At 66.8% G+C, this 56,917-nt stretch carries 53 protein-coding genes (2 of these 53 only partly in view); 33 read left to right on the top strand and 20 right to left on the bottom strand.

Features of this window, described 5'->3' with window-relative positions; genetic code table 11:
• Positions 1-855, bottom strand: partial view of a LysR family transcriptional regulator ArgP gene (locus IEX33_RS12965; protein ID WP_188730764.1) — the 5' portion only. 33 nt of this gene lie to the left of the window's left edge; the window shows 855 of its 888 coding nt (coding positions 1-855); the start codon lies at positions 853-855; its stop codon lies beyond the left edge, outside the window.
• Positions 856-925: 70 nt separating this feature from the next.
• Between IEX33_RS12965 and IEX33_RS12960 the strand changes: the two genes are divergently transcribed.
• Positions 926-1,522, top strand: a complete 597-nt coding sequence (locus IEX33_RS12960; protein ID WP_188730921.1) for a LysE/ArgO family amino acid transporter — start codon at positions 926-928, stop codon at positions 1,520-1,522.
• Positions 1,523-1,603: 81 nt separating this feature from the next.
• Here the strand turns inward: IEX33_RS12960 and IEX33_RS12955 are convergent, their stop codons facing one another.
• From IEX33_RS12955 to IEX33_RS12940, 4 genes are all read right to left on the bottom strand, one after another.
• Complete coding sequence (locus tag IEX33_RS12955; RefSeq protein WP_188730762.1) at positions 1,604-2,467, bottom strand: hypothetical protein; 864 nt, start codon at positions 2,465-2,467, stop codon at positions 1,604-1,606.
• Positions 2,464-3,138 (bottom strand): hypothetical protein, encoded by a 675-nt coding sequence (locus IEX33_RS12950; RefSeq protein WP_188730937.1) that lies wholly within the window; start codon positions 3,136-3,138, stop codon positions 2,464-2,466. Before IEX33_RS12950 ends, IEX33_RS12955 begins: the two co-directional genes overlap by 4 nt.
• 694 nt (positions 3,139-3,832) lie before the next feature.
• A complete protein-coding gene (locus tag IEX33_RS12945; RefSeq protein WP_188730759.1) occupies positions 3,833-5,092 on the bottom strand; it encodes an MFS transporter in 1,260 nt (419 codons plus the stop codon).
• Positions 5,089-5,466 carry a MarR family winged helix-turn-helix transcriptional regulator gene (locus tag IEX33_RS12940; RefSeq protein WP_377090857.1) on the bottom strand — a complete coding sequence of 126 codons (378 nt, stop codon included), beginning with the start codon at positions 5,464-5,466 and terminating at the stop codon, positions 5,089-5,091. The genes IEX33_RS12945 and IEX33_RS12940 overlap by 4 nt, the downstream gene beginning before the upstream one ends.
• 456 nt (positions 5,467-5,922) lie before the next feature.
• On the opposite strand from IEX33_RS12940, the gene IEX33_RS12935 reads away from it, so the two are divergent.
• The 7 genes from IEX33_RS12935 (at position 5,923) to IEX33_RS19560 (ending at position 13,968) form a co-directional block, all read left to right on the top strand.
• Positions 5,923-7,992 carry a beta-galactosidase gene (locus IEX33_RS12935; RefSeq protein WP_188730755.1) on the top strand — a complete coding sequence of 690 codons (2,070 nt, stop codon included), beginning with the start codon at positions 5,923-5,925 and terminating at the stop codon, positions 7,990-7,992.
• A gap of 11 nt (positions 7,993-8,003) precedes the next feature.
• Positions 8,004-8,984, top strand: coding sequence for an ABC transporter permease (locus IEX33_RS12930; RefSeq protein WP_104186269.1), 981 nt, complete (start codon positions 8,004-8,006; stop codon positions 8,982-8,984).
• A gap of 170 nt (positions 8,985-9,154) precedes the next feature.
• Positions 9,155-10,024: a carbohydrate ABC transporter permease gene (locus IEX33_RS12925; RefSeq protein WP_188730919.1), complete on the top strand. Its 870-nt coding sequence runs from the start codon at positions 9,155-9,157 to the stop codon at positions 10,022-10,024.
• Positions 10,025-10,030: 6 nt separating this feature from the next.
• Positions 10,031-11,665, top strand: a complete 1,635-nt coding sequence (locus IEX33_RS12920) for an ABC transporter substrate-binding protein (protein ID WP_188730753.1) — start codon at positions 10,031-10,033, stop codon at positions 11,663-11,665.
• A 48-nt stretch (positions 11,666-11,713) separates the two neighbouring features.
• The gene (locus tag IEX33_RS12915; RefSeq protein ID WP_188730752.1) at positions 11,714-12,394 is read left to right on the top strand and encodes a YesL family protein; all 681 of its coding nucleotides are present in this window, start codon (positions 11,714-11,716) and stop codon (positions 12,392-12,394) included.
• Between the two features lie 31 nt (positions 12,395-12,425).
• On the top strand, positions 12,426-13,211 hold the full coding sequence (locus IEX33_RS12910) for an alpha/beta fold hydrolase (RefSeq protein WP_188730750.1): 786 nt from the start codon (positions 12,426-12,428) through the stop codon (positions 13,209-13,211).
• 100 nt (positions 13,212-13,311) lie between these two features.
• Positions 13,312-13,968, top strand: a complete 657-nt coding sequence (locus IEX33_RS19560; RefSeq protein ID WP_322790420.1) for a recombinase family protein — start codon at positions 13,312-13,314, stop codon at positions 13,966-13,968.
• On the opposite strand, the gene glsA is transcribed toward IEX33_RS19560, so the two are convergent.
• Positions 13,937-15,751 (bottom strand): glutaminase A, encoded by a 1,815-nt coding sequence (gene glsA / locus IEX33_RS12900; RefSeq protein WP_188730749.1) that lies wholly within the window; start codon positions 15,749-15,751, stop codon positions 13,937-13,939. The two genes, IEX33_RS19560 and glsA, sit on opposite strands and share 32 nt — an antisense overlap.
• A 372-nt stretch (positions 15,752-16,123) precedes the next feature.
• Positions 16,124-18,493 (bottom strand): glycoside hydrolase family 3 N-terminal domain-containing protein, encoded by a 2,370-nt coding sequence (locus tag IEX33_RS12895; protein WP_188730748.1) that lies wholly within the window; start codon positions 18,491-18,493, stop codon positions 16,124-16,126.
• 216 nt (positions 18,494-18,709) lie between these two features.
• Here IEX33_RS12895 and IEX33_RS12890 point away from each other — a divergent pair, with 216 nt between their 5' ends.
• From IEX33_RS12890 to IEX33_RS12850, 9 genes are all read left to right on the top strand, one after another.
• The gene (locus IEX33_RS12890) at positions 18,710-19,828 is read left to right on the top strand and encodes a Gfo/Idh/MocA family protein (protein ID WP_188730746.1); all 1,119 of its coding nucleotides are present in this window, start codon (positions 18,710-18,712) and stop codon (positions 19,826-19,828) included.
• Positions 19,829-19,856: 28 nt separating this feature from the next.
• On the top strand, positions 19,857-20,807 hold the full coding sequence (locus tag IEX33_RS12885; protein ID WP_188730744.1) for a DUF6807 domain-containing protein: 951 nt from the start codon (positions 19,857-19,859) through the stop codon (positions 20,805-20,807).
• A 2-nt stretch (positions 20,808-20,809) separates the two neighbouring features.
• Entirely contained in the window at positions 20,810-21,541 is a 732-nt protein-coding gene (locus IEX33_RS12880; protein WP_188730742.1) for a cupin domain-containing protein, read from the top strand.
• Positions 21,542-21,571: 30 nt separating this feature from the next.
• The gene (locus IEX33_RS12875) at positions 21,572-22,597 is read left to right on the top strand and encodes a LacI family DNA-binding transcriptional regulator (RefSeq protein WP_188730741.1); all 1,026 of its coding nucleotides are present in this window, start codon (positions 21,572-21,574) and stop codon (positions 22,595-22,597) included.
• Between the two features lie 167 nt (positions 22,598-22,764).
• A complete protein-coding gene (locus tag IEX33_RS12870) occupies positions 22,765-23,109 on the top strand; it encodes an iron chaperone (protein ID WP_188730739.1) in 345 nt (114 codons plus the stop codon).
• Between the two features lie 47 nt (positions 23,110-23,156).
• Positions 23,157-23,669, top strand: coding sequence for a mycothiol transferase (locus IEX33_RS12865; RefSeq protein WP_188730738.1), 513 nt, complete (start codon positions 23,157-23,159; stop codon positions 23,667-23,669).
• A 220-nt stretch (positions 23,670-23,889) separates the two neighbouring features.
• Positions 23,890-24,267, top strand: coding sequence for a VOC family protein (locus IEX33_RS12860; protein WP_188730736.1), 378 nt, complete (start codon positions 23,890-23,892; stop codon positions 24,265-24,267).
• 263 nt (positions 24,268-24,530) lie between these two features.
• The gene (locus tag IEX33_RS12855; protein ID WP_188730734.1) at positions 24,531-25,742 is read left to right on the top strand and encodes a GmrSD restriction endonuclease domain-containing protein; all 1,212 of its coding nucleotides are present in this window, start codon (positions 24,531-24,533) and stop codon (positions 25,740-25,742) included.
• A 138-nt stretch (positions 25,743-25,880) separates the two neighbouring features.
• Positions 25,881-26,513, top strand: a complete 633-nt coding sequence (locus tag IEX33_RS12850) for an excalibur calcium-binding domain-containing protein (protein WP_229675366.1) — start codon at positions 25,881-25,883, stop codon at positions 26,511-26,513.
• A gap of 114 nt (positions 26,514-26,627) precedes the next feature.
• Here IEX33_RS12850 and IEX33_RS12845 read toward each other — a convergent pair whose 3' ends face one another.
• Both IEX33_RS12845 and IEX33_RS12840 read right to left on the bottom strand, forming a co-directional pair.
• Complete coding sequence (locus tag IEX33_RS12845) at positions 26,628-27,062, bottom strand: nuclear transport factor 2 family protein (RefSeq protein WP_188730729.1); 435 nt, start codon at positions 27,060-27,062, stop codon at positions 26,628-26,630.
• A gap of 131 nt (positions 27,063-27,193) precedes the next feature.
• A complete protein-coding gene (locus IEX33_RS12840) occupies positions 27,194-27,592 on the bottom strand; it encodes a DUF1304 family protein (protein ID WP_188730727.1) in 399 nt (132 codons plus the stop codon).
• Between the two features lie 120 nt (positions 27,593-27,712).
• Between IEX33_RS12840 and IEX33_RS12835 the strand changes: the two genes are divergently transcribed.
• The 6 genes from IEX33_RS12835 to IEX33_RS12810 all read left to right on the top strand — a co-directional run bounded on the left by IEX33_RS12835 (position 27,713) and on the right by IEX33_RS12810 (position 34,730).
• Complete coding sequence (locus IEX33_RS12835; RefSeq protein ID WP_188730726.1) at positions 27,713-28,762, top strand: helix-turn-helix transcriptional regulator; 1,050 nt, start codon at positions 27,713-27,715, stop codon at positions 28,760-28,762.
• 186 nt (positions 28,763-28,948) lie between these two features.
• Positions 28,949-29,923: an ABC transporter ATP-binding protein gene (locus IEX33_RS12830; RefSeq protein WP_188730724.1), complete on the top strand. Its 975-nt coding sequence runs from the start codon at positions 28,949-28,951 to the stop codon at positions 29,921-29,923.
• Positions 29,923-31,542 (top strand): ABC transporter permease, encoded by a 1,620-nt coding sequence (locus IEX33_RS12825; RefSeq protein WP_188730722.1) that lies wholly within the window; start codon positions 29,923-29,925, stop codon positions 31,540-31,542. The genes IEX33_RS12830 and IEX33_RS12825 overlap by 1 nt, the downstream gene beginning before the upstream one ends.
• A gap of 37 nt (positions 31,543-31,579) precedes the next feature.
• Complete coding sequence (locus IEX33_RS12820) at positions 31,580-32,776, top strand: glycosyltransferase (RefSeq protein ID WP_188730721.1); 1,197 nt, start codon at positions 31,580-31,582, stop codon at positions 32,774-32,776.
• A gap of 53 nt (positions 32,777-32,829) precedes the next feature.
• Positions 32,830-33,663 carry a hypothetical protein gene (locus tag IEX33_RS12815; protein ID WP_188730719.1) on the top strand — a complete coding sequence of 278 codons (834 nt, stop codon included), beginning with the start codon at positions 32,830-32,832 and terminating at the stop codon, positions 33,661-33,663.
• Between the two features lie 74 nt (positions 33,664-33,737).
• Entirely contained in the window at positions 33,738-34,730 is a 993-nt protein-coding gene (locus tag IEX33_RS12810) for a hypothetical protein (protein WP_229675365.1), read from the top strand.
• Between the two features lie 28 nt (positions 34,731-34,758).
• Here IEX33_RS12810 and IEX33_RS12805 read toward each other — a convergent pair whose 3' ends face one another.
• Entirely contained in the window at positions 34,759-36,057 is a 1,299-nt protein-coding gene (locus IEX33_RS12805) for a hemolysin family protein (RefSeq protein ID WP_188730716.1), read from the bottom strand.
• Positions 36,058-36,125: 68 nt separating this feature from the next.
• Here IEX33_RS12805 and IEX33_RS12800 point away from each other — a divergent pair, with 68 nt between their 5' ends.
• Complete coding sequence (locus IEX33_RS12800; RefSeq protein WP_188730714.1) at positions 36,126-36,701, top strand: SOUL family heme-binding protein; 576 nt, start codon at positions 36,126-36,128, stop codon at positions 36,699-36,701.
• 94 nt (positions 36,702-36,795) lie between these two features.
• Here IEX33_RS12800 and IEX33_RS12795 read toward each other — a convergent pair whose 3' ends face one another.
• The 3 genes from IEX33_RS12795 to IEX33_RS12785 are packed head-to-tail and all read right to left on the bottom strand — an operon-like array spanning position 36,796 to position 39,550.
• Positions 36,796-37,227 (bottom strand): DUF2177 family protein, encoded by a 432-nt coding sequence (locus tag IEX33_RS12795; RefSeq protein ID WP_104186296.1) that lies wholly within the window; start codon positions 37,225-37,227, stop codon positions 36,796-36,798.
• Positions 37,224-39,092 carry an AMP-dependent synthetase/ligase gene (locus IEX33_RS12790; protein WP_377090803.1) on the bottom strand — a complete coding sequence of 623 codons (1,869 nt, stop codon included), beginning with the start codon at positions 39,090-39,092 and terminating at the stop codon, positions 37,224-37,226. Before IEX33_RS12790 ends, IEX33_RS12795 begins: the two co-directional genes overlap by 4 nt.
• Positions 39,089-39,550: a MarR family winged helix-turn-helix transcriptional regulator gene (locus IEX33_RS12785; protein ID WP_188730712.1), complete on the bottom strand. Its 462-nt coding sequence runs from the start codon at positions 39,548-39,550 to the stop codon at positions 39,089-39,091. The genes IEX33_RS12790 and IEX33_RS12785 overlap by 4 nt, the downstream gene beginning before the upstream one ends.
• Before the next feature lie 125 nt (positions 39,551-39,675).
• Here IEX33_RS12785 and IEX33_RS12780 point away from each other — a divergent pair, with 125 nt between their 5' ends.
• From IEX33_RS12780 to IEX33_RS12770, 3 genes are all read left to right on the top strand, one after another.
• A complete protein-coding gene (locus IEX33_RS12780; protein WP_188730711.1) occupies positions 39,676-40,542 on the top strand; it encodes a DUF1295 domain-containing protein in 867 nt (288 codons plus the stop codon).
• 116 nt (positions 40,543-40,658) lie between these two features.
• Positions 40,659-41,042 carry a DUF1304 family protein gene (locus IEX33_RS12775; protein ID WP_188730709.1) on the top strand — a complete coding sequence of 128 codons (384 nt, stop codon included), beginning with the start codon at positions 40,659-40,661 and terminating at the stop codon, positions 41,040-41,042.
• Between the two features lie 86 nt (positions 41,043-41,128).
• A complete protein-coding gene (locus IEX33_RS12770) occupies positions 41,129-41,464 on the top strand; it encodes a cupin domain-containing protein (RefSeq protein ID WP_188730707.1) in 336 nt (111 codons plus the stop codon).
• Here IEX33_RS12770 and IEX33_RS12765 read toward each other — a convergent pair.
• Positions 41,448-42,992 (bottom strand): serine hydrolase domain-containing protein, encoded by a 1,545-nt coding sequence (locus tag IEX33_RS12765; protein ID WP_188730705.1) that lies wholly within the window; start codon positions 42,990-42,992, stop codon positions 41,448-41,450. The two genes, IEX33_RS12770 and IEX33_RS12765, sit on opposite strands and share 17 nt — an antisense overlap.
• A 113-nt stretch (positions 42,993-43,105) precedes the next feature.
• Between IEX33_RS12765 and IEX33_RS12760 the strand changes: the two genes are divergently transcribed.
• Together IEX33_RS12760 and IEX33_RS12755 are read left to right on the top strand one after the other, a co-directional pair.
• On the top strand, positions 43,106-43,636 hold the full coding sequence (locus IEX33_RS12760) for a GNAT family N-acetyltransferase (protein ID WP_188730703.1): 531 nt from the start codon (positions 43,106-43,108) through the stop codon (positions 43,634-43,636).
• Positions 43,633-44,529: a class I SAM-dependent methyltransferase gene (locus tag IEX33_RS12755; protein WP_188730701.1), complete on the top strand. Its 897-nt coding sequence runs from the start codon at positions 43,633-43,635 to the stop codon at positions 44,527-44,529. The genes IEX33_RS12760 and IEX33_RS12755 overlap by 4 nt, the downstream gene beginning before the upstream one ends.
• Here IEX33_RS12755 and IEX33_RS12750 read toward each other — a convergent pair.
• Positions 44,519-45,523, bottom strand: coding sequence for a bile acid:sodium symporter family protein (locus IEX33_RS12750; RefSeq protein ID WP_188730699.1), 1,005 nt, complete (start codon positions 45,521-45,523; stop codon positions 44,519-44,521). The two genes, IEX33_RS12755 and IEX33_RS12750, sit on opposite strands and share 11 nt — an antisense overlap.
• A gap of 168 nt (positions 45,524-45,691) precedes the next feature.
• Positions 45,692-47,233: an alanine/glycine:cation symporter family protein gene (locus IEX33_RS12745; protein WP_188730697.1), complete on the bottom strand. Its 1,542-nt coding sequence runs from the start codon at positions 47,231-47,233 to the stop codon at positions 45,692-45,694.
• 235 nt (positions 47,234-47,468) lie between these two features.
• On the opposite strand from IEX33_RS12745, the gene IEX33_RS12740 reads away from it, so the two are divergent.
• The gene (locus IEX33_RS12740) at positions 47,469-47,738 is read left to right on the top strand and encodes a hypothetical protein (protein WP_188730695.1); all 270 of its coding nucleotides are present in this window, start codon (positions 47,469-47,471) and stop codon (positions 47,736-47,738) included.
• A 38-nt stretch (positions 47,739-47,776) separates the two neighbouring features.
• Here IEX33_RS12740 and IEX33_RS12735 read toward each other — a convergent pair whose 3' ends face one another.
• Both IEX33_RS12735 and IEX33_RS12730 read right to left on the bottom strand, forming a co-directional pair.
• On the bottom strand, positions 47,777-49,162 hold the full coding sequence (locus IEX33_RS12735) for an MBL fold metallo-hydrolase RNA specificity domain-containing protein (RefSeq protein ID WP_188730693.1): 1,386 nt from the start codon (positions 49,160-49,162) through the stop codon (positions 47,777-47,779).
• A gap of 13 nt (positions 49,163-49,175) precedes the next feature.
• Positions 49,176-51,815 (bottom strand): PEP/pyruvate-binding domain-containing protein, encoded by a 2,640-nt coding sequence (locus IEX33_RS12730; RefSeq protein ID WP_188730691.1) that lies wholly within the window; start codon positions 51,813-51,815, stop codon positions 49,176-49,178.
• A 173-nt stretch (positions 51,816-51,988) separates the two neighbouring features.
• Between IEX33_RS12730 and IEX33_RS12725 the strand changes: the two genes are divergently transcribed.
• The 3 genes from IEX33_RS12725 to IEX33_RS12715 all read left to right on the top strand — a co-directional run bounded on the left by IEX33_RS12725 (position 51,989) and on the right by IEX33_RS12715 (position 54,886).
• Positions 51,989-53,215 carry a Vgb family protein gene (locus IEX33_RS12725; protein WP_229675364.1) on the top strand — a complete coding sequence of 409 codons (1,227 nt, stop codon included), beginning with the start codon at positions 51,989-51,991 and terminating at the stop codon, positions 53,213-53,215.
• 131 nt (positions 53,216-53,346) lie between these two features.
• Positions 53,347-54,741: an OFA family MFS transporter gene (locus tag IEX33_RS12720; protein WP_188730689.1), complete on the top strand. Its 1,395-nt coding sequence runs from the start codon at positions 53,347-53,349 to the stop codon at positions 54,739-54,741.
• A 1-nt stretch (position 54,742) separates the two neighbouring features.
• A complete protein-coding gene (locus tag IEX33_RS12715; RefSeq protein WP_188730686.1) occupies positions 54,743-54,886 on the top strand; it encodes an MFS transporter small subunit in 144 nt (47 codons plus the stop codon).
• Positions 54,887-54,898: 12 nt separating this feature from the next.
• On the opposite strand, the gene IEX33_RS12710 is transcribed toward IEX33_RS12715, so the two are convergent.
• Both IEX33_RS12710 and IEX33_RS12705 read right to left on the bottom strand, forming a co-directional pair.
• Positions 54,899-56,581, bottom strand: coding sequence for a SulP family inorganic anion transporter (locus tag IEX33_RS12710; RefSeq protein ID WP_188730684.1), 1,683 nt, complete (start codon positions 56,579-56,581; stop codon positions 54,899-54,901).
• A gap of 72 nt (positions 56,582-56,653) precedes the next feature.
• On the bottom strand, positions 56,654-56,917 hold the 3' portion of the coding sequence (locus IEX33_RS12705) for a PEP/pyruvate-binding domain-containing protein (protein WP_188730683.1). 2,550 nt of this gene lie beyond the right edge of the window; 264 of the gene's 2,814 nt are visible here — the last part of the coding sequence; its start codon lies beyond the right edge, outside the window; it ends in the stop codon at positions 56,654-56,656.

The raw sequence follows: 56,917 nt of genomic DNA, 5'->3' as shown, positions 1-56,917 counted from the left end.
GCTGCTGGCCTTCCGTATGGCGTTGGTGACGCGATCGAGCCGTGGTGAGTCCAAGGTCCAGGTCTGCCAGTAAAGCGCGACGTCATGGTGCTCGCGCTCCTTCAACACCACCAGGGAGCCGTCGGCGAGGTCCGTTCCCAGCTGCAGCTCGGGAATCATTCCCCATCCAAGGCCTGCCCTCAAACCTGCAAGGAATCCCTCGGATGAAGGGATGAAATGTGTTGGTGGCGCCTGCTGTACGCCGCGGGCCTTGAGCTGCAGCTGCTGCAGGTTGTCCTTGGCATTGAACTGGAGCATGGGCATGCGCTGCCAGTCCACCCCGCTGCCGGCTTTGAAGCGCTTGCGCAGCCCCGGGGTGGATACGGGCAGGTAGCGCATAAAACCCAGCCGTTCCGCCCGGCACCCGTTGACGGGCGTGGGGTCGGAGGTGATCGCCCCGAGAACGTCACCTCGGCGCAGGAGCTGGCTGCTGTGGTCCTGGTCCTCCACATGCAGATCCAGGGTGGTCTCCGACCAGTTGCTGGCCTCATGGAGCACGTTGACGAACCACGTGGCAAGGGAGTCGGCATTCACGGCAATGGGAGTTACGGCCCGGGAGGAAACACCAGTTCCCAGCGACTCCCACGTTTCCGCCTCAAGGACCTGCACCTGCCGGGACATGCGCAGCAGGATCGAGCCAGCATCGGTGGGGGTGCACGGTACGCTGCGGCGAACCACCACCTGCCCTACGGACTTTTCCAAGGCCCTGATGCGCTGGCTGACGGCGGAGGGGCTGATCCCCAGCAGATCAGCCGCGGCCTCGAAAGTTCCCTCGTCCACGATCGCGGCGAGGGCACGGAGATGTTCGAAGTTCATGAAGATATTCTAATGGAACTGCAGAATCTATCGTTTGTCTTCATCTGCAACGCCGGGCTACGGTCAAGGCATGTGGAGCATCTGGACTACCGGACTGATGACGGGCCTGGCATTGATCATTGCCATCGGGGCGCAGAACGCGTTTGTGCTGCGGCAGGGAATCCGCCGTGAACACGTGGGCGTCGTGGTGGCGCTCTGCATGGTCAGTGATGCGTTGCTGATCCTCGGCGGCACAGTGGGGATCGGGGCTTTGGTTTCCCGGTTTCCAATGGCACTGGACGTGCTGAGGTGGGGCGGAGCTGCCTACCTGACATGGTGGGCGGTACGTTCATTCATGTCTGCACTCAAGCCCTCAACCCTGACGGCCGACGCCCCGCGGTCCAAGGGATCGGTCATCGTCACCACCCTGGCGCTGACCTACCTGAATCCCCATGTGTACCTGGACACCGTGGTGCTGCTGGGCGGCCTGGCCAACCAGCACGGTCCGGACGCCCGGTGGGTCTTCGCGACCGGGGCCGTGGTGGGAAGCGCCCTCTGGTTTTCGGCCCTGGGGTATGGAGCCCGAAAGCTTTCCGGGGTGCTCAGCAGCCCGCGGACGTGGCGGATTGTGGACCTGGCCATCGGCGTGGTGATGCTCGCCCTGGCCGTCAAACTCGTTCTCGGCTGACACAGGCTCCAGCGGCACCCCGGGCCCTGGAGTCACGCAGGAAGTGGCTTCATCGAAACAGGGTGAAGCCCGCGGGGAGCACTACCGCCTGAATTCGATACGGACGGAGTTGTCGTCCGGCAGGACGATGACCGTTCCGTCCCGCGGCGTCCAACCGTCGTGCAGGAAGAAGAAGCGTCCGCCGCTGAGGACCAGCAGGCGGAGGCCGTCGTACCGGTAGAGTGCTGCATCCCCGGTTCCCACCTGGACCTCCGTGACCGCGGCAGAGCCGATGCCCAGCGGTTTGGGTGAGTAGACCTCCGCCCGGGGCATGTACTGCACGCCCTGTTCGAAGTTCAAGGCGAGCCGCCGGCCCACCGCCTGGGCGTAGTCGGCCGTGCCCCAGAAGAGCAGCAGCGTCACGATGCTGAGGATCAGCGAGGTTTCCACCGCCCGCTGCTCGGAGCTGAGGGCGGGTGATGTGCGGTCCCGGCCCAGCCGGCGCAAGCGCATGCACCAGGTGGCCACGAGTACGCCCAAAGCCATCAGATACGGAGTGAACAGCGCTGTCCGGGCGGGTTCTACAACCGCCAGGACCAGGCTGACGCCTACGAGGAGTCCGCTGAGCAGGGCTGTTATGCCGGCGGCCTTCAGGATGAGGGCCCGGCCGCGGCTCTCTTCGATGCGGCGGCGCAGCCAGCGGTCCAGGGCGAGCCAGACGACGCTGGCCGCCAGGATGCAGACGAGCGGCAGGAACAGCGCGTTGATGCTGATCAGGATGTAGTCCTGCACTGCGTACCCGAACAGGCTGACGTTCAGGCCCATCTGTGCCGCCTGTGCCTCCGCGCGGGCCCAGCCGAAGTAGAACAGCAGGGCCGTGGCCACCGTGACCGGCGGGCCGATAGCCGAGATCACTCCAAGCGCGCGGGACCAGGAGGAACGTTCGTCCCCGCCGGTCTCCGTCATGGCGCGGTGCCTGGCGCCTGCGGGCATGTGCCCTGGTCCGTTGCGTACTCGAAGGAAGCGGATCCGCTCACCGGCCAATCGGCGTCGGCAATGCTGACCTCGGCAGTGGTTGGCTGCCCCGGGTCGAGGGGCGGTGCCAGGAAGTAGAACTCAAGCGGGTGGTTCGTGTCGATGAAGCTTTGGCGCTGCAGGACCGTCGCCGTTCTCGTACCGACGTAAACCGAACGAACAGTCCCTGTAGGCAGGCCGGTGATGTTTCCGGACAGGACAATGGCCTGGCCGGGACAGACCAGGAAGGGCGGGGAGTTGCCTTCGCTGTCCTCCAGGCCCGAGAGTTCCGGCGGGCATGCGGTTCCGCGGCGAGGGGCAAGCTCCACGGAGACGCCCGGATTCTGTTGCCGGACCACAGCTATGGTGCGGAGGATCTCGAGGGCGGTGGCGGACCAGCAATCGCCCTCGAATGGCGGCGGCATTGTGTCCAGCGCAGAGGCTCCCGCCTCCCAGGCAGCCTGGTCTCCCGTCAAGCCGAGGCACAGCGTTTTCGACGCTTCCTCGACGGTGTTAAAGGGTCCGGCGTATTCGGGAAGGGACCCGCAGTCCATGCCCCTCAGGTTCCTGTACCAAATGGGGTCGCCCCTGCCCACCGGGCCGATCGGCAGCCAGTCGAGCACCACGGTCTCCGGGACGGGCGGCAACTGCGGAGCGGGCGGTCCCGGAGGCGGGGCGGGTGGCTGGTTCGCGGCAGGCGGGGCAGGCGGGGCAGGCGCGGCGGGTGCGGCGGGCGGCTGGGCCGGTGCGGGCGGGCCCGGTGGCTGGTTTGGGGCAGGCGGGCCGGGTGGCTGAGCGGGCGGTTGTGCCGGCGGCGGTCCAGGATCGGGCCGCTGCTGCCCTCCGGGTACGGGCCGTTCCTGGCCCTGTTCCGGACTTGGGGACTGGCTGCGCGCTCCGCCGCTGGTGGGGTTGCCGCCAGGGCTGCCGGACTCAGTGGGCTGGCTCGATTGTGACGTGCTGTTGCTGGGAGCCGGCTCACCATCGCCGCCGGTTGCCATGCACGCAGACAGCAGCAGCGCCAGGGTGACCGCCCAGGTGAGGGCGATCGGGCGGCGGCTGCAGGAGTGCATCTCGCACCATCACTATCTGTACTGCCCGGGTTCCAGCCTTGGGTAGGGTCCCGGCGGCCACGGAAGGCATGGACCGTCAGGCGATCATTGCGTCCACTGGAATTAGACCCTCCAGGCGTTACAGCGGCGTTACTGCCTGCGGACAGCGAACGACGGCGGTGCGGGCCGCCGAAGCAGCCCCACCAGGGGTGCCTCCAGGCGAAGTCCGCAGCGCCGCCGTCGTCCGTTGCCTGGTTGCGTTGACCTAGACGGCAGGCTCGCGGCGCCGCCGGAACACCAAGCGGAGGTTGTCCCGGAAGCTCAGGCTGCTCCGCCGGCTGACCACAATCACGGCGGCCACGGCCGCCAGCAGCACGATGATCCCTCCGGCCGCCACCGACCAGCGGGCGCCGAACTCCGAGCCGATCCAGCCCATGAGCGGAGCGCCCACGGCGGTTCCGCCCTGGAGCACGGCAAGGTACAGGGCCAACACCCGCCCGCGGAACTGGGGCTCCACCGAGAGTTGGATGCTCGTGTTGCAGCTGTTCAGGAAGGTGATGGAGGCCAGGCCCACCGGGATCAGGACTGCTGCATACAGCCAGAACGACGGCGATACGCTTCCCAGGAGGGTAAAGGCGCCAAGCCCGAGCGCCCCGCCCAGCAGGAACCTCAGCCGCGGACCGGCCCTCCGTGCGGCAAGGAGCGCCCCGGCCAGGGTGCCCACCGCCATGATGGAGCCCAGCAGCCCGAACTCGCCGGGGCCCACCCCGAACTCGGTGGTGGCCATGAGCGCGTTGGTGATGGGAAAGTTCATTCCGAACGCGCCGAGGATGCCCACCAGGACCATGATCAGCACCAGGTCCGGGCGGTTGCGCACGTAGCGGACACCTTCCGCCACCTGGTGCTTGCCCCTGCTGGCGGGCGCCGAGGGAGCAAGTTCGGAGGTCCGGATCCGGAACAGCGAGATGATGACCGCGCCAAAACTGGCGGCGTTAAGCAGGAACACCGGGCCGGTTCCCACCCAGGCAATCAGGACGCCGGCGATGGCAGGGCCGGTAAGCCTGGCCGTGTTGAAGGACGCGGAGTTCAGGGCCACCGCGTTGGAGATGTTGTCCTGGCCCACGAGTTCGGAGACGAAGGCCTGCCGTGAAGGGGCGTCCACGGCGCTGGCAATTCCAAGGCAGAGGGCGGCGAGGTAGGCGTGCCACAGTTCGGCGGTGCCGGTGACCACCAGCAGCCCCAGCGCCAGCCCGGTCAGGCCCATGGCCACCTGCGTCCACAGCAGGATCACCCGTTTGCGGTAGCGGTCCGCCAGCACTCCGCCATATGGTCCGAGGATCAGCATGGGAAGGAACTGCAGGCCGGTGGTGATGCCGACGGCGGCGCCGGAGTAGTTGGTGAGGACGGTCAACACCAGCCAGTCCTGGGCTATCCGCTGCATCCACGTGCCGATGTTGGACACCAGCGCGCCGCTGGCCCAGATCCGGTAGTTCCGGTTCTCCAGGGCCCGGAACATGGCGCTCATGTGCCGCTCATTTCCTGCATGATGTGCGCCGCGCGGCTGAGGATCTGCCGGTCCTCTTCGCTCAGCCCGGCCACCCGCTGTGCCAGCCATGCGGTCCGCTGGTTCCGGGCCTCGGCCAGGACTGCCCGGCCGGCGTCGGTGATGTCCACGCGGACCTGGCGCCCGTCGTCGGGGTTTGCCGCCCTGGACACGAAGCCCTGGTCCGCAAGCGCGTTGACGATCCGCGTCATGGACGGAGCCTGCACGTGCTCGCTTTCGGCAAGTGCGCGGAGGGTGCTGGGCCCGTTGCCGTTCAGGAGGGCCAGGACCGTGTACTGCCCCGGGGTGATGGCGTCACCGGTGGCCTCGACGCGGAGCCGGCGCGAGGTGCGCATGACGGCCGTGCGGAGATCTATGGCCAGGCTGTCCGGGCTGGCCGATCCGGTGGTTTTGGGGTTCTGGGTGTCGGTGGTGGTCACGCCGGGATTGCGCCTCCTGAAAATACTTAGCACTGCTAATTAGTCCTGCTAATAAGTATGCTCCTGTTCCTGATGTCCGGCAAGGAAGTGTGCCTGGACTAACAGCCTTCCTGGGCCTTCCGATACTTTCCGTGTTCATCAGGAAGGGCCGGTCCGCGCAGTTCTTTAGGCCGGACGAGGTCGTTTCAGACCAGACAATCCGCCGCTGACCTGCGCATCGTCTGCCCCAAGCGGATTTTGCCCCTCCCGCGGGAGGGCGCTTTCACTTCATATAAGACTGTTGTTATTGCTGAAACTTTACGATAGTTTCTACGTGTGATGCAGGTCGCAACGGTGGGGAGCCGGCGGCCATTTGCCTACCAAAGGACAATGATGACCAGCGAGCCTCGCGCCAGCACCCCCGAAACCCGCCTCAAACGCCTGCACGAGAGGCTGGGCGGCATAGCCTACGGCGGGGACTACAACCCGGAGCAGTGGCCCCGCGAGGTGTGGGAAGAGGATGTCAGCCTCATGAAGGAGGCAGGGGTCAACCTGATTACGCTGGCTGTCTTTTCCTGGAGCCGGCTGGAAACCGCGGACGGCGTCTATGACTTCGGTTGGCTGGACCAGATCATGGGCCTGCTGCACGAAAACGGCATCGGCGTGGATCTTGCCACTCCTGACGCCGTCCCGCCGGCCTGGCTCGTTGCCCAGCACCCGGACATCCTTCCGGTCCTGGCGGACGGCACCACGTTCGGTTTCGGGTCCCGCCAGCACTTTGACGTCTCCCACCCCGCCTACCGCGAGAAGTCCCTGGCCATGGCCGAGAAGATGGGGGAGCGTTATGCCGGCCATCCCGCCCTCTGCATGTGGCACGTCAACAACGAATACGGACCCGTTTCCTACGGACCCCACGCGGACCGGGCCTTCCGTGAATGGCTGCAGCAGAAGTACAGCAGCCTGGACGGTCTCAACACCGCCTGGAGCACGGACGTGTGGGGCCAGGTCTACTCTGACTGGAGCCAGGTCAACGCCCCCGCCCAGCCCCGCACCTGGTCCAACCCCTCCCGGCGCCTGGACTACCACCGGTTCACGTCGGACAGCATGCTGGAGCACTACAAGGCCGAACGGGACATCCTGCGCCGGCACACCCCGGACCTGCCCATCGTCACCAACTTCATGCGCTTCTACAAGAACAACGACTACTGGGCCTGGGCCGCGGAGGAGGACGCTGCCGCCCTGGATATCTACCCGGACCCACGCGAGGAAGACGCCCACGTGGCCGCCGCCCTCAACTTCGACCTGATGCGCTCGCTCCGGAATGGCCAGCCCTGGCTGGTCATGGAACAGGCCACCGCCGCGGTGAGCCAGTGGTCCGTCAACGTCTCCAAACTCCCCGGGAAGATGCGCCTGGGCTCCTACCAGGCGATCGCGCAGGGCGCGGATTCCATCCTCTTCTTCCAGTGGCGCCAGGCCAAGGGCGGCACGGAACGCTTCCACTCCGGCATGGTCAACCACGCAGGGCCCAACACCCGTGTCTTCCGGGAAGTCTGCGAACTGGGCCGGGAACTGAAGGACCTTGGCGGCATCACCGGCACACGGTCCGCTTCCAAGGTGGCCATGGTCTTCGACTGGGACTGCTGGTGGGCCCTGGAACTGGGCAACTCGCCGCGCTCGGACCTGAACTACACCCAGGAAGTCCTCCGTCTCTACCGGCCCTTCTTCGACGCGAACATTCCGGTGGACTTCGTCAACACCGCCTCAGTCCTCAGCCAGTACAGCCTGGTGGTCCTGCCGGCGTCGTACCTCCTCTCCGACGATGCCGCGCAAAGGTTCGAGGACTACGTTGCCGGCGGCGGGCGCCTGGTGGCCAGCTACCTCTCCGGCATCGTGGACCCGGACAACACCATCCGTCTGGGCGGCTACCCGGGCGCCCTCCGCAGCGTCCTGGGCGCCTGGAGCGAGGAGATGCACCCGCTGGCCGGCGAGGGTGAGGAAGTAAAGATTTCAACGGCCGACGGCGGCACGGCTTCGGCCAGTTACTGGACTGAGCACCTGCATACCGAAACAGCGGACGTCCTGGCGAGCTACGCGTCCGGACGTCTTGCCGGCTCACCCGCCGTCACCCGCAACACGTTCGGCAAAGGAACCGCCGTCTACTTGTCCGCCAGGGTGGACAGCGCCTTCCTGGAGGACCTGCTCGCGGCCGAGCGCGCTGCTGCGGGGATCCGCCCGGAACTCGACGCTCCGCCGGGAGTGCAGGTCCGTCGTCGTACCGGCAAGGGACGCAGCTATCTGCTGGTCCTGAACCACAATGACGCACCTGCCCGCGTGGACGTCAAAGCCGGCGGCGCGGACCGCCTAACCGGCAACGCCGTGCAGGGAACCGTCGAGCTCGCAGCCCACGGCGTCCTGGTGATCGAAGAACTTACAGACCCCAACCCCTCAGACACCGCCCGATAGGAGGCCCCACCATGGCCATGCGACTGGAAGTACCTCCCGAGGCGGTCACCCCGGACCCGCCCGGCACCACCCGGAACCGCCGCAACAAACCCGGCAGCTGGGGGCTGGCCCTGAAACGGGACTGGCGGCTGTACACGCTGGTGCTGCTGCCGCTGGCTTACTTCGCCGTGTTCCGTTACCTGCCGATGGCCGGCAACGTGATCGCTTTCCGGCAGTTCCAGCCAGGCGGCAGCATCTTCGGCGAGAAATGGGTGGGACTGAAGTACGTCACCCTCTTCATCAACGATCCCAGCTTCTGGCAGGCATTCCAGAACACCATCATCCTGGGCGTCCTGACGCTGCTGTTCTGCTTCCCGATGCCCATCATCTTCGCCTTGATGCTGAACGAGCTGCGCTCGCAGAAGTTCAAGAAGTTCGTCCAGACCGTGGCGTACCTGCCGCACTTCATGTCCGTGGTGATCATCGCCGGCATGATCCTGCAGAACTTCTCCATGACGGGCACGGTCAACCAGATCGCCAATACAGTGTTCGGCACCACGGTGAACTTCACCCAGGACGCCGGCTGGTTCCGGCCCATGTACATCAGCTCCGAGGTGTGGCAGACCATGGGCTGGGGCGCTATCCTCTACCTCGCCGCGCTGACCCGCGTGGACGAATCGCTGTACGAGGCCGCCCGGATTGACGGTGCCAACCGCTGGCAGCAGACCTGGCACGTGACGCTGCCGGCCATCCGGCCCACCATCATCACCCTCCTGATCCTGAACATCGGCACGTTCATGGCCGTGGGCTTCGAAAAGATCCTCCTGATCTACAACCCGCTCAACTACGCAACGTCAGATGTCATCTCCACCTACCTGTACCGGGTGGGCCTGGAGTCCAGCAACTTCAGCTATGCCGCAGCCATCGGAATGTTCGAATCCGTCATCGGCCTCACGCTGATCCTCTCCGCCAACGCCATCTCCAAGCGGCTCGCCGGAACGAGCCTGTGGTGAAAGGGCCAACCATGAAGGGCGAAACCATGAACCAGGCCGGCACCACTGAAAGTTCCAGCACCGCGCCGGGCACCGCGGGGGAGGAAGGCTCCGGCAGTAGGCCCGCCGGCGCCAAGCCCCGCTTCCGCGCCGGGCGCAGCCCCAAGGAAACCGGGGTGCTGCTCAAGGACATGAAGGTCTCCCGCGGCATGCGCGTGTTCAGGATGTTCAACCTGGTCTTCCTGCTGGTGGTGGTGTTCCTGACGCTTTACCCGTTCATGAACATCATCGCCCAGAGCTTCTCCAGCGAAGGGTTCATCAACGCGGGCCAGGTCAACCTGTTCCCCATGGGGTTCAATACCGAAACGTACAAGCTGATCCTCGCCGACTCCACTTTCTGGAACAACTACGGCAACACGGTCCTGTACACGGTGGTGGCAACGGCCATCTCCATGGTCCTGACCACCAGCTTCGCCTACGCCATCGCCAAGAAGGACCTGAAAGGCCGCAGCGTGTTTATTGGCATCGCGGTGTTCACCATGTTCTTCAACGGCGGCCTCATCCCCAACTACGTGCTGATCAGCTCGCTGGGCATGCGGGACACCCTGTGGGCCGTGGTGCTGCCCAATGCCATCAGCGTCTTCAACCTGCTCATCATGAAGTCGTTCTTCGAAAACATGCCCCGCGAACTGGAGGAAGCCGCCGCCATTGACGGGCTTACCCAGTACGGTGTGCTGTTCAAGGTGGTCCTTCCCCTGAGCAAGGCCATCGTGGCAACCATGGTGCTGTTCTACGCCGTAGCCAACTGGAACTCCTGGTTCCAGGCCTTCCTCTACCTGGACAATCCGGACCTGTTCCCGGTGACCATCTACCTCCGCAACATGATCGCCGGGGTCACCACCGCCGACTCTGCCGGCGGCACGGCGGAGAACCTCGGCCAGATCGCGGCGAACATCCAGTCGGTCACCATCGTCCTCACCGTCATTCCCATCTTGTGCATCTACCCCTTTGTCCAGAAGTACTTCTTCACGGGCGTCATGCTCGGTTCCGTCAAGGAATAACCCCTTATGAAAGGAAAACCCATGATCCGCAGACGAGAGTTCCTGGGCCTCTCCGCCCTCGCCGCGTTCGGCCTGGTGGCGGCAGGCTGTGACTCCGATTCAGGCACCAAGGTGGACACCTCCAAGGCCCGCACCGGAGCCATGGACAGCTTTGGGGTGGGGGATACGTTCAAGGCGACGGCGCCGGTGAGCTTCACCTTCCTCTTCAGCGACCAGCCCTCGTACCCGTTCAAGAAGGACTGGCTGCTGTTCACCCAGATGGCCACCGCGAACAACGTCACGCTGGAACCCACCATCGTGCCGAGCAGCGATTACGAGCAGAAGCGCAGCCTGCTGATCAGCTCGGGCAACGCCCCGGAAATCATCGCCAAGACCTACCCGGGCCAGGAGAGCGCGTACGTCTCGTCCGGGGCGGTCCTGCCGGTCAGCGACTACGTGGACCTGATGCCGCACTTCCAGGACAAGGTGAAGAAGTGGAAGCTCGAGCCGGAGATCGCCGGACTCACGCAGGAGGACGGCAAGTACTACGTGCTGCCCGGGCTGCATGAGGAGCTGTGGCCGGACTACACCCTGGCCTTCCGCACCGACATCCTGGAGAAGGAAGGAATCGCGGATCCAAAGACCTGGGACGAGTTCCGCGAGGTGCTGCGCAAGCTGAAGAAGGCCTATCCGGACGTGGTGCCGTTCTCTGACAGGTTCAACGGCAACAGCGTGCTGAACATCGCCGGCAACGCGTTCGGCACGGTGGCGGGCTGGGGACTGGTGGACGGGCTGAACTTCGACGAGGACAAGAAGGAATTCGAGTTCGCCGCCGGCACCTCCAGGTTCAAGGAACTGGTGACCTACTTCAATTCCCTGGTGTCCGAGGGCCTGATGGACCCCGAAAGCTTCACGCAGACGGACGATTCGGCCATCCAGAAGTTCACCTCCGGCAAGTCGTTCGTCATCAGCGCGAACTCGCAGAACATCATCACCTACCGCACGTCCATGGAGCAGTCGCTGGGCAAGGGCAACTTCACCGTCCGCAAGATCACGGTCCCCGGTGGCCCAGCGGGGGACCTCATCGGCGGCTCGCGGCTGGAGAACGGCATCATGCTCAACTCGTCCGTGAAGGACAAGGACACGTTCGTGGCGCTCATGCAGTACATCGACTGGCTCTTCTACAGCGATGCCGGGCAGGAGTTCTCGAAATGGGGCGTGGAAGGCACCACGTTCAGCAAGGAAGGCGGGAAGCGCGTCCTCGCCAAGGACATCAATTTCCAGGGACTCAACCCGGCCGGCACCAAGGACCTGCGGGTGGAATACGGATTCTCCGGCGGCAACTTCGCGTACGGCGGCACCACGGACCTGCTCCACTCCACCTTCAATGAGGAGGAGCTCGCGTTCCAGGAGGCCATGAAGAGCAAGACCCCGAAGCCGGTGTCCCCGCCCGTGCCGTTCAGCGACGTGGACCGCGAGCAGGCCACCTTGGTGCTCACCCCGCTGAAGGACCACGTCAAGCAGAACACCCTGAAGTTCATCACGGGGCAGCGGAGCCTGGGCGAGTTCGACGCCTACCTCAAGGAACTGGACAGCAAGGGCATGTCCAAATACGTAGAGTTGGCGAACAAGGCGTACACGGCTTACGCAGATAAGAAGTAGGAAGTACGACGGCGCCGGCCGCCTTTGCCGGCAACCGAAAGGCAGTGCGTGGTTCAGAAAAAAGCGGAATACGGTGCCGGCCCCCTCTTCAGGGTGGCCGGCGCCGTGGCCGGCGTGATGATGGGCCACGCGCTGCTGGTGCTTGCCAACGTGCTGCTGGTGGTAACGCCACTGCTGGGCAACTGGCTCCTGGTGCTGCTGGCCTTCGTCCCGGTTGGCCCGTCCCTGGTGGCTGCCATGTACGCGTTCAACCGGCTGCTTGCCGGCCATGACACCGGGGTGTTCCGTGACTTTGTGCGGGGCTACCGGATGAACTTTGTGCAGGCCCTGGTGGTGTGGCTGCCATACCTGCTGGTGCTGGCCGTGGTCACCTTGAACCTGGCCGGCCTGCCACTCATCCCCGGCGCCGGACCCGGCGCGGAACCCGCCATCCGGGTGGCGCTGCTGGTCCTGGCGCTCCTGGTGGCAACGGCGGCACTGAACGCCTTGCTGCTGCTGTCCCGGTTCACCTTCCCCGTCCGGGACATCTACCGGCTGTCGCTGTACGGCTTCGGTGCGCAGAAGAGGGTGGCGCTGGGCAACGCCGGCATCCTGTTTGTGGCTGCCTTCCTGCTGCTGATGTCCACCACCTACTTGATGCTGGTGGTTGCCGGGGCCCTGGTGTTCCTGGTGTGCCTCAACTCCCGGCCGCTGCTGCGGTTCATCGAGGACAGGTTCACCAAACGCTGAGGGATCAAACTGTGCCTGTAGGCTCTGGTCCGTGATTGCTCAAGTCTTAGGAGAAGGCCTTCCGCTCGTAGTAATCCACGGATTCGGCGTTGATCATCGGGTCATGCTTCCGTTGGAGGACGCCCTTGATGGCTCCGGGTGGCGACGGATCTATATCGACCTACCGTGGGCCGCGGGAAACGCTGACACGAATGTCTCCAGCGCAGACCACGTCGCGCAAAGCGCTCTGAACGATATCCATAAGTGTCTTGGAGACCGGCCGTTCGCCGTGATCGGCAACTCCTTCGGAGGCATGATTTCCCGGCACATAGCCCACGTGCTTCGGGATCAGGTTCTTGGCTTGGCTACTCTTGCGGGCGTGTACGAGCCGACCCATCAGGCTCGCAGCCTTCCCCGCCGGCAGGTTGTCCGGGAGGACCCGTCTGTCCTGGCTTTGGCTGGCCACGTGCGGGAGGACTACGAGGAAATGACCGTCGTCCAGAGTCAGGCCACGCTGGAGGCATTTACCCGGTATGTCCTTCCTGGTCTTCGCGGAGCGAACCAAGCAATCCTCGAACGAGTGGCGGCGGAGTACGCGCTCTCTGTCGAACCCGAGGTGGCACACCCTGCTCCCTTTGAGGCACCCTCGTTGCACCTTTTCGGGCGTCAGGACCACGTGACTGGCTACGAGGATGGGTGGAAACTGCGCAGCCACTATGTCCGGGGCACCTACGCGGTACTCGACGCCGCTGGCCATAATGCCCATCTCGAACGCCCGGACCTTACTGCCGCGCTGGTGAAAGATTGGCTCGCGCGGACCAGGGCGTCTGCCCAGTGAAGATCGGCTATCGGGCGCCAGAGGTGACATTCAGCGCTGCGATTCACAGCTGGACAGCCAGGCCGTTCTGTGGGAAAGGCCTTGGAGATGAGAAGCCCCCATGGCTGCACATCGTATCGGCTACGTCAGAGTGTCCACGCGCGACCAGAACCTTGATCTACAGTTGGCCGCCTTTAGGGGTGCGGGATGCGATCGCGTCTTTGAAGACACAATGAGCGGGACCAAGGCTGGCCGCCCCGGTCTCGCCGGAGGCCTGAACAGGCGGGGCATTGGCTTTGTCAGTCTCACCGACTCGATCGACACCACCACCGCCTCCGGACGCTTCTTCTTCATCGTCATGGCTTCCCTGGCGCAGATGGAACGCGAGCTTATGGTCGAACGCACCCAGGCAGGCCTACAGGCAGCGCGCGAACAGGGCCGGCTCGGCGGACGCAAACGCATTATGACGGAGGCCAAGATCCGCTCCGCCCGGCAGCTCCCCAGCCAGGGAACGACATCAACAGTCCTCTGCACTCGGCCCGTTCTCTTCACCGCCGCTGCACGATGCCGACGACATACCTGCCGCTCCGCTGGCACACTAGGGGCGCCGGGACGTCGCTCTGGAGCGTCTTCCGGTACTCAACCAAGGCTATGGGACGGAGGCAGGCCGCGACTGGGAAGGCGAGTGGATCGTTGCCGTAGTGATGGGTATGCTCCCGTCCGACCTGCGCCGATAGTCACAGGAATCAGTCCCGGATCCGTACTGCCGTTTCCCTGAGATAAAGGTCCACCCGGGTGTATGCGTCTCGGGTCAGGGCTTTCCACAATTCGAGCGCAAGCCGCTCATCCTCCGACTCCAATCGCGATATCGCGTCTGCCGTGAGGAGTTTGATGGTGACCTTCCCTGTGGCCTTCACCGTGGTTTCCTGCCGATCATCGCTGCCCAGCGCAAGTTCTCCGAAGGTCATCCCCGCACTCAGGGTAGTCAGTTTCACCCGGTGCCCGGTGGGACCGAGCACCGACGTGGTGACGCCGCCGGACAGGATGAAAAACACTCCACCGAAGGATTGACCGATGCGGCGGATGACGTCGCCGTCGTTGTAGGTTCGGTCTTCCATCCGGTCGGCGAGCTTTTGGATGTCCTCATCGCTGAGCGGACTCAGGGCGGGGCACTGCGCGATGTTGACCCGACTTGGCAAATCCAGCTCGGTGCCATAGGTCTCGATGAGCCGGTTCTCGCACCATTCGACAGCTGCCGTCCGTGTGTCAAAAGTCGGGACGTCACGGTCGACGTCCCGGAAAGCATCGGCGAGCGTACCTTCCGCATCTATCAGCACCAGCTCCCGGCCATCAGCGACGAGGTTCTCACGAACCTCGGCAAGGAGGCGCATCGATACGTCCGCAACCTCGTCCACACGACGCAAGTCGAGGATGATGAGCTCCACTTCATCGTTCAGACTGCTCAGTTCCCGGACCATCGACTCCGTGCCGGCGAAAAGGAGGTCGCCGTTCAGTTCAACCACACGGGCGCGGTGACCATGGTCGCGGAGGAGATCCATAGCCTCGTCACCACGGCGGATACCCGAGGGAGCAGCCGAGATGTCGTAGCTCGAGCGAATTGCGGACTTGCCGACACGTGCCGCGCGGACAAAATGGAGCTCCATATCCTGCGAAAGCCGCTGGCTCGTTGCGATGCCGCGCACGCTGCTGCCGTGCTCGTCGAGCGGCGGGGAATAGACAGCCAGGCCCACCTGTCCGGGGAGTACGGAGATGGTCCCGCCCCCGACTCCACTCTTCGCAGGCATCCCGACGGTACTGATCCAGGATCCGGCGTCGTCATACATTCCGCAGGTGGTCATGACCGAGAGGACCCGCTCCACCGGCAAGATCTCCATCACCTGTTTCCCGGTCATGGGGTTCCGGCCGCTGTTGGCAAGGGTTGCCGCCATGAGGGAGAGGTCCAAACAGTTCACCAGGACGGAACACTGCCGGAAATAGTCTTCGATGACCGGCACCGGGTCATTCTCGATGATATTGAAGGACCGCAACAGGTACGCCAGTGCCCGGTTCCGGTGACCATGCTCCAGTTCCGAGGCGAAGATCTCCTCGTCGATGGACAGTTCTCTTCCTGCGAAGGCCGAGTACGTGTTGACGATGCGCTTGATCCGGGTGATGCCGCCCGACGCTTTGATCAGAGAGGTTGCCGTGAGGGCACCTGCGTTGATCATTGCGTTCGCCGGCCGTCCTGTCCCTTCGGCGAGGGAAATCTCGTTGAAGGAATCCCCCGAAGGCTCGACGTCAACCTTCTCGTCCACCTTGTCCAGGCCAAGGTCCGCCAGTGCCAGACCGTAGGTGAAGGGCTTCGAGATGGACTGGATGCTGAACTCTTCCCGGGTGTCCCCGATCTCGTAGACATAACCGTCCACTGTTGTGAGGCAGATCCCGAAGTTGTCAGGGTTGACGTTCGCCATGGCCGGAATAGTGCTGTACGGCTTTCCGTCCTTCAGTTCCGAAATCTCCCGATGAATCCGCGCCAGGTAGCCTTCGATTGGAGATTCCATAAGGGCAACACTATGGGGAGGTATGCGCGGTGCTCAATTCCGTATTATTCAGCGCTTCCTACGGCTGTGCATGATGAGCGAGAGGGCGTGACTGGCTCACGCCTCGCCTGTTCGATCCGCTTGGCATTCAGAACCCGCAATGGGCACCGGTGCCCGTTGGGTTGGATCATCGGAGGGAGCGGATTGGAACTCCGCACAGAAGAGCTAGCACGGATAGGCCGTCTGCTTCATGGCGTCTGGACGGCAAGTATGGGCAATACGTGGTCATCGATGAGGCGCAGGAGGCAGCAGTGACTATCACTGCGCACGAAGAGTCACGCGATGGCGCCTCGCGGAACTTGCCCACGCGGCGATCAGAGACGTGTGCATGGGCTAACTACCGTGCTGGGTGATCCTCACCGGCGTCAGCATTTCGCGGTCGAAACCCACCACGCGGCGCTCGCCGTGAAGGATCACTTCATGGGTGTAGACGTCCTGCGTGCTTGAGGTGGCCACGTGCAGTTTCACCAGACCGGGCGTGACCACGCGCTTCAGGTCCACGCCGGTGAAGGACGTGCGGTCCGCGTGCACGGTGAACTCGACCCTTGCCGAGGACCTGGCCGCGAGTTCCACCCGGGCAAATCCGATCAGCTCCCGCACCGGCCGGACCACCTCGCCCACCGGATCCTCCAGGTAAAGCTGCACCACCTCCGCCCCGTCAACGGGCCCGGTGTTGGTGACCGTGCAGCTCACGGTGACCGCTTCCGCCGTCGACATCGCAGGGGCGCCGGCCACGTGGTCCGAGAACCCGAACCTTGTATAGGACAGCCCGTGGCCGAAGCCGAACAGCGGCGACGGGTCCAGGGCGCTGACGCCGGACGGGCCGGCCAGCCGGCTGCGCAGGTAGGTGCCGGGCTGCCCGCCGGGGGTGCGCGGAACGGACACCGGTAGTTTGCCGGAAGGATTGACGACGCCGGTCAGCGCGTCCCAGAGCGCCTCGCCGCCCTCCTCGCCGGGGAAGAAGCCCTGGATGATGGCGCCGGCGCGGTCCACGAAGTCCCCGAGCGCGTAGGGCCGGCCGCTGAGGACCACCACGACGGTGCGCGTCCCCGCAGCCTCGGCGGCCGCCAGTACGCGGTCAAGCATGCGGTGCTGGTCACCCGGGAGCCGGAGGTCGGCGGCGTCGTTTCCTTCCCCGGACGTGCCGCGGCCGAAGAGGCCGGCGTTGTCGCCCACGGCGATCACGCAGGTGTCCGCCCCGGCAGCGATAGTGCACGCCTCCTCGATCTGTTCCTCCGTGATGGTCTCGCAGGTGCCGGTCGCGGCGCTGCGGACGGACCCGAAACGGGAGGCAGCAGCGTCAGCGACGGTGGGAATGCGGATGCCCATTGGCACGTCAGGATGCGAGGCACCAACGTGGGCGTCGAAGGAATAGCAGCCCAGCATTGCGAAAGGGTCCTGTGCCAGCGGCCCCACGACGCCGAGGAGACCGCTCAAGGTGCCGGGCAGCGGCAGCGCGGGGCCGCCGTCGTGCGTCCTGTTGCTCAGCAGCACCAGCGACTGTGCTGCGATCTCCCGCGCCAGCTCGCGGTTCACCGCGGGGTCAAGGTTGATGGTTCCGGCGGCAAGTGCCGGGGGAGCGGGGTTGAAGTCCGGGGACAGCAGTCCGGCCTCCTGCTTCTGGGTCAGTACGCGCCGCAGCGCGGTGTCCACCAGCGACTCGGCAACTGCGCCCCCGCGGACCCGTTCCTGCAGCGGCATGCCGTAGCAGTTCACCGTGGGCAGTTCCACGTCCACGCCGGCGGTCAGGGCAAGGGCGGCGGCTTCGCCGGAATCGGCGGCTACGCCGTGGGTGACGTTGAGGAAGGCAACGCCGAAGTAGTCGGCCACCACCGTCCCGGCAAAGCCCCACTCGTCGCGGAGCAGGGAGGTAAGGAGCGCACGGTTGGCGGCCGCCGGGAGGCCATCCGTATCCGTGTAGGCGTGCATCACGGAACGGGCTCCGCCGTGCTTGATGGCCAGTTCGAACGGCGGCAGCATCACATCGGCCAGCTCCCGCGGGCCCATGGACACCGGGGCGTGGTTGCGGCCGGCGCGGGACGCGGAGTAGCCAACGAAGTGCTTGAGGGTGGCCACGATCCCTGCCCCCTCCAGGCCCTCCACGTAGGAGCTGGCCAGGATGCCCACCAGGTACGGGTCCTCGCCGATGGTCTCTTCCACCCGGCCCCAGCGCAGGTCGCGCACCACGTCCAGCACAGGGGCAAGGCCCTGGTGGACGCCGAGCTGCCGCATCTGGTCCCCGATCAGGCCAGCCATCTGCCGGACAAGGGCGGGGTTGAAGGTGGCGCCCCAGGCCAGGGGCACCGGGAACGCCGTGGCCTTCCATGCAGCCAGGCCCGCGAGGCATTCCTCATGGACCTGCGCGGGGATGCCGAAGCGGGAGGCTGCCATGATCTGTTCCTGCGCGGCCGCCAGCCGGCGGGCACCCTCCAGCGGCTCCACGGGGACGGTGCCGTACATGCGGGTGATCTGTCCCAGGCCGTGGGAGATCACTTCCTCCCAGGAACGGCCATCACCGGCCATCTCGCTTTGCAGGGGAGCCACGGAGTCGCCGTCCGTTGAGGCATTGACCCAGACGCCGGCCAGCTGCGCCAGCTTCTCTTCCAGCGTCATCTCACGGATCAGGCGTTCGACGGCGTCGCTGCCGCCGGCCGGAACGCTGTCCTGGCGTAATGCTTGCTTCTCGGCGGCACCGCTAGTCACGGGCTTCTCCTAGGGATCGTGTGTGTTTCTCTGAAACTATCAGAAACTTATTACAACTTTCTAGGTCCAAAATCCTTGACGGGGGATCAATAAGCTCCATACGGTTGATTGCAGGCGCGGAAAGAAGCTCAACCTTGTGTTCGAAACTTCTGTATTTGCCTTAGAAAGTTTCGAATCCTTTACGGCAACAACATTTACTGCAACGACGGAGAAATCATGCGGACGTACAGAGTGGCCATCGTGGGAACCGGCGGGATAGCGGCGGTGCACGCGGACAACCTTGCCCGGACAGGCGGGAGGGCGGAGCTCGTGGCTGCATGCGATGTGGACCAGGGCAGGCTGGACGCCTTCGCCGGCCAGCACGGCATTGAGGGCAGGTACCTCGCTCTCGCCGACCTGCTGGCCGGGGCCAAACCGGACATCGTGCATCTCTGCACCCCGCCCATGTTCCATATCGACCAGGCCATCGAGTGCCTGGAGGCGGGCGTCCACGTCCTGTCCGAGAAGCCGCCGGCGCTTAGCCTCGCTGACTTTGACCGGCTGGAGAAGGCGCAGGCAAAGGGTGGTGCACAGTTCTCCTGCGTCTTCCAGCACCGCTTCGGCGATGCGTCGGCGGCTGCCAGGGAACTGATCGGAGCCGCGGAATTCGGCCGTCCTCTGGTGGCCCGCTGTGACACGCTCTGGTACCGGCCGGACAGCTACTGGGACCTGCCCTGGCGCGGCACCTGGAACGCCGAAGGCGGCGGACCCACCATGGGCCACGGCATCCACCAGTTCGATCTTCTCCTGCACCTGCTGGGCCCGTGGGCGGAAGTCACCGCCATTGCCACCCGGCAGGACCGTGCCACCTCCACCGAGGACCTGTCCGCGGCGCTGGTCCGGTTTGAAAACGGCGCGGTGGCCACCATCGTCAACTCGCTGCTGTCACCCCGGGAAACCTCGGACATCAGGATCGACTGCGAGTTCGCCACCGTGGAACTGAGCCACCTTTACGGCTACAGCACCGACAACTGGACCATCACGGCCGCCCCCGGCCACGAAGAACAGGTCAACAACGCGTGGACAGGGCAGCCGCTGGAACGGGGGAGCGGGCACTCGGCGCAGTTCCTGGCCATGTATGACGCGCTCGACGCCGGGCGTCCCCTCCCAGCCGACGCCGACTCCGCACGGCAGACGCTGGAACTTGCCGCCGCCATCTACGCCTCCGCCTTCACTGGCACCCCGGTCCGGCGCGGCGACATCGTCCCCGGCCATCCGTTCTACGCCGGCATGGACGGCGAAGGACTGGGCGCCGAAGTGCTGGATGCCACCGCACTCCGCGCCGCCCGCGCCTGACAATCCACACCTTTCAAGGAGACTCCTTATGACCACCCCCGCAGCCACCACGACCCGCCAGCTGGCCGTCCTGGACGACGGCGCGGCCCTGAGCTTCAGCGCCTACGGCCGGACCATCGCCACCTATACCTACAAGCCCACCGACGACCAGTACGAAAGCCCCCGGCCGTTCTTCCACCCGCTCACCACCCTGGACGGCGACGAGGTCACCATTTCGCGCCCGTGGGACCACGTCTGGCACAAGGGCCTGTCCTGGGCCCTGCCCAACGTGGGAAAGCACAATTTCTGGGGCGGCGCCACCTACACCCGCGCCACCGAGTACGCGAACCTGGACAACAACGGCGCCATGACCCACCAGGCATTCGCGGCGGTCAATGAGACTGAAACCGGGATCACGGCGTCGGAATCCCTTACCTGGACCTCCCAGGACGGCGAGCCGGTCATCGCGGAGAACCGCCGTTTCACCATCCGGCTCCTGGACGCCGAAGGCACGGAGGGCGCCTACGCCATCCTGTTCGAGTCCGAAATGAGCAACATTTCCGGCGAGGTCATCACCATCGGAAGCCCCACCACCGAAGGCCGGGACAACGCCGGCTACGGCGGGCTGTTCTGGCGCGGCCCGCGGTCCTTTACCGGCGGTGAGTTCCGCAGCCCGGAGGGAACCGGCGGGGACGAGTTCATGGGAACCCGCTCACCGTGGATCGCCTTCACCGGGAAGCATGACGACACATGCCGGTCCTCCACCATCCTCTTCACGGAGGACAGCACCAACCCGGGCGCCCCCGCCCAGTGGTTCGCCAGGTCATCGATGTTCGCGTGCTTGGGCTCCGCCCCGTTCTTCAGCCGGGAAGTGCCGCTGGAGGAAGGCTCACCGCTGACCTACCGTTACGCCGTGGTGATCGCCGACGGCGCGGTGGACGAGGCGCGTGCCGGGGCCCTGGCCGGGGCGGCGCAGCAGGCACTGGAAAGCTGGGCATAGCGGTGGCGTCCACTTTCCCCGGGGCCACCGGACTGTCCGAGGTCACCATCTATGACTGGCCCGGCGCGGACGGCTGCGCCGGCGGTTCACCGCACATGCACACCGCCTCCACGGAAGCTTATGTGGTGCTGGAAGGCACAGGCCGGCTGGAGACCCTGAACTCGGACGGCTTCACCTCCACGCCGCTGGAGCCGGGAGTGGTGCTGTGGTTCACCCCCGGAACGGTGCACCGCGCCATCAATGACTCGGGCGATCTCAAGGTCCTGGTGGTGATGCAGAACGCCGGGCTGCCGGAAAATGGGGACGCCGTCATGACGTTCCCGCCCGAGCACCTCACGGACGCCGAATCGTACGGAAGGGCCGCCGCCCTGGAGATTAAGGATGCCGACGCCGGACTGGCCGAAGGGGAGGAAGCGGCCCGCCGTCGTCGTGATTTGGCGCTGGAAGGGTACTTTGCGCTGAAAGCCGCCGTGATTGAGTCCGGGCCCGCGGCCCTCGCGGAGTTCCATGCCGCGGCTGCCCGCCTGGTGGCTCCCCGGACCGCAGCCTGGGCCGAGGTGCTGGCTGGAGGCGCAGCGGAGCAGGCGGAGAACACCCGGCAGCAGCTGGCCTCTCTGGACGCGGCGGAAAGTTTCTACCTGGGCAAGGCGCGGACTACCATGGGGCAACGGAAGAATCGCAGGGTTTACGGCATGTGCGGCCGCATCCAGACGTGGGAACTTTCCGATAGCTAAGCCGGGCGCTGTCCCGGCCGAAAGGACGGCTTGGTGAGCAAGCAGGACACGGGACGCGCCACGATCAGTGAGATTGCCCGCGAAGCCGGGGTATCCGTTCCCACTGTTTCCAAAGTGCTGAACGGGCACGCCCATGTGGCGGCGGAGACCCGGGCCCGGGTTGAGGAGATCATTGCCCGGCGTGACTATGCCCGGCGCCCGGCCAAGCAGCGGAAGAAGGCCGGGCTGGTGGACCTGGTGTTTCCGGGAATGGGCTCCGAATGGGCCCTGGAAATCATCGAGGGCGTTGAGCGCGTGGCGCAGCTTGCCGGCTACGGCACGGTGGTGAGCAGCCTCAGCCTGGACGGCTCGCGCATCCGCCCGTGGCTGGCGAACGTTGCCGAGCGGAAGTCGGACGGCCTGCTGATGGCGGTTTACCAGCTGGACGCCAAGCAGATCCAGCGGATCAAGTCGCTCGGCATCCCGGTGGTGCTGATTGATCCGGTGGGGCAGCCCGGCCCGGACCTGATGACGGTGGGCGCAGCCAACTGGGACGGCGGGTACTCGGCCACGCAGCACCTGCTGCAGCTGGGCCACAAGCGGATCGGCATGATTGGCGGCCGCGAGGACCTGCAGTGCAGCAGCGCGCGCGAAGACGGCTACAGCTCCGCGCTGCGCCGGGCAGGGATTGAGGTGGATCCTGCACTGATGGTTCCCGGCGACTTCTCCATCGAGTCCGGCGAGGCCGCCACCCGAAAACTGCTGCAGCTGGAGGACCGGCCCACCGCGATCTTCACCGGCAACGATGATCAGGCGCTGGGTGCCTACCGGGCCGCGCGCGCGGCTGGGCTGAGCGTCCCCGAAGACCTGTCCATCGTGGGGTTTGACGACATCCCCGCGGCCGAGTGGGTGGAGCCGGGGCTGACCACAGTCCGGCAGCCCGTGGTGCAGATGGCCGAGACGGCCATGCGCGCCCTGCTCCGCCACCTGGACGGGGACGAGGAACTGCCCCAGCGGATCGAGCTGGGAACCGAGCTGGTGGTGCGCGGCTCCACGGCCCCACCGCGCAAGGGCTGACCAGCCGCGCGGCAGGTCTGTTGCCGGCGGCCCAACGCCCATAGGGTGGGGCCATGGCTGAGTCATTTCGGCCGTCGGGGCGGCGGTGCGTAAGGCGATCCGGGCTGCGAAAGCGTAGCGCGAAAGCCCGGCGTCGCCGGGCGTACGCCCGGGTCTAGACTGTCCGCATGGGTGACGTTGCCGATTCCCTTGCCGCCATGGCTGAGCCTGAACGCGGCTGCCTGCAGCGGGTTATCGCGGCCGCGCAGCGCATCGTCCCGGACGCCGAGGAAGGCCGAAGCTACGGGATGCCTGCCCTGAAGCTGGACGGCAAACCGCTGATCGGCGTGGTGGCGGCCGCCAAACACCTGTCCATCTTCCCGTTCTCGCCCGAGGTGGTGGACGCCGTCGCACCCAGGCTGGAGGGCTTCTCACTGTCCAAGGGCACAGTCCGCTTCACCCCGGACCATCCCGTCCCCGAGGACGTGGTGGAGGAGATGGTCCGGCTGCGGCGGGCGGAGATCCGGAAATAACGCAGGGGTCCACGCGGCCCTTAGGGAAGAGAAGCAGGAAGGGAACCGTGAAAACCAACGAACTGCTGCTGGACGCCTTTGGCCGGGTCCGGGAGACCTTGGAGGCTACCCTTGAAGGGCTCGACGGCGGGACGCTGGCCCAGCGGCCAGGCGGCACCGGCAACTCGATCGCCTGGCTGGCCTGGCACCTGGGCCGCGTGGAGGATGCGCAGGTGGCGGACGTCGCCGGCCGCGAGCAGGTGTGGACCGCGCAGGATTTTGTGGGCCGCTTCGGCCTGCCGTTGCCCCGGAAAGACACCGGGTATGGACATTCCAGGGAGCAGGTGGACGCGGTGCGCGCCGAGCCGCGACTGCTTTTGGACTACTACAACGCCGTCCACCGGCAGACCGTGGACTTCCTGGAGACCCTCGGTGATGGCGACCTTGACCGTGTTGTCGACACGCGCTGGGACCCGCCCGTCACGCTCGGTGTGCGGCTTGTCAGCACCCTCGCCGACTGCCTCCAGCACGTTGGACAAGCCGCGTACGCCAGGGGCCTGAAACCGCCGCAGGACGAGTAAAAATCCCCTATTTCCGTGGGCGCAATTCGGTTCCATAATGGCCTCGTAGGCTTCGGGGACCCTGGCGCCATTGATGGCTGGCGGGGCACGCAGAGTTCCAGGTGGCCGCCCCGGCAGTGGCGCGAAGGGCGGCCATGCGCTCCGCACCGGAATGCCCCGGGGAGCGCAGCCGGGGGAGAGCAACCGCCATCAGCGCGAACAAGTGCACAAAGGAATCACCATGCTCAAGGATTCAGCAATCATGGCTGTTCTTCCCGCGAAGGACATCAACAGGGCCAAGGATTTCTACCGTGACAAACTGGGGCTGGAGCCCTCCGAAACCATCGAGGACAGCCTGATGTACCGTTGCGGCAACGGCACCAGCTTCCTCATCTACCAGACCGACAACGCCGGCACTGCAAAGAACACCCAGATGGGCTGGGAGTCGGACAACCTTGAACGCGATATGGAGGAACTGCGCGGCCGCGGCGTCACGTTCGAGGACTACGATTTCCCCGGCCTGAAGACCGAAAACGGCGTGGCTACCGACTCATTCGGAAAGGGCGCCTGGTTCCTGGACAGCGAGGGCAACATCCTCAACATCGCCCAGCGCGCATAGTTCAGGGGGCGGTTCCCGAAGGGAAGGTTACGACGGCGGCGCGAGCCGCCGTCGGCCGCCGCACCGTGGTGCGCAGGGCTTTTTGTCCGCAGTGTTACACCAAAGATCAAGGCGGGATCAAGGCAGAATCAACGTTGCCTCAGGCTTCCCGCAGTTTCCGCATTTCCGGGTGTCCCGGGAAATAGGCTCCTCACCATAACCACTTGTGGCTAAGCAAAAGGCCCGGCGTGCTGCCGGGCCTTTATTTGTTGGGGGAAAAATCAATGACGAACCATGGGACCGGGCTGGGGCCTGCCCCGTCGGCTTCGACGCCCGGGCCGCGGCCGCGGCCACGGCGGAAATCCGGCGCCATCGCACTCGGGATCTCCCTGGCACTCTTCGTAGCCGGAGCCGCTTCGCTGCCTAAGGCATTCTCCGGAGACCTGGAGCCCGCCGCCGCGCAGAGCACAGCTACGGCCGCCCCCTCCGCAGCCAGCACGGCCCCCTCAGCCACGCCGCCGCCGTCGTCCGCTCCACCAGCCCGGGACATGGGCGCGCCGCTGGATCCAGAGACCACTGCCCTGGTGGCGGAGGGTGCCACGGTGGAAGCTCCTAGGCCGCAGCCTGCCTTCGCCACCAAGGCGGCCCACCTGCTGGTCACCCTGCCCATCAAGGGCCGCGCGCCCAAGACGGGCTATGACCGCGCCTTGTTCGGCCAGGCGTGGGCGGACGTGGACCGGAACGGGTGCGACACCCGGAATGACATCCTCCAGCGTGACCTGACGGGTATCACGTTCACGAACAGTGTGCCCTGCAAGGTGCAGTCCGGGATGCTGGCCGACCCGTACACAGGAACGTCCATCAGCTTCCTGCGGGGGAGCGGGACCAGCAGCAAGGTCCAGATCGACCACGTTGTGGCGCTCAGCGACGCCTGGCAGAAGGGTGCCCAGCAGCTGACCACGGAACAGCGGACGGCGTTCGCCAACGATCCGCTGAACCTGCAGGCGACGGACGGGCCCACCAACCAGAAGAAGGGCGACGGCGACGCCGCCACCTGGCTGCCGCCGAACAGGGGGTTCCGGTGCGAATACGTAGCCCGGCAGGTTTCGGTGAAAGCGACGTACGGCCTGTGGGTCACCCAGGCCGAGCACAACGCGATGGCCGCCATCCTGGCCAGTTGCGCGGACCAGCTGGCGCCAACCAGCCAGGCTCCTGCTGCTCCAGCGCCCGAACCAGCCCAGGCCGAGCAGCCACCGGTACCGCCCGCTCAGGCACCGGTAGCCGCGCCGCCCGCGCAGGCTGCTGTGCCGCCGGCTCCCGTTGCGCCCGCACCGGCGGTGCCCGTGCCTGCTCCCGCTGCCCCGGCACCTGCCGCCGCCTACTACGCCAACTGTGCCGCTGCCCGCGCCGCCGGTGCTGCCCCGATCTTCGCCGGCCAGGCAGGTTACCGGGCCGGCCTGGACCGCGATTCTGACGGCGTGGCCTGCGAACGCTGACCCACTGACTTGGGGTTCTCACACCCCATGTGCATCACCATCACAACCATTTCCTAGGGGGAAACATTGAAGAAGACACTGTCATTAGTTCTGCTGAGCGGTCTGATGCTCACTGGATGCGGTGGCCAGCAGGCGGCGGTGCAGCAGGCAGAAACCGCCACCGCAGTTGCGGTAGTTGAAGAAGCCGTCACGCTTCCGGACGTTATGGGCCTGACCCTGGATAAGGCTACGGACCAATTGAAGAGTCTCGGGCTCGATGTTGAGGCCGTGGATACAGCCGAGGGCAAGACGATCGTGATGAAGAAAAACTGGCAGGTGACCTCCCAGGACCCCACGGGCGGCGCAAGCGTGTCCAAGGGCTCCACCGTGAAACTGGGCGTCACGTCATTCGACAAGCTGGCGGCGGACAAGGCTGCCGCGGAGAAGGCGGCGGCAGAAAAGGCAGCCGCTGAGCAGGCCGCGGCAGCGCAGGCTGCGGCGGAGAAAGCAGCGGCGGACAAGGCTGCAGCGGACCAGGCAGCCGCCGCTCAGCTCGCCGCAGAACAGGCAGTAGCGCGGCAGGCAGCGGAGGCGGTAGCTGCTCAGGCCGCCCAGCAGGCTGCACAACAGGCACCCGCCGCACCGGCACCTGCTGCACCCGCGCCGTCGTCCGTCCAATATGCCAATTGCACTGCGGCGCGAGCGGCAGGAGCAGCGCCCATCTATGCCGGTACACCGGGCTATGGAAAGCACCTAGATAGGGATGGCGACGGCATCGGTTGTGACAAATAAGGCTTGCGCCCGAACGGGCCCATCGTCGAATTAGCCCTCGGCAACACGATGCCGTGGATACCCTCGCAGGGTGTCCACGGCATTTTCGTTTGGTTGGTCCCGGCGTCCCACCTGTCAGTGCGACGTCAGTTCGCGCAGCAGTCCGAGCTGTCCCAGGAACTCCACCTGGTCGAAGTAGAAGTGGTGGGACGTGATTTCGCCTCCTTCGACCCGGGCGATGTCGCAGCTGCGGACCCTGATCTGCTTACCCGTCGCCGGCATTGTCTCGCCGGTCGGCAGGCTCAGCGGCCCGGTGTTCGTCCCTACGACGAAACCCTCGTCAATGGCCACGTTCCCGGCTTCGTAGCTGTCACCGTGCTCATACCGGACGTCGGGCATCGACTCCCAGAAGTGGAAGAGATAGTTGGTGATGGCGTCGCGCCCGGTCAGTTCCCCTTCGTCGGGGGTGTAGGCAACAGCGTTGGCGGCGTAGCACCGGGCCAGCGTCTCTTTGTCTTTTTCGTCCATGGCCGTGGTGAGACGGTCCATGACTTCGCGTGCCTGTCCCATTGTGGACCTCCAATTTTTGGGCGGCCTCACGGAAGCGGGGGCCGCTTCGTGGATTGGCTTCGGCTGCTGCCGGAACCACTTTAATTGCACGTCCGCCGCAATTTGCTGTCAACGGACACGGCTACCCTGCTTCAGAACGGCAGCGTCACCAGCGCCAGCAGGGCCGGAACAGTGGCGCCCAGGGTGCCCGGGATGCTGTCGCCCTTCTTCGGATAGTGGCCCAGCATGTCCGCCAGGAACATGGCCGGAGCGGTCAGCACCATGTTCAGGCAGCAGTAGACCACCAGGGTGTAGCCCACCACCACGTAGCCCATGTTCACCGCGGCCACCCCCGCCAGGACTCCCAGGCCGATCACCAGGTTCCGGAACCCGGTGGGAATGGCCCACATCATCACGGCCGGAACGTTCCGCGGCGGTGTACTCAGGAACTTCTGCGCCCACGGCCGGTGCATCAGGAAGCTTTCCAGCGGAAACACCGCGATGTACACCACGGCGGCGAGGACCGCGAAGATCTGGGATACGGCGTTCATGAGGGAAGAGTACGACGGCGGTGCTCACCTTCCCCATCCCCTGCGAGGGTGTTCCGGGGTGCTCTGGGAATCCCCGCTTTGGGGGATTGCGGTGCGGCCACACGGGCGGATACTGGAGCTATGTGGGAGGAGCGCGCTGAGCGTGCCCGGCGGGACATCGCCGCCCTGGCCACCAGCGGAATGAACCTGGCGGAGCTCTACCCTGCGGCGCTCGCCGTGGTGCAGCGGACGGTGCCGTTCGAGCAGGGGTGCTGGGCCGGCGTCGACCCCCAGACCCTGGTGATGACGTCCATCACCAACTGGAAGCCGTGGCCGGTGCGGAAAGAGGAATTCGTGGAGTACTCGGCCCGCTTCGCCGAGACGGAATATGCGGGCAACGAACCGAACACCTTCGCCCAGCTGCTGCGGCGTCCCCGTCCCATTGCACGCATGTCCGACGCCCCGCACCGGGAGGTGGTCCGCAGTGTCCGGATCAATGACCTGCTCAAACCGCAGGGCCTGGAGCACGAACTGAGGGCGGCCTTCCGGGTGGACGATACCTGCTGGGGTGTGGGCAGCATCTTCCGCGATGCCGGACGGGACTTCACGGACCGCGAGGTGGAATTCCTGGCGGCGGTGACAGCCACCCTGGCGGCCGTCACCAGGATCGCGGTGAGGGCAGGGCACCCAACCAGGGCCGCCGCCGTCGGACCCGTGATTGTGATAGCGGGCCGGCACGGGGAACTGAAGGCGGCAACCCCCGCCGCCGCTTCCTGGCTGGCGGAGGTGGAGGACGCCTCACCGGGCCGCTTCAGCATGGTGCTGTATTCGGTGGTGGCGCAGGCTTCCGCGGCCGTTTCGGGCACGGCCCGGGCCAGGATGCGCGACGCCGGGAACAACTGGGTGGTGCTGCAGGCCAGCCGCCTGATCACCGGTGACGATCCCGAGCAGATGGTGGTCACCGTGGAGCCCGCCACCACCCACGAGTTGGCCACCCTGCTGCTGGCCGCGTACGGCGTCACGGCACGCGAGCAGGAGGTCTGCCAGGAGGTGCTGTCCGGAAACCCGACGGCGGACATCGCCCGGCACCTGTTCATCTCGCCGCACACTGTGCATGACCACCTGAAGTCGCTCTTCGAGAAGGTGGGTGTGGGCAGCCGCGGCGAACTGGTGGCCAGGCTGGTGGCCTGAAGGCCCCGGTGCTGCCCTGGAAACGCGCCACGGCGCCAGTACTGTACGGCTCTTCCTCGCCGGTGCGGGCGCTTGTATGCTGTGGATCGGAGAGCCGGGAAGCCTGGTCGGCCCGCAGTCAATGCCTGCGGAACGCTTTGGCGCCGCCAGGGGCGTTCGCGTGACGAGCCAAGGAGCGGACTGCCGATGAATGCAGCAGCACAACCCGTTATTGAAGCCCGCGGCCTGGTCAAGGACTTCGGCAGGACCCGGGCGCTGGACGGCCTCAACCTGAGCGTGGCGCCGGGGGAAGTGCACGGATTCCTGGGTCCCAACGGCGCCGGCAAATCGACCACGCTGCGGATCCTCCTGGGCCTGATCCGCCCTACCGCGGGCACCGCCCGCGTCTTCGGGCTGGACCCGTGGGCCGACCCGGTGGCCGTGCACCGGGACGTTGCCTACGTTCCGGGCGACGTGAGCCTGTGGCCGAACCTCTCGGGCGGCGAAGTTATCGACCTCCTCACCGGCCTGCGCGGCGGTGCCGACGACGAGCTGCGCCGCGACCTCATCGCGGAGTTCGAGTTCGATCCCCGCAAGAAGGCCCGGACCTATTCGAAGGGCAACCGGCAGAAGGTCGCCCTGATAGCGGCCTTTGCCCGCCCTGCGCGGCTGTACCTGCTGGATGAGCCGAGCGCCGGCCTGGACCCGGTGATGGATGCCGTGTTCCGGCGCCAGATTGCGCGGGTCAGCCGGGATGGAGCCACCGTTTTGCTGTCCAGCCACATCCTCAGCGAAGTGGAACAGCTCTGTGACCGGGTGACCATCATCCGTGCCGGGACAGCCGTGGAAACAGGCACCCTGGGCGAGCTGCGGCACCTGCAGCGCACGCATTTCCGCGTCACCGGGCTGGCTGATCCGGCACGGCTGGCTGGGATGCCCGGCGCCCACGGGGTGAGCATCGCCGGCAGCGCCGCGGAGTTCGACGCCGACCCCGGGGACCTCGGGGCTGTCCTGGCCGGCATCGCGGAACCGGGGATTAGCGGCCTGTCGGTGGCTCCGCCGTCGCTGGAGTCGCTGTTCCTGCGCCACTACAGCGACGGCAACGGGGGACAGCAGACGGGTGGAAAGCGGGCCGGCAACGGCAAGGACAGCAGCGAGCGCACGGACAGCGGGGTGCTGTGATGTCCGGGGTGCTGCGGCTGCTCCTGTTCCAGGCCCGGCGGGACAGGGTGGCGCTGCCGGTCTGGATCCTGGGCATCACCCTGCTCAGTTTCGCCACCTCCACCGCCGTTGCCACCCAGTTCGGGGATGAGGCAGCGCAGGCTGCCATCCTCACCCTGGCGGCAGCGAATCCGGCGTTCCTCTTCCTCCGCGGCCTGCCGGACGGAACCGGCGTGGGCGCGGTGGTGTTCTTCCAGGGCTACGCGTTCACCGCAGTCCTGGCCGGCCTGATGAGCACCTTCCTGGTGGTGCGGCACACGCGCTCGGATGAAGAGCTGGGACGGGCCGAACTCCTCGGTTCGGTGCCCATCCCGCGGGCCGCGTCCCTGGCGGCAACGCTGCTGCTGGGAACCGCGGCCAACCTGGTGCTGGCCGTCTTTGTGGCCGGTGCCTTTGTTGCGGCCGGACTGCCCGCGGCCGGTTCGGCTGCGGCTGGTGCCGCCGTCGGGGGCGTGGGCATCTTCTTTGTGGCACTTGCGGCCGTGGCCGCACAGGCACTGCCCTCGGGACGGAGCGCGAACGGTGCCGCCGCGGGACTGGTCGGCGTGGCCTACCTGGTCCGCGGAATCGGAGACGCGCTTGGGACCCCCTCAGCTGACCTGCTGCACGTTACGAGTGCCTGGCCGTCGCTCCTCTCGCCCATCGGCTGGGGCCAGCGCACGCGGCCGTTCACCAGCCCGGACCTTGCGTTCCTGCTGGTTCCGCTGGCTGCGGCGGCCGTCCTGGGCACCGTGTCGGTGATGGTCCGACGGCGGCGGGACGTGGGTGCCAGCCTGCTGCCCGAGCGCGCCGGCAGGGAGCACGCAGGGGTGGGCGGCACCTCCTTTGTGGGCCTGGCGTGGCGCCTTCAGCGGGCCACGGTGGCTGGCTGGTGCATCGCGGCGGCAGCCCTGGGTGCCGTGGCGGGTGCCCTTGGCCCGGCAGTCACTGAGACGGTATCCAGCCTGGGGCCGGTGAAGGAGATGATCGAGCGGCTGGTGCCCGGCGGGCAGGCCGGACTGATCGACGTGTTCGTCACGGCGCTGCTGGGCATGGCCGGGGTGTTCGCGGCCGCCGCCGGGATCCAGGCAGTCCTCCGGATGCGTGCCGAAGAGGCGGAAGGCAGGGCGGAGATCCTCCTGTCAGCGCCGGTATCCCGGGCCCGCTGGCTGGGCGCCAACCTGTTCGTCGCCGCGGTCTCCGCCGCCGTGGTCTCCACGACGGCGGGAGCCGCTGCCGCCGTCGGCCTGGCTGTCTCAGGGACCTCCGATGGGCCCGCCTGGTCACTGGTGCCGGCGGCGCTGGCGCATGTCCCCGCAGCCCTGGTGTTCCTGGCCGCGGCCGCGGCCGCCTTCGCGCTGGCACCGCGGCTAAGCATCCTGGTGGCATGGGGCGTGCTTGCTGTGGCTATAGTCCTGGGCGAGTTCGGGGAGCTGTTCGGCCTGCCGGCGTGGCTGCAGGACGCGAGCCCGTTCCGGCACTCTTCCGCCATGCCGGTGGAATCCTTCAACCAAGCGGGGGCGGCGGGCCTGCTGCTCGTGGCGGCGGCCGGGGCTGCGCTGGCCGCCTACTCCCTGCGCAGGCGGGACCTGGCAGCATGATGCCTGCATTTCACACGACGGGACGGACCATGAAGCCATGAAGATGATGCTGCTGACCGCGGGGACGCGCGGCGACGTGGAACCCTTCTTTGCCCTGGCCCGTGCCGCCGTGGCCCGGGGGCACCAGGTCCGGATTGCCATTCCGGAGAATTCCGGCGCGGACACGGCCGGTCTGGACACCGTCAGCCTGCGCATGGACTTCGCCCGGCTCGTCAGTGACCAGGGGGTTTCTCCCCGGGCTGCGGCCAGGACCTTCCGGACAGTGATCCGGCCCGCCGTTGGCCAGCTTCTCTCCGCGGCCGTGGAGCATATCGTGGCCTACGCCCCGGATGTGGTGGTCTATCACCCGAAGGTCCTCAGTGCTCCGGCCGCGGCCCGCAGGCTGGGGGTCCCGTCAGTGCTGGTGGAGACCGTGCCTGCGCTGACGCCCACCTGGGAGTTCCCGTCGCCCATCATTCCAGCGGCCAGCCTGGGCCCGCTGAATCGGGCCAGCTACGCACCGGCGAGGGCGGCCACACTGATGTTCAGGCGGGAACTGAAAGCTGCCCTGGACCTGCTGCCGCCAGTGCGAACGCCGGCAACGGAAACCCGCGCCACACTGATCCCCGTCAGTCCCCACCTGCTTCCCCGCCCGTCCGATTGGCCGGCGTCGGTGCACCTTACGGGCCACTGGGCCGAAAAGCCCGCGGCCGCGGAGATCGACGACGAGCTGTCGGCTTTCCTGGACGGCGGGGACTTTGTGTACGCGGGGTTCGGGTCCATGAAGGCCGGCGACGCCGGGGCCCGGGGCGGGTCGATTCTTGAGGCGGCCCGGAGGAACGGCCTGCGGGCGCTGGTTGCCACGGGCTGGGGAGGTATCGACGTTCCGGCGGCTGCGATGGGCGGCGACGTCCTGGTCAGAAAATCGGTGGCCCACCACCTGGTCCTGCCACGCGCCGCGGCCGCCATCCACCACGGCGGGGCAGGAACGGTCCATGCCGTGGCGCGGGCAGGGGTTCCGTCCGTGGTGGTGCCGTTCATCGCTGACCAGCCGTTCTGGGGAGCTGTCCTGCACCGGCGCGGCCTCGGCCCACAGCCCGTCCCATACCGGAAACTCACCGCGGACAAGCTGGCCCGTGCCCTTGGCGAGGCAGGAAGCTGCCGTGGCCAGGCCGCGCGCACCGGTGAGCTGGTGCGCGCAGAGGACGGGACCGCCGTCGCGCTTGGTGTCCTGGAAAACCTGGCGGGTGCGTAGGCGCCCCGGTTCGCTGTAGTGTCGTGGCTACTACAGTATGGGGGTGCTGGTAGATGTCGCAGACCAGGTTGCGCGGCCACCGGCGCTGGTGGATCCTTGCGGCGATCCTGATTGTTGGCGTGATAGCTGCGGTTCCCGTTGCCAGCGTCATTCACCACATGTTTGATAACGCCGTTGGGCGGACCACAGTAGTCAAGAACGCCGACGGTACAGAACGAACCGTATATTGGCGAGAATATCCGGGTGTCGCGGGGATCGATCCCCAACAGGTTCTGGACGGCCCCACTCCGCAGCAGGGCTACGACGCCGGGCAGACGATGATCACCGAGATTAAGGCTGCTCTCTCGGAGGAACTCCGGCTCCAATGGGCCCCGGTGGCCGACAAGGGCGGCAGCCCGTTTCATAGGCCTATCGAGAACCATTATGGAGGCGAGTCCCTCTTAATAAATGTCAACGGTCCCGAATCCCAGAGCATCACCGTGCCGCAGACGTGGGAGGAAAAGCAAAGGGCAATTAGCATCATCGAAGAGGTGGCCCGCCGATACGGCTTTGACGCGCTGGCAATCGATGGCTTGGAAAGCTGGTCTGCCGAAGACCGCATCCGGGATCTTGGAGGTCTCACTCCCGACCAACAGGTTATTGTTTCCGGTGTGGCGCTGGGCCGTGCCGGTCAGTGGCTGGCCTTCAGGTTCCAGGATCTCTCGAAGGACGCCAAGGGCACCTTCACAGAACGGCTTCGGCCGCCAGAAGGAGCACAGTGGCAGATGAATACGATGGCGCTGAGCTACGGAGCTAACGGTCTTCTGGCAGCGGAAGACCGCAACGAATTCGAGTCCCGGATGGAGTCCTTTCATGGACTCATTCCGCCGGCGCCTTTGGAGAGCTAATGCTCCCGGCCAAACGTCACAGAATTCTGCAGGGGCCCCGAGGCCGCCGCCTGTGTCTTGAACTGGCACTGCAGGTGGATTCGGAGATCCGCTATGCGGCGTTCCGGTTGGCCCAGGAACTTGAAGGCGGCAGAGGGGTATCACGGGTTCTTTTGAACGCTGCTCCCGCCAGTGACACCGAGCCTCGGCCCCCTGCCCCGTCTGTGGAGAGCTTTGCGGAAAGGCTCAAATTCACGGACTTCTCAAACCTCGATGACAACCTGATGCAGGCCGCTCTTGAGCGGTCCGTTGACAGTGCAAAATATTGGCAACCGCCCGATGGCGAAGACGTCCTGGCTGGACTCCCGGTAGTAGCTGAGGCGTTGTCCCCGGTCGCCGAACAGTTCATGGCTGCACGCCATATGCAGTGGTGCTGGCAGCCCCGCCAGATAGAGCAGTGGGCGATCGACTGGCGCCTTGCCGACGATCCAGCACCCCTACCGAAAAACCCAGGAAAGACGCTGGCAGAATGGGCGCGTAAGGAACGCGCGGAGGAAGTAGCGGCGGCGCGAGAACGCCCCAGCGACCCCACCGCTAACGTTTCGGGAACGTGGTGGTCCATCCCGCACGGTCTGATCCAAACCGTCGGGCAACTCCCGGCTGGGCTTAGTTTGGTGGAAGATTCTCTGGGGTGGGAGCACGCGACGACGATTCCCGTTCGCGGATCCGGCAAGGTACTTGAGATAAATACGGCAGGGGACTGGGTAGAGCTCTGCCGCAAGTTCCCGCTGGAAGTCACAGCGTCCAGGCGGCATGACTGGTTCCACACCACCGGACGGCATGGAAGATGGGTAATCCCGGACTGGGAAAAAGCCACCGGCGAGTGGGACGCCATGCACCTTACAGTCATGGGCTACCTGAATGCCGCGGGGCGCCCACTTCAGGTCGATCCTGAAACAGCAACGGTCATTGCGGGCTGGGACCCCGACAGCACGATCTGGCTGACGGACGTAGCGCGTGAATGGATCGGACCCCGGCAGCAATGGCAGCGAGACTCGAATCGCGACGAATGGATTCGAGCACAATGATGGGGACAGAGGACACCATCTTCGGCCCCTAGAAAGCCGCCTGTCCGTCCGCGGGAGTCACCCGGATCCGGGAGATGCGCAGCCGGTCCATCGCCGTCACGGTGAGCACGTGGCCGGCCACCTCCACGCTGTCGCCCACCCGGGGGAGCCGGCCCAGGCGGTCGATGACGTACCCCGCCACGGTCTCGTAGTGGCCCTCCGGCAGTTCGATGCCGGATGCGGTTTCGAACTCCTGCAGGATCAGGGCGCCGTCCACGTCCACCGTCCCGTTGGCCCGGATGATGCGGTCCTCGGCGTCCACGCCGGTGTCGTACTCGTCGTAGATCTCGCCCACCAGCTCCTCCACCAGGTCCTCGAGCGTGACGATGCCGTCCGTGCCGCCGTACTCGTCCACCACCAGCGCGATGTGCTGGCCCAGCCGGCGCATCCGGGACAGCGAGGGCAGCACCTTGTTGGTGCCCGGCAACGGAAGGATCTCCCGCGCGATACCCCGGACCGGACCGTCGTCGTACTCTCCGTCGCGGGGCATGAGGTCCCGGATATGGACAAAGCCCAGGACGTCGTCGGGCGTTTTGTCCATGACGGGATAGCGCGAGAACGGGCCGTCCCGCACCATGCTGCGCGCCTCGGCGATGCTCATGCTGCCGTTGATGAAGGTCACCTCGGTGCGCGGGCGCATCACCTCCTGCAGCGAGCGCTCGCCGGCGCCGAACACGTCGTTGAGGATGCTGCGGCTGTGTTCCTCCAGCATGTCGCTCTCGGCCACCATGTCCCACAGTTCCTCGGAGCTGATGCTTTCCTGCTTGGCGTGGGGGTCGCCGCCGAAGAGCCGCACAACCGCGTTCGTGGAGACGGACAGCAGCCAGACGGCGGGCCGCATGATGTCGGAGAGGACGCCCAGCGGCGGTGCCAGGACCCTGGTGAAGCCGACGGCGCTCTGCATGGCCAGGCGCTTGGGCACCAGTTCGCCGAGCACAAGGGAAAGGTACGCCACCAGCAGCGTCATGCCGATGAAGGCGACTGGTTCGGCGGCGGAACCGAAGCCGATGCCTTCCAGGAGGGGCTCGACGTCCGGCGCGATGGTGGAGGCGCCATAGGCGGCGGAGAAGAATCCGGACAGGGTGACACCGATCTGGACGGTGGACAGGAACCGGTTGGGGTTGCCCGCCAGTGCGGCGATCCGCGCCCCGCGCTTCCCGGATTTCTCCAACCGCCGGACCTGGCTCTCGCGGAGGGACACCAGCGCCATCTCCGTGCCGGCGAACACCCCGCCCAGCAGCACAAAGAAGAGGACCAACAGAAAATTGAGCAGGGTGGCACCGTCCATGATCAGACACTACCGAATGAAGCCGCGGGTTACGCTCCGGGGCTTTGCGGCGTAGGGTCTGAGGGACCATGACAGAACAGCAACCCTATGAGCTCGTGAGGCGATACCCGCACTTCGAGCTGCGCCGCTATCCCGCCTATGCTGTGGCGGAAGTCCAGGTCAACGCGACTTTTGACCGTGCCGGGAACGCCGCCTTCCGGCACCTCTTCAACTACATCAGCGGCAGCAACACCGCACGGCAGAAGCTTGCCATGACGGCGCCCGTTATCCAGGCGCCCGGGGCCTCGCAGAAGCTGGCAATGACCGCCCCCGTGCTCCAGAGCGGCCCGCTGCAGGGCGGTGCACCCACTGATTTTTCTGTTGCGTTTGTTCTGCCCACGGGCGTCACTGCAGAGACGGCGCCCGTGCCGCAGAATCCCGACGTGAAAATCCGTCCGGTCCCCGGCTCCCTGACCGCGGTTGTCCGGTTCTCGGGCAGCGGTTCGGAGGCTGCGTTTGCCCGGTACAACGAGGGGCTGCAGGCCGCGCTGAACCTGGTGGGGCTGGCGCCGGTGGGTCCGCCCCGGTTCGCCCGCTTTGATCCGCCGTTCAAGCCGTGGTTCCTCCGCCACAACGAGGTGCTGCAGGACGTCGCGGACGCTTAACGGAATGACGACGGCGGGTGCTGCGTGCCGCCGTCGGACCCGCCCCTGGTGGTTCCTGCTGTGGCCAGGAGTGCGCTGGCCAGGGGCGGGTTGGTCAGGACGCGCGGTCCTTCGCCAGGAACCGGCGCAGGACGGTGGCCGTCAGCCAGGTGACCAGGCTGCAGGCCGCGGCACCCCAGAGGATGTCCGTTACGGCGACGACGGCGGGGAAGTCCTTGAGCACGGCAAACGCCGTCAGCGCCCAGGTGGCGTAGGTGAAGAAGCCGAACAGCGCCGCGCCCGTGACCCGCTGCCGCATGGTGGCGTGTGCGTCGTTGGGCCGGACGCCGTAGTGCACCATCCCGGCCACAAAGATGAGGTAGAAGGCCACGGCTCCGGCAGCGTTGGGCCTGGGGGCAATCAGGTGGCCGATCTGGCTTTGGTAGAGGTTGCTCGCCACAAAGCTGATCCAGACGAGGTCCAGCACAGCGAAGATCACGGCGGTGACCGCGTAGGAAATCAGCCATCTCTTGGTCCGGGTGTTCATGCTTGGCTCCTTGACTCGGCGTAGAGGTTCTCCACGATGTGGCGGGCGCGTTCGGTGAAAGCAGTGCGTTTGAGTTTCATGGTGGGTGTGACCATTCCGTTGGCCTCGCTGAGGTCGGCCAGCAGGAGCACGAACGTGCGCACCTGCTCGGAGCGGGCCAGCTTGGCGTTCGCGGCAGTGACCGCCTTGCCAATGGTGCTGAGGAGGCGCGCATCCTCGATCTGGACGGCGCCGCCGTCGTCCGGGATCCGCAGCCCGGCGAGATCGTTGATGCCCTGGCGCTCGGCCCATGCGGTGACGGACTCGGGGTCCAGAAGCACCAGCCCGCCCAGGTACGGTTTGCCCTCGCCCACCATGACGGCGTGGGCCACGAGCGGATCGCCCTCCACATAGCCTTCCCAGATGGCCGGGGTGATGGTCTTGCCGCCGGCGGTGACAATCACGTCCTTGATCCGGCCCTTGAGGGTGAGCCGTCCCAGTTCGTCGAGCTCTCCGAGGTCCCCTGTGTGGAAGTACCCGTCCGTGAACGCGTCCTGGTTGTCCGCCGGTTTGCGGTAGCCGGCGAACACGCCCACGCCGCGGGCGAGTACCTCGCCGCGGTCCGAGATGCGCACGGCGGTTCCGGGCATCGGGACGCCCACCGTGCCGGCGCTGATGGCGTCCGGCATGTTCCCGGTGAGCGGCGCGGTGGTTTCCGTGAGGCCGTAGCCCTCGATGACGGGCAGGCCCAGGCCGCGGAAAAACAGGGACAGCTCGGCGTCCAGCGCGGCCGCGCCGGAGAGCAGGTAGTCCAGGCGGCCGCCCACCAGCGCGCGGAGCCGGGCGTAGAAGAGGCGGTCGAACACGGCGTGCCTGGCACGCAGGCCAAGCGGGGCGCGGACGGAGGGGTCGGCGTCGTGCGCTTCGGCGAACCGGCCCCACTCCACAGCGGCCTGCTGCGCCGCAGCCCACACCCGCCCAAGGTGTTTCCGGGCCGCGGCGGCGGCAGCGGACGCCTGGATCTTCTGGAGCACGCGGGGGACCACCACCAGGAACGTGGGCTTCAGGACGCCCAGGGCGGGCACCACGTCCTTGGGATCGGAGAGGTGGGCGATGCGCATGCCGTTGGCCAGGCAGATCAGCTGCAGGCCGCGGGCCAGCACGTGGGCCATGGGCAGGAAGATGACGGTGTTGCCGCCTTCGCGGACCACACCCGTGTAGGCGGCGCCCACGTTGAGCACCTGGCCCACGAAATTGCCATGGGTGATCAGGGCGCCCTTGGGAGCGGCGGTGGTGCCGGAGGTATAGACGATGGTGGCTACCGAGTTCAGGTCCGGCAGCAGGCGCCGCTCCTCAACGGCGCTGTCCGGGACGGCGGCGCCGCGCTGCGTCAGCTCGGCAAGGTCCGCACCGGGACGTGCGTCCATGGTCCAGACGCCCAGGTTGGTCCGCCCGGCCTGTTCAAAGCCCTGTTCCAGCAGGAGGGCATGCCCGGCGGTGCCGGCGACGGCCAGGCGGACGGCGGCGTCGTCCAGGACCGCGGCCACCTGGGGCAGGGCGGAGGTTTCGTAGACGGGGACCACGACGGCGGCGGCGAACCACGCAGCCATGTCCGCCACCGCCCACTCGTACCGGGTGGGGGACATGATGGCGAGGGATTCGCCGGGCTGCAGTCCGGCGGCGATGAGGCCTTTGGCCAGGGCGCGCACCTCCCCGACGAACTGCCGGGTGGTCACCTGGCGCCACGGATCCGTGATGGCGCCTCCCGGGGTCCGCACCTCGAAGGCAACGTGGTCCGGGGACGTCCTGAACCGCTGCATCAGCAGCTCCGTGGCGTTCCGGTGGCTGGACGGTTCAACCAGCAGCGGGGTGGAGAACTCTCTCAAGCGGTGTCCTTTGGTGTAAGCGTGTGCAGGTGGTCCTGCATTAGGCGCTGGGCGGTGTGGAGGAACCCGGCCACGGCGTCCTGCTGGGCGGCCGGCAGCGATTCGATGTGCCGGTTGGTGGCGTCCATGAGGGGCCGCATCAGGTGCATGATGTCCCGGGATGCCGCGGCCGTGGCGCTGACGTGGACATGGCGGCGGTCGCCTTCGCTGCGGAGGCGTTCGGCGTAGCCGCGGGTTTGCAGCCGGTTGACGATCGCAGTGGTTGTGGCGGCCGTGGCGCCCAACTTCACAGCGAGGGTTCCCACCGTCATGGGTCCGGACTGGGACAGGGCGGAGAGGGCGCGGTAATCGGTGAGGTTCAACCCCAGCCTGCCTGCCACTTCGCGTTCGGTTTCGTTGGCCAGTGCCAGCACGGCCTGAAGGGCGACGGCGGCCGGATGGTACGTAGGTGTGCCCATGGTTCCTCCTCTCCTTCGCTAGTCTATATAGTAATTAGATAAGCTTGTAATCAAATCAGTTTGAAGAGGCGATTGTGCCGGTGCCTCCTGCGGCTCCCGGCGCGGCGTGGGAAAGGAACATCCTTATGAAGGATTCGGACCGTAAGGCGCTCATCATTTTTGTGGTTGCGGTGCTGGTGGGGGCTCTCGTTGCCGTCGCCGGCAGCCAGGGTGGTGCCACCGTGGGCGGCTTCCCGTTGTTCGGCCTGGGGGTGGCGGCGGCGTTCCTCATCCAGTGGCTGGCCTTTGTCCCCGCGTTCAAGGCGCAGACCGAAAAGTACTACGACCTCACCGGCGCCCTGACCTACATCTCCATCACCGTCCTCCTGGTTCTGCTGACTCCCGGCGTTGATGCGCGGGGGCTGCTGCTGGCTGCCATGGTGGTGGTGTGGGCGGGGCGGTTGGGAAGCTTCCTGTTCCGGCGCGTCAGCAAGCACGGCAAGGACGACCGCTTCGACGAGATCAAGCCGTCCTTCCTCCGCTTCCTGAACACCTGGACCGTGCAGGGGCTGTGGGTGGTCCTTACCGCGGCCGCGGCCTGGATCGCGATCACTTCCGCCACTCGGGTGGGCCTGGACTGGTGGGCATTGGCGGGCTTCCTGGTGTGGGCTGTTGGCTTCGGCATCGAGGCAGTGGCGGACAGCCAGAAGGGCCGGTTCAAGGCGGACCCGGCCAATGAGGGCAGGTTCATCTCCACGGGCCTGTGGTCCAAGTCCCGGCACCCCAACTACTTCGGCGAGATTGTGCTCTGGATCGGCGTGCTCCTGTTCGCCGTGCCGGTACTGGAGGGGTGGCAGTGGGTGGCCCTGCTGTCCCCGGTCTTCGTGGCGCTGCTGCTGATCAAGGGCAGCGGCATCCCGCTCCTGGAGAAGAAGGCGGACAAGAAGTGGGGCGGCGAGCGCGAGTACGAGGAATACAAGAAAAACACCCCGGTCCTGATTCCGAAGCTGTAGGAGGAGCTGGCGAGCTTCCTTCCGGCCATCCGGAGGGGTGCCGCGGAGTACTACAGAAGTAGTGACATTGGGTGGCTCGAGTAGTAGCTTGTATCCATGACAGGAGCCGCTGTCACATGAACCCGCTCAGCCAGTCCATCGCCGGACTCTTCGCCGTGGTCCTCATCGCCGTCTTCGTGATGGAGGTGTTCTTCCATCACCGCCCGGAGCTCTCCAAGTTCACGCTCATCAAGCCTGGGGATGTGAATCCTCTGGTGCGCGTGGCGGCCATCAACCTCGGGTTCTACAACCTCAGCTACGCCGTGGGCCTGATCACCGGCCTGGTGCTGCTGAACACTGACTGGGTGGAAGCGGGCCGGGCCCTGGTGCTGTTCGGATGTGCGGCCCATGTCCTTCTCGGCATCGTGCTCTATATCTCCGAGCGGCGGCTGTGGACGGGCGCCCTGATGCAATCCGTTCCACCCTTGATTGTCCTCTTGGCCAACTGGATGTGGGGATGAGTGGTCTTCCGTTCGACGAGGCCCCGGCCCGGAGATAGGGACGCAGGGCCCTAGCTCTCCCTGTCCCTGATGGGTACGGTGTCCGAATGCAGAAGATATCGATTGATGCCCTGGCCCGCCAGCAACTCGAGGCGGCGGTGGCGGTTCCCAGCGGGCGGGCGGCGGACACGGCGTTCGGCGGCCACGAGAAGAAGCTGCGCCAGACGGTGATGGCCTTCCGGGCCGGCACCCAGCTGAGCGAGCACCAGAACCCAGGCGAGGCCACGGTTTACGTGATCAGGGGATCGGTCTGGCTGAAGGCCGGTGGTGAGGCCTGGCAGGGCAAGGCCGGTGACCTCCTCATCGTCCCGGACGGGCTGCACAGCCTGGAGGCGGAGGAGGACTCGGCGGTGCTGTTCACGGTGGTCAAGACGGACCGGTAATTTCTGCGGTCCTCAGCTGGGCCAGGAGCCATACGGTCCGCGGGATGGGCCAGATGACCGCCAGCCCAAGGACGGGCACCAGCGAGACCCCGACGTCGGGAAACTGGCGGATGATCACGGACAGGTGGGTGTCGAACCGGGCGGGCGCGTAGGCGAGGCACAGCCACAGGGCGAAACCGTCCAGGGCGAGCGCGGCCGTGCCCACGGCGAGGGGTGCGAGCCGGCGCCCCGGGGCGGAGCGTCCCCGGAGCAGGAAGTGGAGCGAGAGCGACAGGCTCAGCACCTCCGCCACCAGCAAAGCCAGCGCAACGGCCCAGCTGTAGCGCTGCAGCCAGTCCTCGTGGATGACCGCGGGCACGGGGGAGTGGCCGTGGAGGATCCGCAGGATGTTGGTGTCGATGGCCTTCAGCCGGGATGGTGCGGCAGTGTCGTTGCCGTTGATCACCAGCGCTACGCCAAGGCCGGAGGCCGGAACCATGGCCAGGTAGGTGTGGCTGTTGCCCCATTCCCCCTGGTGCTCCAGCAGCAGCGGCAGGTCCCCGTCCGGGACCGGCCGTGAGGGGGCCACGGACTCCACCAGCGGCCGGGTGAACCAGCCCATGGCGTACCCCTTGGACCCGTCCACCTGCACCCGGGGTTCGAACATCGCCGCCACGCTCGACGGCTCAAGGATCCGCACCCCTCCGTACCGGCCGCCGTCGAGCAGTGCCGCCAGCCCGTTGCCCAGGTCCTCGGCGGAGGCGTAAAGGGTGCTAGACGGCATCCCGGCGAGGGGTGCGGGGACGTCGGTCGGCAGCCAGGACGAGCTGAACCACCGGGAATAGCCGGCCGCAACATTGTCGTCCTGCGCGGCAGCCCGGGTGGGATGGCTGTGAAACATGTCCAGTGGCCCAAAGACGTGCTCTTCCAGATAGTCCCCGAAAGGCTGGCCGGAGACGGTCTGCACCAGGACGCCCAGAATGTTGAAGTTGGCGCTGGCGTAGTGAAAGCCCCGGCCCGGTTCACCGGCCAGGGGAGCGTCCGCCAGGGCGCGGACCGTTTCCTCCAGTGCTTCCGGGTCCTGGCGGCGGGAGGCTTCGAAAGCGGTGTCCCGGGAACTCATGCCACTGGCCTGGTGGAGCAGGTGCCTGACGGTGATGTCCGCCGACCGGGGGTCGTTGAGCGTGAACCACGGCAGGTAGGTCCGCACGGGCTCATCCAGCCGCAGCCGCCCCGCCTCAACCTGCTGCATCACGGCGATTGCGGTGAGGGACTTGCTGGTGGAGGCAAGCAGGACAGGGGTCTGGGCAGTCATCGGCCGTCCGGAAGGGTCAGCGTGGCCGAAGGCTGCGGAGTGCACCCGGGTCCCGTCACGGACGACGGCGATGGCGGCACCGGGAATGCCGAGCGTATCCATTTGTTCCCGCAGGAACGAGTCCACGGCCTGGTAGTCCTGCCCGCGCTGGGCAGGCGGGGCAGCAGCACCGAGAGTGGCGGCCAGGAGGAGGCACAGCAGGAGGCCGCGCGATAACCAGGAGATACTCCGCATGGCTGCACCTGCTTCGGCCGACCGTCCCTTCACGGTAGGGCGTGGCGGAACGGAAAACAATGAGGCCGGGCGCCTGCACGGAAACTCACCTGGTCGGTGGCTAGGCTGGCGCAATGGACTTCCAGCTTCGCCAGGCCACACCCGAGGACGCCGAGGCGGTGGTGCTCATGCAGACACTGGCGCATGAGGAGTGCTACCCGCACCTGCTCTCGCCCGGGTTCTTCCGCGGCCGCAGGGCCAGCATCCCGGAACGGGTGGAGCGGCGCCGGCCGCACCTGGCTGTCCCGGATCCGCGGGTCATCGCCGTGGACGCCAACAACGAACTGGTGGGCTTCGCGGACGCCGGACCGGGCCGCGACGTCGACGGCCCCGAAGCGCTGGAGCTGTACTCGATCTACACCCTCCGCCGGACGTATGGAACGGGGCTCGGCGCAGCACTGATGCGTGCCGCCATCGGCGACGGGCCAGCCTACCTCTGGGTGGTGGAGGACAACCCGCGGGCGCTGGCCTTTTACCTCAAGCAGGGCTTCCGTCCCGACGGGAAACGCAACACGCTGCCACCCGAGTGGGAGTCGCTGCCTGAATTCCGCATGGTCCGGGACGGCACACGACCTGCAGGCCCTGGCATAGACTCGCCAGCATGAGTGACAGCCGGATGGCGATCGACTGGGATTCCGCACGCGCCAGCAACCTGGCCAACTGGGAGGACCGGGTCCCCCTGCACGAAGAGGCGTACGGTATCAGTGCACTGGATGACCCCAAATATCTGACCAGCGTGGTCCGGACGGACCTCGCCGCCCTGGTGCCCTACCTCCCGAACGGCACGGTCTCCGGCCTGGACGTGTGCCACCTTCAGTGCCACATCGGCACGGACACGCTGTCCCTGGCCAGGGCCGGGGCCCGCGTCACCGGCGTCGACTTCTCCCCGGCCGCCCTGGCGTCCGCCGCCAGCCTGGCCGCGCGTCTTGGCTTGGACGCCACGTGGGTGGAGACGGACGTCCTGGAAGCCCGCGCCGCTGTCGTCGGCTCTTTCGATCTGGTGTACACAAGCATCGGCACGATCAACTGGCTGCCTGACCTGGAGCGCTGGGCGGTCCAGGTGGCAGGGCTCCTGCGGCCGGGAGGGACCTTCTACATCAGGGACGGGCACCCGGCCCTGTACGCCATTGACGAGCACGCGGACGGACTGCAGCTCCGGTACCCGTACTTCGGAACAGGCCAGGCGCAGGTCTGGGACGACGCGACAACCTACGCGGGGGACGGCACGGTGGCGCATGCCCGGACCTATGAGTGGGCGCATCCTTTGTCCGCCATCATCAACTCCCTGATAGGAGCCGGCCTGCAGATTCTCCGCCTGGAGGAGGGGAGGACCCTCCCGTGGAAGTTCGCGCCCCGCATGGTGGAGGTGCCGGACGGTTTCGCGTGGCCCGAAGCCGAGCGGGACCGTGTGCCCTGCACGTACACGGTCATCGCCCGGAAGCCGGGGGAGCGGGCGGAGCCTGCAGGACCTCCGGAAGGAACCCGGACTACTCCGTAACGGCCGCCGGAACCGCCTCGCCCTGGCGCTGCACGGGAGTGCTGCGGCGGCGCCAGTAAGCGGCCAGCACGGCTCCGGACACGTTGTGCCAGACGGAGAAAATGGCGCCGGGCAGTGCAGATTCGGGGGTCAGGTACTGCCGGGCCAGGCCTGCCGCGAGGCCCGAGTTCTGCATGCCCACCTCAACCGCGGTGGTGCGGCGGGAAGGAACCGGCAGCTTGAACAGGCGGGCGGCGCCGTAGCCAAGGGCATAGCCGAGGCCGTTGTGCAGGATGACGGCCACAAGGACCAGCAGCCCTGCGGCGAAGATGGCCTTCGCGCTGGCGGCAACCACCGCAACCACCACGGCCGTGATGGCGAGGACCGAAATCCAGGGGAGTGCGGGCAGCGCCTTGGTGACCAGGCGCGGCAGGAAGAGCCGGATAATGAGCCCCAGCAGCACGGGGAACAGCACGATCTGCACGATGGACCACGCCATGGAGCCGGCATCCACCGGCATGTACTGGCCGGCCAGCCACAGCGCCAGGACGGGGGTCAGCAAGGGAGCAAGCAGCGTGGACACGGTGGTCATCGCCACGGAGAGGGCGACGTCGCCCCGGGCCAGGTAGGAGACCACGTTGGAGGCTGTTCCGCCGGGGCAGCAGCCCACCAGGATGACGCCGGCTGCCAGCGCCGGCGGCAGCCCCAGCGCCGCCGCGATCAGCCAGCCCAGCAGCGGCATGATGGCGTACTGCGCCACCACGCCGATCACCACGGGGACGGGTCGTTTGGCGATAACGGCAAAGTCAGGGGGAGTGAGGGTCAGCCCCATGCCGAACATGATGACCCCCAGCAGGGGGTTGATCCAGGGGCCGAGTCCGGTGAAGGAGGTGGGGGTGGCAAGCGCCACGGCACCTCCGGCCAGGATCAGCACGGGGAAGAGTGTGACGGCGATGCGGGCGCTGCGTTCTTCGGCGGCTGAAGCCGTCGTCGAAGATTCGGGTAAGGAAGACATACCTACCGGATTATCACAGCGGAGGTTCTGTTCCAGAATCAGGGGCCTTGATGACGCCGCCGTTAATGGCGCCTCGATGACGGCGGGGGTGTGGCCGTGCGCCGCGCAAACGGCGCGGCGCACGGCCCAGTGTGTACTCAGTGCATTGTGTACTGCGTACGGTGCGTACTAGGCGCGGGCGGATTCCTTCTCGCGCTCGGCCGGCTTGTAGGACTCCCAGAAGGTGGCCCCGGTGATTCCGAGGGGCCGGGGGTCGAAGACCGGGTCGAGGCCGAGCTTCTGCTGCCGCTCAAAGTCCTTGAGCGCCTTAAAGGCCGGCTTCTGCAGGATCAGGATGCCGATGATGTTCAGCCATGCCATGAGGCCGACGCCGATGTCCCCCATCACCCACGCGTTGGCGGCGGTGTTCACGCAGCCGTAGGCGACGGCGATCAGGATGCCCACCTGCAGGGCCATGGTGGTTACGCGGCCCACGCTGGCACGGATGCCGGGGATCACCTTGTTGGAGGACTTGCCCACCAGGAACCGGAGGTTGGTTTCCGCCATGTAGTAGTAGGCGATGATCGTGGTCAGGCAGAAGAAGAACAGGGTGACGGCGATGAACGCGGCACCCACGCCGGGGAAGACGGAGTCGAACCCGGTCTGCACGTACTGGGGCCCGACGACGGCCGTCGCGGACAGCAGGCCGCCCTCGGCGAGGATCTCACCGTCTTCGGTTCCTCCGGAGAAGACGCGGTAGGCGCCGGTGGAGAGGATCAGGAAGCCGGTGGCCGAGCAGACGAACAGCGTGTCGATGTACACCGCGAAGGCCTGGACCAGGCCCTGCTTGGCCGGGTGGGAGACCTCGGCGGCGGCAGCGGCGTGCGGGCCCGTGCCCTGGCCGGCCTCGTTGGAGTAGACGCCGCGCTTGACGCCCCACATCACGGCCAGGCCGATGATGGCGCCGAGGGCGGAATCCATGCCGAAGGCGCTGCGGAACACCAGCGAGAGGATCTCCGGGAGCTGGGAGGCGTTGATGAACACGACGATCAGGGCGAGGATGATGTAGCCGACGGCCATGAACGGCACCACGAACGAGGCGACGCTGGCGATGCGCTTGACGCCGCCGATGATGACGAACGCCAGGACGATCACGGAGCCGACCGAGACGATCCAGGGGTCAATGGTCCAGGCACCGGCGATGGCGGTGGCCATGGAGTTGGCCTGGACACCCGGCATCAGGACGCCGCAGGCCAGGACGGTCACGGCGGCGAAGACGTAGCCGTAGACCTTGAAGAAGCCGGCGCCCTTGGTGTGGGAGAGCGCGCGGGAGAGGTAGTAGGCCGGGCCGCCGCGGTATTCGCCGGACAGCGGGTCGCGGGTCTTGTAGATCTGGCCGAGGGTGGACTCGATGAAGGACGTGGAGGCGCCCAGGAAGGCCACAGCCCACATCCAGAACAGGGCGCCCGGTCCGCCGAAGGCGATCGCGGTGGCGACGCCGGCGATGTTGCCTGTGCCCACGCGGCCGGACAGGGACATGGCCAGGGCCTGGAACGAGGAGACGCCGGAGGCGGACTTTTCGCCCCGGAACAGCTGCTCGATCATTCCCTTGACGTGCCGGACCTGCAGGAAGCGTGTCCGGACCGAGAAGTAGACTCCGGTGGCGAGGCAGAGATAAACCAGCCAGTCGCTCCAGATCACGCTATTTATTGCTGACAAAACACCGCTCATAAGTGTGGGTTCCCTCCATGGAAGAGCGCGGGTGATGCGGTTCGGGGGTGGACGCTGTTGGGTGAACGGAAGTGGCGCACACCACACCAAAACCTGTGAAGTGTCGCACAAAGGCCCGTCGTCCGTCCATTTGACTAATTCGCAGGCTGTCGTTCACGTCACATTGGCGAATTTGTGGTGGATGCTGCAAGGTGCGCGAGACTTGGAGTCCGGCCACAACGAAAGCAGTTTCTCCGTGATTACTCTCCAGCAGGACGCAGAAGGCTTCATCCGGATGAACCGGCGGTACCCCGCCAGCGTCCGCATCAGGATCAATTTCAACGACGGCAGCACCGGCGAGTTCTCAGGCCAGGCCCTCAACCACGCCTACGACGCCGCCCTGGCGGAGTTCCGGGCGAAGAACAACCTCGACGCGCGGGGATACTCCCGGACGTCCGCGGGCCGCTCGAACTCCGGCAACAAAATCGACTTCGTTCCGGTGCACCCCGGGATGCGCGAGGAGTAGGCGCACCCGCCCCCGGGGCGAGGCTGGCCGACGGTCCGTCAGCGGGGGTTCTCGAGCGAGATGGTCTCCAGATGCTCCGGGACGCGGACTTTCCATCCGAGCTGGTGCTTGATGCGCGCCCGGAGGGTGTCCGAGGCGTCCGGTTCCCCGTGGGTGATGTACGTCATGGACGGCGCCTGGGGGGCAGCCTTCATCCATTGGATGATTTCGTTGGAGTCGGCGTGCGCGGACAGTCCTTCCATCTGGATGACCTCCGCCTCGATCCTGACTTCCTGGCCGTAGATGCGCAGGTACTTTTCGCCCGCGGCCAAGGAAGCGCCCCTGGTTCCGCCCGCCTGGTAGCCGCTGAGGATGATGGCGTTCCGCCTGTCGGGTCCGTAGCTTGCCAGGTGATGGAGGATCCGTCCGCCGGTGAGCATGCCGCTGGCCGAGATGATGATCATGGGCCCACCGCGGAGGTTGAGCAGTTTGGACTCGTCCGGGCTGCGGACGGGGACGGCCACTTTGTACATGGCCTCGAATTCGTGGTCCTTGAGCCGGTGTTCCTCGCGGTGCCGCTGGTACATGCCGGACGCGTCGATGGCCATGGGGCTGTTCAGGTAGACGGGGATCGGCGGAATGGCGCCTTTGGCCAGGAGGCGTGAGAGGTGCAGCAGCACCGTCTCGGCCCGGCCCACCGCGAACGCAGCGATCATGATGACCCCCTGCCGCTTGGCCACCCGCCTGATGATCTCGCCCAGTTCGGTTTCCGGGTTTCCCGCCGGGTGCTCCCGGTCGCCGTAGGTGGATTCGGTGACCAGCACGTTGACCGGTTCCAGTGCCCGGGGCGGGTACATCAGCGGGTCCTGCGCGCGGCCAAGATCCCCGGTGAAGTGGACGGTCCGGCCGCCCAGTTTGAGGTGCACCTGTGCCGCGCCGAGGATGTGGCCGGCAGGCAGGAACGTTGCCTCGATGCCCCCGGGCAGCGGGAACGGCGCATCGAAGCCGCGGGTGATGAAACTGTCGAGCGACCGGACGGCGTCGGCTGCCGTATAGAGGGGTACGGGAGGGTGGTGCGACGTGGATCCAGTGTGGTCTGCATAGCGGGCCTCCTCTTCCTGGAGGTATCCGCTGTCCGGAAGCAGCAGCTTGCACAGCTCCGTTGTGCCGGCCGTTGCGTACACAGGGCCGCGGAAACCGTCCCGGACCAGCGCGGGGATGTACCCGGTGTGGTCCAGGTGTGCATGCGTCAGGACAACGGCGTCGATGTTCGCGGGATTGACCGGGAAAGGCACGCGGTTGCGGTCGCGGAGGCGTTTGTAACCCTGGAAGAGTCCGCAGTCCACCAGGACCTGCCGGCCTTGTGAACGGACAAGGTACCGGGAACCCGTCACGGTGTCCGTCGCCCCCAGAAAACGCAGCGTCGGCGGATGCTGTTCCCTCATGCCTGCTCCTCACTCACGGATGCTCGATGGTGACCGTGCCGGCGTCGCCATCCACGGTGACCTGCTGGCCGGTGGCCAGCCGCTGCGTGGCCGCGCCGGTGCCAAGGACGGCGGGGATGCCGTACTCGCGGGCCACGATGGAGCTGTGGCTCAGCGGGCCGCCCACGTCCGTCACGATCGCTGAGGCCATGGCGAACAGCGGTGTCCAGGCGGGCGTGGTGATCCGGGCAACCAGGACATCTCCGGGCTCCATCCGGCCGAAGTCCCGGGGCCCGCCCAGGACTCGGGCCGGAGCGGTGACCCGTCCAGAACTGGCACCCACGCCCTTGATGACATCGCCGTGCTGGCGCTGCGACGCCGCCGGCATCATGGACCCGAAGGCCTTCTCCATCCACCGGCGCTCCGGGAGCATCTGTGGGGCGGCGGCCCTCGCCTGGCCCCGCCACAGCATCCGGCGTTCCTCGACGGCGGCAGCGCGGACGGGGCGGTTCGCTCCGGTGATGACGGCCTGGGCCCCGGGTGCGGCGAGGCCGAACTCAACGGCGGTCCGCACCTCCTGGAAGCGCAGCCAGAACACGTCGGCGGGCTCCGTGATGACGCCGGAAGCCACCAGCCGGCGCCCGAGTTCCAGCAGCATCTGCCGCAGCAGCGGCCACGCGAGTCCGACGTCGGCCAGCGCGTCCTCGCGGATTGGCGCGGTGTGCTGGGCCCACCGGAGCAGCCGGAGGAAGGCGGCCCGGTGGCGCGGCCCCAGCCGGGCGGCCACCTGTTCAGTCAGAGCCTCCCGTCGCTCGGTCAACAGCCGCTGCCGCTCATGCGGGTCGGTGCCCTGCCCCCGCAGGTAGAACTTCACCGTCACCAGGAGGGTGGACGGATCATCGGCGGCCACCGGGGTAGCGAAATCAAGGTTGTAGACCGCATGGCCGTAGAGGTCCAGGTGCTCCCGGAAGGCGAAGCGCCACTCCTGCCACAGGGCGTCGTCCACCCCTGCGGGCGGCGACCCTGTGCGCTGGCACTCGGCGAGCTCCGCCGTCGGCCGTTTCAGCAGCACTGATGTCAGACCGGGGTCACTGCGGGCCCAGGCGGCCAGGTCCCACAGGGACTTCTCCGCCCGGATGGGTTCGCTGTCGTACCCCAGGAGGAACGTCTGGGCAGGCGGATCCCCGGCACGCCGGGCCAGCTTGTCGTAGAAGGTGCGGAAGGCGAGCTCGCTGCTGGTGGCGAGCGGAATGATGGACTGCACGGCCGTGTAATACACGGTGCCGGCGTCCAGCAGGGCCTGCGCGCCCGCCAGCAGTTCCTCGCCGGTAAGCTCCGCCGGCGGCTTTGCCTGCCAGTCCTTGATGGCCTGCCCGTAGCGGGGGTGGGAGAACCCGCGCCAGCCTTCGATCCCCATGTGGGCCTTGCCCCGGGCCAGCGCACCCACCGCCGGCACCAGTCGGCCTGTCATCCGCAGCAGTCCCGAGGTGCGGTAATAGTAGTAGGCGTAGCCGTTCACGGTGGGCAGTCCAACGTCGCCGTCGCGGATGACGTTCCTGCCCAGGGCCTCCGCCATCAGGGCCTGCAGGGACTTTGCCACGGAGCCGTCCACCAGGTCGGCGAACAGCGGCGAGAGTGGGTCCGGCAGCTGTTCCACGATGCTCGCGCGGAAGTAGAGCCCGTTCGGGTACGGCACGGGCCAGGCCTCCGGGGTGTCCGCCGTTGGCTCGGGCAGCGCGGTGATGGGGCGGGACTGCAGGATGAAGAACCTGCCGCCGGCCCGCGCCCACTCGATGTCCTGCGGCGCACCGAAGTGCCCGGCCGCCCGCTGTCCGTGGCCGGCAAGTTCCGCCGCCTCCCGGTCATCAAGGACGGGTTCACGACGGCGGGCTGCCGCCACCGGCTGCTCCCGGGTGCCGTTCTCCGCATAGACAGTCATGACGTCCTTGTCCGCTGTCCGCCGCGACAGCACGGAGCCGGTCCCGGTGTCCACCACCACGTCATCGGTGGTGACCGTCCCGCTGACCACCGATTCGCCCAGGCCCCACGCGGCACTGATCACGGTCTGGTCCCGCCGGCCGTTGGCGGGGTTGGCGGTGAACATGACCCCGGCGGCCTCGGCCTCCACCATCTGCTGGATCACGACGGCGAGGCGCACCTGGCCGGGTTCCACGCCTTCACGCGCGCGGTAGGACATGGCGCGCGCCGTCCAGAGCGAGGCCCAGCAGCCGGTCACTGCCGTGGACAGTTCCACCATGCCGCGGACGTTCAGGGAAGTTTCCTGCTGCCCCGCGAAACTGGCCGAGGCGAGGTCCTCGGCCGTGGCGGAGGAGCGGACTGCCACGGGTGTTCCGCTGCCGAGGCGCCCGTAGGCGGCACCGAGTTCGGCGGCGATCCCGGCGGGCATGGTGCCGGTTGCGAACAGGGCGCTGATCCGCCGGGAGGCATCCTGGTACGCCTGCGGCTCCGCCTCCGGTGGCAGCGCCGCGAGTTCCTGGATGCCGGCCGCGAGGTTGTTGGCGTCCACGAACTCTGAGTACGCGGCGGTGGTGAGCACGAACCCGGGCGGGACCGGCAGCCCGGCCCGGATGAGGCCGCCCAGCCCCACGGCCTTGCCGCCCGCTACGGCAACGTCTCCTGGCCCCACATCGCTGAGGTCCCTGATATAGGTCATGGCCGCGCGTCCTTGCTGCCCGGCTGGGGGCGCCTGGGGGTGAACCTGATGCTCACATACTGGCACCGCCAGGGGCGGGTGGCCATGGGTCCAAAGTCAGGTTCCGAACCCGGCGGCCGGCGGTAGTATCGGAGGGTTGCCGCGGGGTCGGCAGCAGTTTTGGGGGAAACACCGTGCTTCACAAGCTGTTCCGCCGTGCCGCCGGCATGGTCTCTTCCGTCCGGACGGCGCTGCTGGCCGGCGCCGCAATCTTGCTCGCATCCGCCGTCGTAGCCGTTCCGGCGTCCGCCGCCGATGCCACGGTGATTGACGCCGTCGGGCAGCCGTTGGGTATTGCGTACGGTCCCGACGGGGCTCTGTACGTCAGTGACTACAACTGGGTGGGCGGCGTCAGCGTCTACCAGCCGGGCGAGGCCCAGGCCTCCCGTCACATCACGGTGGGCCATTTTTCAACGTCCCTGGCCGTCACTGCCGACGGAACGGTGTACGTGCTCCAGCACACCGAGTCCCAGCAGACGGAGCTGGGAGTCGTGGCGCCCGGTGCCAGCGGGGTGTCCGCGACCATTCCGTTGACGCAGGGCAACCATTGGCTGGCCGCAGCACCGGACGGGTCGCTGTATGTGGCCAGTCCCTCCGAGGGGACCGTTTCGGTGGTTCCGCCGGGTGGAACCCGCGTGGAGCGCGTCCTGGACGCCGGCCCCTTCCCGGTGGAGGTGGCGGTGGCCAGGGACGGCACAGCGTACGCCGCCAACCAGCACGCCGGGACCGTCACCGTGATTCCCGCCGGTGCCGCAGGCCCCTCGCACACCGTTGACGTGGGGAGGACGTCCAGCCCGCACGGCATCGCCGCCGCGCCGGATGGAACTGTCTACGTGGCGAACGTCCTCTCCGGCGACGTCGCCGTCATCGAGCCCGCCGGCACCACCGTGTCGCAACGGATCAGGGTGGGCCGCGGACCGCAGGAGGTGGCGGCCGGTCCGGACGGAACGGTGTACGTGACCAACAGTGTGGACAATACAGTCTCGGTGATCCCGCCGGGAGCTGATGCCGTGGCCCAAACACTTGCCACGGGCGAGGACCCCGGCCGCCTGGCAATTGCGGCAGATGGTTCGGTGGCCGTGGTCAACAGGGGAAGCAAGACAGTCACCGTGTTCGACGGCGGATCGGACGGCTCCGCCGCTGCGGCCGCCGCGGGCAGGGAAGACCCGCCGGCGGCCGCCGCCGCCACTCCTTCAGCACCTCCATCCGAAGGCGCAGTCATCGCCGAGGGTTCCTTCGATGTTGCGCTTCCTGCTGTCGCCGCCGGGGCTGGTGCGCTGGTGCTGGCAGGTGCAGCCTCCCTTGTCACCGTGCTCCGGCGGCGCCGTTCGTCGCGGATTACCTACCGCCCACCGCATTAAAGATACGTTTGCTTACTATTTGCCCCATGATTGCCGGAGGCCGCAGCGCGTAAGAGGGACTTTCGCCTCTGGAGGGGTATGCGCTGCGGCAGCTACAGGACACTGACGTCTTTGACGAGCAAGGGAGCACCATGGGCTGGCTGGACCGAGAACGAACCGTTGCCCCGCCGGGATTCAACCGCTGGCTGGTGCCGCCCGCGGCGCTCGCCGTCCACCTCTGCATCGGCCAGGCCTACGCCACGAGCGTGTACAAGACGGCCCTGGTCAAGCATTTCGGCGCCAGCCTGACCGAGATCGGCGTGATCTTCTCCATCGCCATCGTGATGCTGGGCCTGTCCGCCGCCATCATGGGCACCTGGGTGGACCGGAACGGCCCGCGCAAGGCCATGTTCACGTCAGCCATGTTCTGGGCGGGCGGCTTCCTGATCGGATCGCTCGGCATCTTCACCCAGCAGCTCTGGCTCGTGTACCTCGGCTACGGCGTGGTGGGCGGCATCGGCCTGGGCATCGGCTACATCTCACCGGTGTCCACCCTGATCAAATGGTTCCCGGACCGCCCGGGCCTGGCCACCGGCATGGCCATCATGGGCTTCGGCGGCGGCGCGCTGATCGCCAGCCCCGTCTCCACGGCGCTGCTCAGAATGTACGATCCCAACTCCGGTGCCACGGACTGGGTGGCCAGCGGCGATGCCGTGGGCAAGCTCTTCCTCACGCTCGCCGTCGTCTACCTCGCCTACATGCTGTTCGGCGCCTTCACCATCAAGGTCCCCGCGGACGGCTGGAAGCCGGCCGGGTTCGATCCCGCCAAGGTCAAGGCCGCCAAGCTGGTCACCACGGAGAACGTCTCGGCCAAGAACGCCGTCAAGACCAGGCAGTTCTGGCTGGTGTGGATCGCGCTGTTCTGCAACGTGACCGCAGGCATCGGCATCCTGGAGCAGGCCGCGCCGATGATCCAGGACTTCTTCCGCCAGTCCGACGGCGTCTCCCTGGTGAGTGCCGCCGTCGCCGCAGGCTTCGTGGGGCTTCTCTCCATCGGCAACATGGCCGGACGCTTTGCCTGGTCCGCCACCTCCGACATCACCGGCCGCAAGCGCATCTACATGGTGTACCTGGGCGTCGGCGCCGTGCTTTACACGGTGCTGGCGCTGGCCGGCTCCACCACCACGGTCCTCTACGTGGCGCTGGCGTTCGTCATCATCTCCTTCTACGGCGGCGGTTTCGCCACCGTGCCGGCCTACCTGCGGGACCTCTTCGGGACCTACCAGGTAGGTGCCATCCACGGCCGGCTGCTGACCGCCTGGTCCGCCGCCGGTGTGGCCGGGCCGCTGATCGTCAACGCGTTCCTGGACGCCCAGGGCAAGCCCGGCCAGCTGAACGCCGTGTCCTACCAGCCGGCGCTGCTGACCATGGTGGTGCTGCTGGTGATCGGCTTCCTGGCCAACCTGATGGTCAAGCCGGTGGACGCACGATTCCACGAACCCCGCCCGGACCGCGGACGGGCACACGAACCTGCCATGGAGGCCTGAGATGAGCACCGCACACAACACCGGCGCGAAGGCGCCCGCCACAATGTCCACCGGCAAACTCGCCGTCGCCTGGGCGCTGGTGGGTGTCCCGCTGGCGTACGGGATCTACCAAACCCTGACCCGGGTGGCGGCGCTGTTCGGCTAGGGAACTCCGCTGTCAGCGCCGCTGGAACGCCCGCACTGCCTCGCCCACCGTCGGGTAGAAGTGTCCGGGCGAGAAGCGGGCGGCCATGCCGTACTGCAACAGCCTGTCTTTAACCGGTCCCTTGAGTTCGGCGAACACCAGGTCCACGCCGTGCCGTTCCAGCCATTCGTCAAGCTGCACCAGCTCGTCCAGAGCGGTGGTGTCGATTCCCGTCACGGGCTCTGCCGCCAGAACCACGCGTTCGGTGCCGGGCGGCGCCTGGTCCAGCTTGTTGCGCACGAAGGACCCCAGCAGCGCTCCGTTGCCGAAGAACAGGGGTGCGTCGAAGCGCAGGATCAGCATGCCGGGGACGCGTTCCCCATCCGGATGGCGGCTTACGTCGTGGTATCCCGGCACCCCGGGCACATCCACCAGTTCAGCACGGTAGGGCTCCCAGGCCCGCCGCAGGAAGTCCAGGATTGCCAGGCCAACGGCAACGGCGATGCCCGTGAGGACCCCCAGGATGGTGACCCCCAGAAACGCCGCGAGCATCACCAGCGATTCACTGCGGCTCATGCCGATGAGCCGCAGCACGCCTGCAGGGTCGGCCAGTGCTGCGGCTGCGGCGATGACAATGGCGGCAAGGGTGGCGGCCGGCAGGAACTCGGTGGTGCCGGGCGCCAGGAGCATAAAGCCGAGCACCAGGATGGCGCCCACCACGCCGGTGACCTGGGTTTTTGCCCCGGACTCCACGGCCACGGGCGTGCGGGACGTGCTGGCCGAGATCGGGAAGCCGCCCATTAGCCCGCTGGCAGCGTTGGCCGCACCCAGGGCAGCCATTTCATGGTTGCCGGAGACCCTTTTGTCCTCCGCCGCGGCCAGGGACTGGGACAGGGTTCCGGTATCAACAAAGACGATGAGGGCGATGGCCGCGGCCGCGGGCAACAACGCCAGGACGTCGGCCCAGCCAATGCCGCCAAGGGCAGGCGCGGGGAGCCCCTGCGGAAGGGCGCCCGTCACCCGGACGCGCCCCTGGAGTTCCAGCAGGGCCACGGCGATGCAGGACGCAACCACTGCAATCAGCACGCCCGGTATTTTCCATTTCAGCGAGCGGGGAACCAGGATGAGCGCCAGCGAGGCCAGGCCAATCAGCAGTGCCGCCATGTTGGTCTCCCCGGCGAGTACCTTCGGCACCGCGGCGAGGAGTCTTTCCCAGGGTGTGCCGCCTTCCACGGAAATCCCCAGAAGGGTGGGAATCTGGGACACGGCCACCAGCAAGGCGATGCCGTTGAGGTAGCCGAGCCGGATGGGCTTGGACAGGAGTCCCGTGACGATTCCCAGCCGCAGGGCAGAACCACACAGCAGAATGACGCCGATCAGGATGGCCAGGAGCCCCGCCAGCGCCACGGATTCCTCATCGTTGGCCGCGGCGAAAGGGATGAGGGCCGCAACGATCATCGGGGCAAGCGAGGAATCCGGCCCCAGCACCAGCACGCGTGACGGCCCCACAGCTGCGTAGACAATCAGGGGCACCACCGTTGCGTAGAGGCCGGTCACCGGTGGCAGGCCGGCGGCCTGGGCGTACGCCATGCCCGCGGGGACCAGGATTGCGAAAAGCGCGGTGCCGGCCAGCAGGTCATGGCGCAGCCACTCCATCCTGTAGCCACGCAGAGTTGGCGGAACCCACCAGGACAGGGTCTTTCCGGATCGGCGCATCTTCAGATCATGTCCCAACAATGCCCCTGCCCGCCATCGACAGTCCGGCGGCCGAACGCCCGGTGAACCGCCTCACCAGGTCACGGTACCGGCCGCACCGTCCACCGTGATGCTCTGGCCGTCGTGCAGCCGCGTGGTGGCATCGGCAACACCCACCACGGCGGGAATACCGTACTCGCGGGCCACCACCGCCCCGTGCGAGACGACACCGCCCATCTCCATCACCAACGCGCCTGCCGTCATGAACAGCGGCGTCCAGCCGGGGTCCGTGGAGGGGGCCACCAGGATTTCGCCTGGTTCCAGGCGGGCGCCCACAGGATCCATGATCACCCTTAC

The organism is Pseudarthrobacter scleromae (assembly GCF_014644515.1).
In the GTDB taxonomy this organism is placed as follows: domain Bacteria; phylum Actinomycetota; class Actinomycetes; order Actinomycetales; family Micrococcaceae; genus Arthrobacter; species Arthrobacter scleromae.
The sequence above is the reverse complement of the archived record's forward strand: the minus strand, read 5'-3'. Positions and strand labels throughout refer to the sequence as shown.

Coding starts and splice junctions, on each gene's coding strand:
- IEX33_RS12770 (WP_188730707.1), top strand. CDS start 41,129: ATGCAGAAGATATCGATTGATGCCCTGGCCCGCCAGCAACTCGAGGCG.
- IEX33_RS12780 (WP_188730711.1), top strand. CDS start 39,676: ATGAAGGATTCGGACCGTAAGGCGCTCATCATTTTTGTGGTTGCGGTG.
- IEX33_RS12805 (WP_188730716.1), bottom strand. CDS start 36,057: ATGGACGGTGCCACCCTGCTCAATTTTCTGTTGGTCCTCTTCTTTGTG.
- IEX33_RS12920 (WP_188730753.1), top strand. CDS start 10,031: ATGAAAGGAAAACCCATGATCCGCAGACGAGAGTTCCTGGGCCTCTCC.
- IEX33_RS12760 (WP_188730703.1), top strand. CDS start 43,106: ATGGACTTCCAGCTTCGCCAGGCCACACCCGAGGACGCCGAGGCGGTG.
- IEX33_RS12845 (WP_188730729.1), bottom strand. CDS start 27,062: ATGGGACAGGCACGCGAAGTCATGGACCGTCTCACCACGGCCATGGAC.
- IEX33_RS12755 (WP_188730701.1), top strand. CDS start 43,633: ATGAGTGACAGCCGGATGGCGATCGACTGGGATTCCGCACGCGCCAGC.
- IEX33_RS12825 (WP_188730722.1), top strand. CDS start 29,923: ATGTCCGGGGTGCTGCGGCTGCTCCTGTTCCAGGCCCGGCGGGACAGG.
- IEX33_RS12870 (WP_188730739.1), top strand. CDS start 22,765: ATGGGTGACGTTGCCGATTCCCTTGCCGCCATGGCTGAGCCTGAACGC.
- IEX33_RS12785 (WP_188730712.1), bottom strand. CDS start 39,550: ATGGGCACACCTACGTACCATCCGGCCGCCGTCGCCCTTCAGGCCGTG.
- IEX33_RS12750 (WP_188730699.1), bottom strand. CDS start 45,523: ATGTCTTCCTTACCCGAATCTTCGACGACGGCTTCAGCCGCCGAAGAA.
- IEX33_RS12885 (WP_188730744.1), top strand. CDS start 19,857: ATGACCACCCCCGCAGCCACCACGACCCGCCAGCTGGCCGTCCTGGAC.
- IEX33_RS12855 (WP_188730734.1), top strand. CDS start 24,531: ATGACGAACCATGGGACCGGGCTGGGGCCTGCCCCGTCGGCTTCGACG.
- IEX33_RS12710 (WP_188730684.1), bottom strand. CDS start 56,581: ATGCGCCGATCCGGAAAGACCCTGTCCTGGTGGGTTCCGCCAACTCTG.
- IEX33_RS12935 (WP_188730755.1), top strand. CDS start 5,923: ATGACCAGCGAGCCTCGCGCCAGCACCCCCGAAACCCGCCTCAAACGC.
- IEX33_RS12765 (WP_188730705.1), bottom strand. CDS start 42,992: ATGCGGAGTATCTCCTGGTTATCGCGCGGCCTCCTGCTGTGCCTCCTC.
- IEX33_RS12940 (WP_377090857.1), bottom strand. CDS start 5,466: ATGCGCACCTCGCGCCGGCTCCGCGTCGAGGCCACCGGTGACGCCATC.
- IEX33_RS12745 (WP_188730697.1), bottom strand. CDS start 47,233: ATGAGCGGTGTTTTGTCAGCAATAAATAGCGTGATCTGGAGCGACTGG.
- IEX33_RS12830 (WP_188730724.1), top strand. CDS start 28,949: ATGAATGCAGCAGCACAACCCGTTATTGAAGCCCGCGGCCTGGTCAAG.
- IEX33_RS12930 (WP_104186269.1), top strand. CDS start 8,004: ATGGCCATGCGACTGGAAGTACCTCCCGAGGCGGTCACCCCGGACCCG.
- IEX33_RS12890 (WP_188730746.1), top strand. CDS start 18,710: ATGCGGACGTACAGAGTGGCCATCGTGGGAACCGGCGGGATAGCGGCG.
- IEX33_RS12925 (WP_188730919.1), top strand. CDS start 9,155: ATGAAGGTCTCCCGCGGCATGCGCGTGTTCAGGATGTTCAACCTGGTC.
- IEX33_RS12945 (WP_188730759.1), bottom strand. CDS start 5,092: ATGAGCGCCATGTTCCGGGCCCTGGAGAACCGGAACTACCGGATCTGG.
- IEX33_RS12715 (WP_188730686.1), top strand. CDS start 54,743: ATGAGCACCGCACACAACACCGGCGCGAAGGCGCCCGCCACAATGTCC.
- IEX33_RS19560 (WP_322790420.1), top strand. CDS start 13,312: ATGGCTGCACATCGTATCGGCTACGTCAGAGTGTCCACGCGCGACCAG.
- IEX33_RS12800 (WP_188730714.1), top strand. CDS start 36,126: ATGACAGAACAGCAACCCTATGAGCTCGTGAGGCGATACCCGCACTTC.
- IEX33_RS12730 (WP_188730691.1), bottom strand. CDS start 51,815: ATGACCTATATCAGGGACCTCAGCGATGTGGGGCCAGGAGACGTTGCC.
- IEX33_RS12835 (WP_188730726.1), top strand. CDS start 27,713: ATGTGGGAGGAGCGCGCTGAGCGTGCCCGGCGGGACATCGCCGCCCTG.
- IEX33_RS12960 (WP_188730921.1), top strand. CDS start 926: ATGTGGAGCATCTGGACTACCGGACTGATGACGGGCCTGGCATTGATC.
- IEX33_RS12815 (WP_188730719.1), top strand. CDS start 32,830: ATGTCGCAGACCAGGTTGCGCGGCCACCGGCGCTGGTGGATCCTTGCG.
- IEX33_RS12735 (WP_188730693.1), bottom strand. CDS start 49,162: ATGAGGGAACAGCATCCGCCGACGCTGCGTTTTCTGGGGGCGACGGAC.
- IEX33_RS12840 (WP_188730727.1), bottom strand. CDS start 27,592: ATGAACGCCGTATCCCAGATCTTCGCGGTCCTCGCCGCCGTGGTGTAC.
- IEX33_RS12720 (WP_188730689.1), top strand. CDS start 53,347: ATGGGCTGGCTGGACCGAGAACGAACCGTTGCCCCGCCGGGATTCAAC.
- glsA (WP_188730749.1), bottom strand. CDS start 15,751: ATGGAATCTCCAATCGAAGGCTACCTGGCGCGGATTCATCGGGAGATT.
- IEX33_RS12820 (WP_188730721.1), top strand. CDS start 31,580: ATGAAGATGATGCTGCTGACCGCGGGGACGCGCGGCGACGTGGAACCC.
- IEX33_RS12860 (WP_188730736.1), top strand. CDS start 23,890: ATGCTCAAGGATTCAGCAATCATGGCTGTTCTTCCCGCGAAGGACATC.
- IEX33_RS12775 (WP_188730709.1), top strand. CDS start 40,659: ATGAACCCGCTCAGCCAGTCCATCGCCGGACTCTTCGCCGTGGTCCTC.
- IEX33_RS12955 (WP_188730762.1), bottom strand. CDS start 2,467: ATGACGGAGACCGGCGGGGACGAACGTTCCTCCTGGTCCCGCGCGCTT.
- IEX33_RS12795 (WP_104186296.1), bottom strand. CDS start 37,227: ATGAACACCCGGACCAAGAGATGGCTGATTTCCTACGCGGTCACCGCC.